The organism is Gilliamella sp. B3892 (assembly GCF_026536305.1).
Classification (GTDB): domain Bacteria; phylum Pseudomonadota; class Gammaproteobacteria; order Enterobacterales; family Orbaceae; genus Gilliamella.
This window is the reverse complement of record NZ_JAFNOK010000003.1, coordinates 191,750-232,839: the sequence shown is the minus strand read 5'-3', so window position 1 is coordinate 232,839 and position 41,090 is coordinate 191,750. Positions and strand designations below refer to the sequence as shown.

The 41,090-nt window shown below is 37.7% G+C and carries 32 protein-coding genes; 18 read left to right on the top strand and 14 right to left on the bottom strand.

Going from position 1 to position 41,090, the window contains the following annotated elements:
• The first annotated feature begins 1,159 nt into the window (after positions 1–1,159).
• On the top strand, positions 1,160–2,056 hold the full coding sequence (locus J3U74_RS05295) for a DMT family transporter (RefSeq protein WP_267328677.1): 897 nt from the start codon (positions 1,160–1,162) through the stop codon (positions 2,054–2,056).
• A 54-nt stretch (positions 2,057–2,110) separates the two neighbouring features.
• Here the strand turns inward: J3U74_RS05295 and J3U74_RS05290 are convergent, their stop codons facing one another.
• Both J3U74_RS05290 and mprF read right to left on the bottom strand, forming a co-directional pair.
• Entirely contained in the window at positions 2,111–3,394 is a 1,284-nt protein-coding gene (locus tag J3U74_RS05290; protein ID WP_267328676.1) for a virulence factor family protein, read from the bottom strand.
• Position 3,395: 1 nt separating this feature from the next.
• Positions 3,396–5,999, bottom strand: coding sequence for a bifunctional lysylphosphatidylglycerol flippase/synthetase MprF (mprF, locus tag J3U74_RS05285; RefSeq protein WP_267328675.1), 2,604 nt, complete (start codon positions 5,997–5,999; stop codon positions 3,396–3,398).
• Positions 6,000–6,409: 410 nt separating this feature from the next.
• Here mprF and J3U74_RS05280 point away from each other — a divergent pair, with 410 nt between their 5' ends.
• Positions 6,410–7,090, top strand: a complete 681-nt coding sequence (locus J3U74_RS05280; protein WP_267328674.1) for an HD domain-containing protein — start codon at positions 6,410–6,412, stop codon at positions 7,088–7,090.
• Positions 7,091–7,174: 84 nt separating this feature from the next.
• Positions 7,175–8,017, top strand: a complete 843-nt coding sequence (locus tag J3U74_RS05275) for an aldo/keto reductase (RefSeq protein ID WP_220218913.1) — start codon at positions 7,175–7,177, stop codon at positions 8,015–8,017.
• A gap of 45 nt (positions 8,018–8,062) precedes the next feature.
• Here J3U74_RS05275 and J3U74_RS05270 read toward each other — a convergent pair whose 3' ends face one another.
• The 5 genes from J3U74_RS05270 to J3U74_RS05250 form a co-directional block, all read right to left on the bottom strand.
• Positions 8,063–8,986, bottom strand: a complete 924-nt coding sequence (locus J3U74_RS05270) for an AEC family transporter (protein WP_220218914.1) — start codon at positions 8,984–8,986, stop codon at positions 8,063–8,065.
• 22 nt (positions 8,987–9,008) lie between these two features.
• The gene (glnD, locus tag J3U74_RS05265) at positions 9,009–11,663 is read right to left on the bottom strand and encodes a bifunctional uridylyltransferase/uridylyl-removing protein GlnD (RefSeq protein WP_267328689.1); all 2,655 of its coding nucleotides are present in this window, start codon (positions 11,661–11,663) and stop codon (positions 9,009–9,011) included.
• A gap of 178 nt (positions 11,664–11,841) precedes the next feature.
• The gene (gene nrdB, locus J3U74_RS05260) at positions 11,842–12,972 is read right to left on the bottom strand and encodes a class Ia ribonucleoside-diphosphate reductase subunit beta (protein WP_366518653.1); all 1,131 of its coding nucleotides are present in this window, start codon (positions 12,970–12,972) and stop codon (positions 11,842–11,844) included.
• Positions 12,973–13,107: 135 nt separating this feature from the next.
• On the bottom strand, positions 13,108–15,393 hold the full coding sequence (gene nrdA / locus J3U74_RS05255; RefSeq protein ID WP_220218917.1) for a class 1a ribonucleoside-diphosphate reductase subunit alpha: 2,286 nt from the start codon (positions 15,391–15,393) through the stop codon (positions 13,108–13,110).
• A 483-nt stretch (positions 15,394–15,876) separates the two neighbouring features.
• Complete coding sequence (locus J3U74_RS05250; protein ID WP_267328673.1) at positions 15,877–17,217, bottom strand: replication-associated recombination protein A; 1,341 nt, start codon at positions 17,215–17,217, stop codon at positions 15,877–15,879.
• 178 nt (positions 17,218–17,395) lie between these two features.
• On the opposite strand from J3U74_RS05250, the gene lolA reads away from it, so the two are divergent.
• Positions 17,396–17,989 (top strand): outer membrane lipoprotein chaperone LolA, encoded by a 594-nt coding sequence (lolA, locus tag J3U74_RS05245; RefSeq protein WP_267328672.1) that lies wholly within the window; start codon positions 17,396–17,398, stop codon positions 17,987–17,989.
• Positions 17,990–18,124: 135 nt separating this feature from the next.
• Here the strand turns inward: lolA and exuR are convergent, their stop codons facing one another.
• A complete protein-coding gene (gene exuR, locus J3U74_RS05240) occupies positions 18,125–18,901 on the bottom strand; it encodes a transcriptional regulator ExuR (protein WP_267328671.1) in 777 nt (258 codons plus the stop codon).
• Between the two features lie 239 nt (positions 18,902–19,140).
• Between exuR and J3U74_RS05235 the strand changes: the two genes are divergently transcribed.
• From J3U74_RS05235 to J3U74_RS05210, 6 genes are all read left to right on the top strand, one after another.
• Positions 19,141–20,403: an MFS transporter gene (locus J3U74_RS05235; protein ID WP_220218921.1), complete on the top strand. Its 1,263-nt coding sequence runs from the start codon at positions 19,141–19,143 to the stop codon at positions 20,401–20,403.
• A gap of 73 nt (positions 20,404–20,476) precedes the next feature.
• A complete protein-coding gene (gene uxaC / locus J3U74_RS05230; RefSeq protein ID WP_267328670.1) occupies positions 20,477–21,889 on the top strand; it encodes a glucuronate isomerase in 1,413 nt (470 codons plus the stop codon).
• Positions 21,890–21,937: 48 nt separating this feature from the next.
• Positions 21,938–23,401: a tagaturonate reductase gene (locus J3U74_RS05225; protein ID WP_267328669.1), complete on the top strand. Its 1,464-nt coding sequence runs from the start codon at positions 21,938–21,940 to the stop codon at positions 23,399–23,401.
• A gap of 13 nt (positions 23,402–23,414) precedes the next feature.
• Positions 23,415–24,914 carry an altronate dehydratase family protein gene (locus J3U74_RS05220; protein ID WP_324099745.1) on the top strand — a complete coding sequence of 500 codons (1,500 nt, stop codon included), beginning with the start codon at positions 23,415–23,417 and terminating at the stop codon, positions 24,912–24,914.
• Positions 24,915–25,008: 94 nt separating this feature from the next.
• The gene (locus J3U74_RS05215) at positions 25,009–26,511 is read left to right on the top strand and encodes an MFS transporter (protein WP_267328668.1); all 1,503 of its coding nucleotides are present in this window, start codon (positions 25,009–25,011) and stop codon (positions 26,509–26,511) included.
• A 122-nt stretch (positions 26,512–26,633) separates the two neighbouring features.
• Positions 26,634–27,959: a glycoside hydrolase family 28 protein gene (locus J3U74_RS05210; RefSeq protein ID WP_267328667.1), complete on the top strand. Its 1,326-nt coding sequence runs from the start codon at positions 26,634–26,636 to the stop codon at positions 27,957–27,959.
• A gap of 171 nt (positions 27,960–28,130) precedes the next feature.
• Here the strand turns inward: J3U74_RS05210 and J3U74_RS05205 are convergent, their stop codons facing one another.
• The 5 genes from J3U74_RS05205 to J3U74_RS05185 form a co-directional block, all read right to left on the bottom strand.
• Entirely contained in the window at positions 28,131–29,648 is a 1,518-nt protein-coding gene (locus J3U74_RS05205; protein ID WP_267328666.1) for a UxaA family hydrolase, read from the bottom strand.
• 69 nt (positions 29,649–29,717) lie between these two features.
• Positions 29,718–30,734, bottom strand: coding sequence for a zinc-binding alcohol dehydrogenase family protein (locus tag J3U74_RS05200; RefSeq protein ID WP_416379754.1), 1,017 nt, complete (start codon positions 30,732–30,734; stop codon positions 29,718–29,720).
• A 27-nt stretch (positions 30,735–30,761) separates the two neighbouring features.
• On the bottom strand, positions 30,762–32,201 hold the full coding sequence (locus J3U74_RS05195) for a tagaturonate reductase (protein ID WP_267328664.1): 1,440 nt from the start codon (positions 32,199–32,201) through the stop codon (positions 30,762–30,764).
• A 112-nt stretch (positions 32,202–32,313) separates the two neighbouring features.
• A complete protein-coding gene (locus J3U74_RS05190) occupies positions 32,314–33,231 on the bottom strand; it encodes a GntR family transcriptional regulator (RefSeq protein WP_220218929.1) in 918 nt (305 codons plus the stop codon).
• Between the two features lie 93 nt (positions 33,232–33,324).
• Positions 33,325–34,602, bottom strand: coding sequence for an MFS transporter (locus J3U74_RS05185; RefSeq protein WP_267328663.1), 1,278 nt, complete (start codon positions 34,600–34,602; stop codon positions 33,325–33,327).
• Positions 34,603–34,959: 357 nt separating this feature from the next.
• Here J3U74_RS05185 and J3U74_RS05180 point away from each other — a divergent pair, with 357 nt between their 5' ends.
• From J3U74_RS05180 to J3U74_RS05170, 3 genes are read left to right on the top strand one after another with little or no spacing between them, the layout of a single operon-like run.
• A complete protein-coding gene (locus J3U74_RS05180) occupies positions 34,960–36,204 on the top strand; it encodes an oligosaccharide MFS transporter (protein ID WP_267328662.1) in 1,245 nt (414 codons plus the stop codon).
• 56 nt (positions 36,205–36,260) lie between these two features.
• Positions 36,261–37,379, top strand: coding sequence for a glycoside hydrolase family 172 protein (locus J3U74_RS05175; RefSeq protein WP_220218932.1), 1,119 nt, complete (start codon positions 36,261–36,263; stop codon positions 37,377–37,379).
• Between the two features lie 14 nt (positions 37,380–37,393).
• Positions 37,394–38,398: a LacI family DNA-binding transcriptional regulator gene (locus J3U74_RS05170; RefSeq protein WP_267328661.1), complete on the top strand. Its 1,005-nt coding sequence runs from the start codon at positions 37,394–37,396 to the stop codon at positions 38,396–38,398.
• 27 nt (positions 38,399–38,425) lie between these two features.
• On the opposite strand, the gene smpB is transcribed toward J3U74_RS05170, so the two are convergent.
• Entirely contained in the window at positions 38,426–38,908 is a 483-nt protein-coding gene (smpB, locus tag J3U74_RS05165; RefSeq protein WP_220218934.1) for an SsrA-binding protein SmpB, read from the bottom strand.
• Positions 38,909–38,941: 33 nt separating this feature from the next.
• Here smpB and J3U74_RS05160 point away from each other — a divergent pair, with 33 nt between their 5' ends.
• Genes J3U74_RS05160 through J3U74_RS05140 form a run of 5 tightly spaced genes read left to right on the top strand, consistent with a single transcriptional unit; the run spans position 38,942 to position 40,868 of the window.
• Positions 38,942–39,409 (top strand): type II toxin-antitoxin system RatA family toxin, encoded by a 468-nt coding sequence (locus J3U74_RS05160; protein ID WP_267328660.1) that lies wholly within the window; start codon positions 38,942–38,944, stop codon positions 39,407–39,409.
• A complete protein-coding gene (locus J3U74_RS05155) occupies positions 39,405–39,683 on the top strand; it encodes an RnfH family protein (protein WP_366518654.1) in 279 nt (92 codons plus the stop codon). Before J3U74_RS05160 ends, J3U74_RS05155 begins: the two co-directional genes overlap by 5 nt.
• Before the next feature lie 23 nt (positions 39,684–39,706).
• Positions 39,707–40,141 carry a zinc uptake transcriptional repressor Zur gene (zur, locus tag J3U74_RS05150; RefSeq protein WP_220218937.1) on the top strand — a complete coding sequence of 145 codons (435 nt, stop codon included), beginning with the start codon at positions 39,707–39,709 and terminating at the stop codon, positions 40,139–40,141.
• Positions 40,129–40,485, top strand: coding sequence for an EamA family transporter (locus J3U74_RS05145; protein WP_267328659.1), 357 nt, complete (start codon positions 40,129–40,131; stop codon positions 40,483–40,485). The genes zur and J3U74_RS05145 overlap by 13 nt, the downstream gene beginning before the upstream one ends.
• A complete protein-coding gene (locus J3U74_RS05140) occupies positions 40,485–40,868 on the top strand; it encodes an EamA family transporter (RefSeq protein WP_267328658.1) in 384 nt (127 codons plus the stop codon). Before J3U74_RS05145 ends, J3U74_RS05140 begins: the two co-directional genes overlap by 1 nt.
• Positions 40,869–41,090 lie beyond the last annotated feature (222 nt).

Below are 41,090 nucleotides of genomic sequence, written 5' to 3'. Positions count from 1 at the left end.
CATCATTTAAAATAGAGAAGAACATAAAATCTTTTCAATAGGAGATAATAAATAAAAGTTTGGAGGTTTTCTTTTAAAAGAATGATTATCGTTGCTTAAAGTTTTCGGTGATTAAATGTGCAATACCGAATCCGAATATACCGCATTAAGAATTAAGCTAGCCCCCAATCTTGTCAAGAAGTTTCAGAAATACCCTACGTTTGAGTATAAAAGTCATCATTTAAAATAGAGAAGAACATAAAATCTTTTCAATAGGAGATAATAAATAAAAGTTTGGAGGTTTTCTTTTAAAAGAATGATTACCATTGTTTATAGTTTTCGGTGATTAAGTGTGCAATACTGAATCCGAATATACCGCATTAAGAATTAAGCTAGCCCCCAATCTTGTCAAGAAGTTTCAGAAATACCCTACGTTTTAGTATAAAAGTCATCATTTAAAATAGAGAAGAACATAAAATCTTTTCAGTTGGAGATAATAAATAAAAGTTTGGAGGTTTTTCTTTTAAAAGAATGATTACCGTTGCTTAAAGTTTTCGGTGATTAAATGTGCAGTGCCGAATCTAATATAGCGCATTAAGAATTCAGCTACCCCCCAATCTTGTCAAGAAGTTTCAGAAATACCCTACGTTTTAGTAAAAAACTTAATACTTGTTGATGTCGGGATTTAATTACTTATTTTTTTGTATGACAGTTTAAGCCGGGTTTTTTGTTAAATAGCTAGAGAAATTTTATTTTTTTAAAAAAATTAAAAAATAATAACCATTATAAATCAAATATTTATAATATTTTTTAATAAATATTATAAATTTTTTAAAATAAGTTGGAACTTTTTGTTATTACCGTTGTCTATATTATCAGATTACGTTAATTCATTTTTTTGCCCTCCACTCATTTTTGAGTGGATTTTTTTTGCCTGTCGTTTGCCTTTAGGCGTCCATGCTCTTTTTAATCAACGTTGCTATTTTCGCTTTAAGTTTTAATCTTTTAAGGCTTTGCATCTTGTGCCATAGCTTGAGAACTAACACTATCTGTCCAATTTTGACAGCTATGAATAAAGTAGTATCATTGTTATCTTTATCAAGGGCTTGAAAAAATTTTAATGCTAATGATTAGAATAAGCGCTTGCCCGCCATATCGACTGTAAGTTAAGAGAATTTCTATGTTATTTTCCAGCCAAACCAAAGGACATCTAATTGCGTTGATGACCGTGTTTCTTTGGGGAACTACCTTTATTGCCACAAAAGTACTGTTGATCGATTTTAAACCCATTGAAATTTTATTTTACCGGTTTGGGTTGGGTTACTTAATGCTTTGGGTTTTGGCGCCACGGATATTTGCTTGGCAAGGATTTAAGCAAGAACTGATGTTTTTGTGCGCCGGGTTTTGTGGTGTAACTTGTTATTTTTTATGTGAGAATATTGCCTTAACTTATACCACCGCCTCAAACGTCGGAGTGATCACAACATTAGCGCCCGTGTTTACTGCACTTTTATCGATCTTCTTTTTAAGAACTGAACGGCCAGCGAAGCGATTTTATATCGGGTGTTTATTTGCTATTTTTGGTGTTGGCTTAATCAGCTTGAATGGTAAATATGTGTTGTCGCTTAATCCTTTGGGTGATCTGCTTGCGGTCGGTGCCTGTTTGTTTTGGGCATGTTATTCAATCTTAACCAAAAAATGCAGTCATTATGGATACAATACAATTTTATTAACACGACGATTCTTTTTCTATGGTTTAGTGATGATGCTCCCGGCGTTATATCTGTTTGATTTTAAATGGGGACTTGATCGCTTCACGCACTCAGCTAATCTTTTTAATATCCTATTTTTAGGCGTAGGGGCTTCGGCGATCTGTTTTGCTTCCTGGAATTATGCAGTGAAATTAGTTGGTGCCGTAAAAATTAGTATCTACCTGTATTTAGTGCCAATTTTGACTATTATTGCCGCAGTTATGATGTTAAATGAGCCTTTTACATGGATTGCCGCTATCGGTACGTTATCAACCCTTATTGGGGTATTGTTATCGGAAGGAAAATTCAGATTCACTAAGCATTGATCTAATCAATCAAATAAGTGACTACAAGGGGCTTGTGCCCCTTTTTACTGTATGTTAAGGCGTTATGCGTTTATCGATTGCGTCCATAATGATTTGCCCGAGGTGGGGGTAGTTATTATCAAAATGGTGACCGCCGGGGAGTTTGACTGCTTCGCCTTTCATTTGTGGTTGCAGACATCCGGTTTCGTCTTGTTCTTCCTCGCCATAGATGCAAAAGAGTTTATTAGCCGGAATTTTATCGACTTCCGGTGCTGTTTTCATCTCTTGACCGGATTGTCCTAGCCAGCCGCTGATCTCAATTTCAAAGTTAGCATCTTTGGAAAAGGCGATCAAAACCAAAGCTTGTACGGCTTGTTGATCTTGTGGTGATAAGCGATTATAAAGTGCCGGTAAGATATCACCGCCGAACGAATAGCCAGCCAGTACAAAGCGCTTTGTGCCCCATTTATCACGGTATTGTTGCATTAAATGGGCTAAATCTTTGCTACTGCGCTCGACTGAACGATGTTGCCAAAATAGTTTTAATGCATCTACGCCAACCACCGAATAACCATTTGACGCCATATATTCGGCGGATACTTTGTCTAAATCCCGCCAACCACCGTCACCGGAATAGTAGAAAGTGACGGTTTCCGGGTGAGCTTGTTTATCTTTAGCGGGCAATTCAATGACCGGCAATTGTTCATGCTCGCCATATAAAATTGATGATAAATGTAAACTTAATAACTCAACCGGCGAGGCCTGATACTCACCAATAGACGTTGTGACATTAATCTTTTTTTGTTCACGAGGAAACACAGCCACAGCTTCATCGGGTGGGTTGTTCCAAATCACTTGCCAAATGCCATGGCTGGCTTGAGAGGGTAATGGGGCATCACAATCTTTATGGTCTAGTGTGAACTCAATTGATAGCGCTTTGGCATTATCATTTGGTTGCTTAGTTAACCAGCGATAGGCAAACGCTGCGCCTTCTTGCATACCGGCGACCACATAGTGGCTCTCGTTTAGGATTTTTTTAGCTTGATCAAAGCGGTTTTGCTGCTCAAGGCAACTGGCATTTGGTTTTAATTCAAATTGTACCAGTTTTGCCCCCGTGCTTTTAGATAAATCAAGCAGTTGTTGAGCGCTGAAATGGTTTTCTTCGGTAGCAACAATGATAGCAGCGGCTTCCGCTGATGTTTTCGGTGTTGCTGATAATACTGAAAAATTCGAGTCAATGGTTATTGTATTGACTGAAGCGCTTTGCCGTTTTTTATAATAATACAGACCAGCAAAGACAAGTAACGTAATGAGCACCAGCATCAAAAACAGTAAAATATAGCGTAATGTCTTTTTCATATTATGACTTCTTACCTTTTTTTAATCCGGTAATACCACCTGAAATCAGTATGGTGGTATCAATAAGGGCAACTAAAGGATCGAGCCCGGTCGGAACAGCCATATAACGTGGCTCCCAATGTGTGGCAAACTTATCTTTGAATCGCCTTAATCCTTGAAAGTTATAAAAGCGTCCACCACGGCGAAAGACTAATGCGCCTAATCGTTGGATTATCGGTGCGCCTCGGCGCCGTTGCATTCCGGCCAGCGGTACCATGCCTAAACTAAAATATTTAAATCCTTTTTGTTGATAATGCAAAATCAAGCCAACCATTAAAAATTCCATAGTCAGTTTTGGAATATCTTGCACAACTGGCATTAAATCGATGCTTGCTGAGTAATGTTGGTCAGTTTCAAGTAAGTTCACAAAGGCAATAATGCGCCCTTGATACTCAATGGTGGCAATGGTGAAACGATCTAAATATTGTTTAGAAAAAGAGCCTAACGAGAATTTTTTTTCTTTGGTATGCTTATTGCTCAGCCAGGCATCCGACACGGTTTTTAACTCATCTAACGGAGCAGTACCCGGCGCATAAAATTTAAGACTCAGCCCGTCACGCTGACCACGATTCCATGTGTAACGCAGATCTTTATAGCCTTTTGAGGTTAAGTCAAATTCAGCTAAATTAACTAAAGCCTCTTCCCCCAGTTTAATCGCTTGCAAGCCGATATCCATATAAAAAGGTAAGTTGGCCGCTTTAACGTGGTAAAATACCGGCCGTAAATGATGTTGATCGCATAAATCCCGAAAAGCCCAAATTAACTCAGCTCGCTCACCACTATCACCAATAGGATCGTAAAGGGTAACCATGCTTCGTCTACGTTTGGCATACATGATAAAAGCGGTTTGTGTTTGGTTAAATAACAGCGATTTATCGGCATTCATGGCAAGCAAACCTTCCGGCTGTTTGGAATTGAGGATGATTTGATAAGCTTTATTTAACTCCTCTTGCTTCGGCAGATTGATAACCGGTAACGAAGGTCGAAATAGCCAATAGAGCATGATACAGGTGAGTAGAATAAAGCTTGCTAACGCCATTTTTAATCCTCGAGGTGCTTGACTATCTAACTCAAATTGCCACCACAAAGATTGGTTATAAGGCGCGTTTTGGTAGATAAATAGTGTCAACCAAACCAACAGAGCAATCAAACAAAAACAGATTGCAAAGGATTTCAATGAATAAGGTAAAACTCGCAATCGGCTTTTACGATAAAAGGTCGTTCTAAACTTAATCAATAATAAGGTTATAGCGGATAAAAAACTGGTTTCAATCCAATGCAGTCCACTTAACAGCGAGCAACAGCTACCTAAAACCAATAAAATAATCGACACGTTCCAAGCGCTATATAGTCTGCGACGTAGCCCCATTGCCAGCAGTAAACACAGTACACCAATTAAACTGGCGCTTAAGTGGGCAAGGTTGACCACTTTATTTGGTATGAGAGTGGTGACAAATGGATGATTGTACCCGGGGATGATGCTGGAAAACATCATCACCACGCCGGCAACAAAGATTAAAACCGCCATAATGGCTGCGGCAATGCCGGTTTCGTTTTCGTCAACTTGCGGAGCGGTTAAAAATTGTTTGCCTTCGTTGATTAACAACAAAATACCGGCCGGAATCAGTGGTAAAAGGATATAAATAATTCGATAAATGATGAGTGCAACGGTTAATTGCGCTGCGCCAATGTGCGATGAAAATGCCGCTAACATAATGGCTTCAAATATCCCAACACCACCGGGAACATGACTTAATACCCCAGCGACTAATGCAATAATATAGATCATAATAAAGGTGATAAAGTTGGGCTGATTGGGGATAAGAAAGTAGAGAATGGCTCCGGCTAATAGGACATCAAATAATGTGATGAGAAACTGACAACTTGCCAGCTTTAAGTTAGGCAGGCGGATTGACCAGTGTAAAAATTGAAATAATTGACTATCTGGATTTGGTCTTTGGGTTAGTCGATGACAATATAAATAGAGTAACAGCCCGGCATAAAGCCCAACAACGCCACCAGCAATAAGCCAAACCTGTCCCGCCGACAAATGCAAAGCTAACATGGTGTCGTGGGGGTGAATTAATGCTGCAACGGCGGCGAGCAGTGGTAAGGTAAAACCTAACGACAAAGTGACGAAAATTGACATTCTGGCAACATCAATGGTGGTTAAACCATACTTAAAATAGAGCCGGCAACGGATTGCACCGCCGGATAACGCCGATAACCCAACGGCATTGCCTATGGCTGATGCACAAATGCCACCGACTGCAATAGTTGATCGTTTCAAATCCACGCCGGCATAGCGAGCGGCTGACCATTCATAGCATATCAGCATAATATAACTCCCCATCGCTGACAGACAGGCAAACAGCACCGCACGAAATGAAAGCTTATCAAAAGCATTTTTGATATCTTGCAGATTAATTGTTTTTAACAGTTCCCAACAAACGATTAACGCAACAAAAAAAATAGATAAGGCTAGAAGTAAAGCTAAAAATTGACGATAGCGAGTGAAGTCTTCTATCAATTGCCATGGCAAAACTTTACGCGCTGAAATTTTCACTTAATCAACTCCAAAAATCTGCTTCGATGAAATTTAGGTTTGGCATTCTAACGCTCGCTATTGATGAAAACAATCAAGGGAAAATTAAAGAAAATATAAAAAAAACATTAATTACTGTCGGTTTTTAATGGTTATTGTTTATTTATTGTGCGGTTTTATTGTTGAATCTGAATTTTACGTATTATTTTCATTTGTCCAATTAGCCTATTATTAGCTTAATATTATTCAATGATAAGGCTTTTAGCGATAGGTTACAGTTTGCTATAATTTGCTTAAATTTATTTAATAAACTGTAAATGGTGTCTGTTGAGTCAACATTGCGATAATTTCCTTCATTTATCGCTCACGATTTGTTGCTTTTATAACGTTAATCCAACCGAATATTTAACCGTTATCATTTTTATAAACTTATGAATACAAAATTAGCTGCCCGAATAAACGACCAACAACAATCTGTGATAGTAGCGGTGCAATCCTATGTTGCGCAAAAGTTAGCCCATGATTTTTCCGGGCATGATATTGCGCATATTGAGCGAGTGGTCAGCTTGGCACAGGCAATATTGATTAACGAATCTAACGCCGATGCTTTTATCGTGATATTGAGCGCCTATTTACATGATGTGATTGACGAAAAAGTGGTTGCTGATGTTAATCAAGCGGTGAGTGAATTGCGGGATTATTTATTTTCGCTAAACTTAACACAAACACAAATCAATCAGATTTTCGATATTATCGAAAATATGTCTTATCGAAAAAACTTAAGTTCAGTAAAAAAATTATCGCTCGAAGGGCAGATTGTTCAAGATGCTGATCGTTTAGACGCCATTGGCGCAATTGGTATTGGTCGAACTTTTTATTATGGTGGTAACAGGCATAATATTATGCACAATCCTACCATATCACCCCGAACGCAACTTAACGAAGATAACTACAAACAACCTAACACGGTCATCAATCATTTTTATGAAAAGCTTTTTTTACTGAAAGATATGCTCAATACAACCACAGCGAAACAGCTAGCAAAACAGCGGCACGAGTTTATGCTTCAGTTCGTTAACCAGTTTGAAAAAGAGTGGCGAGGGGAGGCATAGCGCTATTAAGTTTAATTCATTGAATATATCTATCATGTCGTTATAATTAATTAAGTTATAAAATAATGGGTAAAGGAGCGGGCAATGAATTTATCTATCAATACTAAAATAGATTTGGGCAACAATGTTGCCATGCAGCAGCTTGGTTTTGGTACCTATAAATTAACCGATTTAGATCAGGTAATAAAGGCGGTAAACACTGCCACTAAGGTTGGGTACCGTTCATTCGATACTGCTGAGCTTTATCAAAATGAAAAACAGCTTGGGCAGGCGATTAAGCAATGTGGTGTTGACCGAAAAGATTTATTTATCACCTCCAAAATCAGCAATCAAAATCAAGGATATGAAAAAACCTTAGCTGGTTATGAACAAACGTTGAAAGATCTCCAACTTGATTATCTTGATCTGTTTTTAGTGCACTGGCCACTTAATAGTACCTTTTTTGAAACGTGGCGAGCGTTTGAAAAACTTTATGAAGAAAAGCGTGTCAGGGCAATTGGTGTCTGTAATTTTCATATTTCGCATTTAGAACTTTTAGCCAGTCAAGCCAATATCAAACCTATGATTAATCAAATTGAGATCCACCCTTATTTAACGCAAATTGATTTAGTCCGCTATTTGCACCAGCATGATATCGCCATTGAAGCTTGGTCCCCTTTAGCTCGCAATAAAGTATTGAGTGATCCGCTATTGGTGAATATTGGCGATCGGTATAATAAATCGGTGTCACAAGTCACTTTACGCTGGCATTTACAAAATGGCTATATCGTCATTCCAAAATCATCGCACCCCGATCGGATTGCTGAAAATGCTAATATTTATGATTTTGAGTTAACGGCTGATGAGATGCGTAAAATCAACTGTTTAAATCAAAATTATCGCACTGGCCCAAATCCCGATGATGTTTATACTAAAAATGGCTTTTAAAATGACGCTGATGCGCTTAACGGACTTTAGTTAAGCGCACTTTTACTATACCGGAACTGGCGCCCCCACTAACGATAGCACAATCGGCAGTGTAATTAAGCTCAATAACGTGCTGACCAGCGTCGCACTGGAGACCAACTCAGGGTGCGTATCAAATTGTACTGACATTAATGTCGTATTGGCGGCACTTGGCATAGCGGCTAATACCACTAATACTTGCTTATAAACCGGTAAAATCGGTAAATAATAGACCATTATGCTTGCCACAATCGGTGAAATGACCATACGGGTGATTAACGAAAACGACAGTTTAGGATAATCGAGTTGTTTAATGTGTATCTTAGCAAGCTGCATACCTAAAATAATCATAATCACCACAATGGATGAATCACCAATCATATTAATTGAGGTCATAATCGATTTGGATAATGGGATATGACACAGCTGAAAAATAATCCCCAAAAGTGCTCCATAAGCCACTGGCATGCGGATAACTTTATTAATCACATCTTTTTGACTGACGATATCGCTACGAGAACTACCTTTAGCGGCATAATAGATACCCACGGTGCTCATCACAAATTGTTGCAACACCATCATAATCACGCCTAAATCAAAGCCAACCGCGCCAAAAAAGACCAACAATACCGGCGTACCATAATTGCCATTATTCATAAAACATGAACTTAAAATCATCGCACACCGCTCTTTGGTCGAATATTTCATTATCACCGACCAAATCGAGACAATCGCCACTAATGACAGGCAAAGCCCAAAGATATACATCACATAAAATAGATAATCAGTGGTGAGGGTATGGGTGTAGAAAGTTTTAAATGCCAAAAAAGGCGAAAGCACATACAGTGACATTTTAGACAGATTAGCCACATCAAATTTTAAGATTTTTTGGGCGATAAAGCCGACAATAAAAATACAAAAAATAGGGAATAAAATGATAAAAAATTGCATAAATAATATCTTTATTTGTTAACTAGCTTATTGAATCAATCGCATTGATGATAGATTCACGTAAATCATGGCAAGTTTTATCATCAAGCGCTTTATTGTGTTTATCGGTTAAGATAAACAGATCTTCGATATGTTCACCAATGGTGGCAATTTTAGCACTACTTAATGACAAATCTAAATTGGCAAACACTTCACCGACGCAAGCAAGCAAGCCGGGTTTATCAAGGGCAATCAGCTCCATATAAGTTTGGCTATCATTAAACGCTGATAAAAAGTTAACTTGCGTTGGGATTGAAAACGATCGCAATCTTTGTTTTGGTGGTTTGATCCTTACCCCTTTATAAACCGGTTGTTGTAATGCCTTTTCAAGTGCGGTGATGATATCTTGATGCCGATTTTTTTGTACCGTTTGCCCGTTCGGCTCTAAGACGATGAAGGTGTCGAGGGCAAAGCCTTTTTTGTTGGTGATAATTAAGGCATCATGAATATTTAAGTTAAGTTTACTGAGCGTATTGCAAGCGGTTGCAAACAGATAAGGTCTATCAGGCGAGTAGATAATAATTTCCGTTCCGCCATGATAAGGCGCCGGATTGATTGATACCAAGGTTTGGTTTAAATCATGGTTTAACAAAATTTGCGCGTGCCACACGATCTGTTCGGTACTGTAACGCAAAAAGTAGTCGACCCGATAATCTTGCCAAAGATCATTGATTGCCGGCTCAGAAAAGTGTTGCTCAAGCAGCATGGTTAATGCATCTTGCTTATGTTGCCTTGCAATACTACGTTGCTGAGGTATTTGGTGAATGCCGGTATCAAACGAGCGTTTAGCGGTTAAATACAGTTCACGTAGTAGACTCTGTTTCCAGCTATTCCATAACGTTTCATTGGTGGCACACACATCGGCAACCGTTAAGCAAAGTAGGTATTGCAAACGGCGTTTGCTTTTCACCAATTGTACAAAAGCACGGATAACATCGGGGTCTTGCAAGTCTCGATTTTGCGCGGTGACAGACATTAATAAGTGGTAACGCACCAGCCAGATGATTAGATCGGTATCTTTTGCCTCTAATTGATGTAAATGGCAGAATTTTTCTACCAACTTAGCGCCGATCTCTGAATGATCGCCATGGTGCCCTTTACCAATATCGTGAAATAAACCGGTTATGATTAACAGTTCCGGTTTGGATAATTTGGCTAGCACGGCTGAACTATTGGGGTGCTTGAGTTGACCGGCTTGTGTTTTGAAGCTATCAAGCTCCAGTAACAGGCGAATCGTATGTTCATCCACCGTATAGGCATGAAACAGATCAAACTGCATCATACCGGCAATATGTTTCCAACCCGGTATATAAACCGTTAATATGCCATATTGGTGCATGGGCAATATCGCCTTTTTAATGGCATCCGGGTGTTTAATTATTTGCATAAACAGTGCTCTTGCTTTTGCCTCTTCACAAAGTAGCGAAGTTAAGTGCCTTCTGGCTGAGCGTAATTGTCTAATGGTGTTTGAATAAAGTCCGGTAATTTGTGGATTAAGCAACATGGTATAAAACAGTTGCATAATCATGACCGGATCGTCGTTGAAAATATTATCATTTTTGACGTCGATTAAATTCTCCCGAACTTGAAAATAGTCATCGATATCATAAGGTTTATTATTGGCGTGTTGGGCTAAAATCGATTCATCAAAAAGCTGTAACAGCATTTGATTTAATTCGGTAATATTATGCGCTACACGATAGTAGTCGTGCATCATCTTTTCAACTGGTGTATTGCCTTCGCCTTTATAACCTAGCAAATTAGCAATGCTCAGTTGGCGGTCAAACAGCAGGCGGTTATCATAACGATTTATCACGCTATGCAACGCAAAACGCATTCGCCATAAAAATTTACGGCACGTTTTAAACTCTTCGATATCTTCGGGCGTTAAGTAGTCAAAGTTAGCCACTTTCTGCAAAAACTGATCACCATAATGGCGAATTGCTATCCATTGAATAATTTGCATATCACGCAAACCGCCCGGGCTATTTTTTAAATCCGGTTCAAGATTATAGGTGGTGCTGTGATACTGTTTATGGCGCTCTTTTTGCTCGGCAACTTTTGCCCGATAAAATGCCGCCGAAGGCCAGATTTTATCGCTAAAAATCTGTGCGCTTAGCTCATCTGATAGCGATTGACTACCGACAATTAATCTTGATTCGATTAAGTTGGTCATAATTGTGATATCGTTTTTCGCTTCTTGCAGGCAGGTTTTTAACGTTCTGACGCTATGCCCGATATCTAAATGCAGATCCCAAAGTAAACGCACTAAATGACCTATTTGGTTTTCCAGCTCTTTACTTAGTGCTTGGTCACTTAAGATTAAAATATCAATGTCAGATAGCGGATGTAGTTCTGAGCGGCCATAACCACCAACCGCAATTAATGCAATGCGATTTTTTTTAAACAGTGAAGGAGTTTGTTCGGGAATTTGATAATATCGCCATAAACGCTCAAGCAGCTTATCAATAAATGCACTGCGTAAATGCACTAAGTCATCGATATCAACTTGTTGTTTAAACTGATCAATAGACCATTGCTGAAAGTCATCGAGTTGCTGTTTAAGATAGCTAATATTTATCTGCTCATCGGTAAAATCGAGCGGAGAAATCGGGTAATTCAAATGGGCATCAGTCATAGTTGTCAAATTGATCAAGACAATTGGATGATGATAACGTTACCTGATTTTTAATAACTGTCAAGCTACCGTTAGGGTAAAAATGACCTCAATAAATCTGTATTGATGATAAAAAAGGAACAATTTTTTGTTCCTTTTGACAAGAAGTTTCAGAAAATACCCACGTTTGAGTATAAAGCTATAATTTGAAATCGCTTAAATCATCTTCATTGATTTCAGAATCAATTTGACCCACTAAGTACGAGCTCATTTCAGCTTCTTGTGGGGCAACTTGGACATTGTCTGATACTAGCCAGTTGTTGATCCATGGAATTGGGTTGGATTTTACTTCGTACGGTAATTTTAATCCGACTGCTTGCATGCGGATATTGGTGATATACTCGACATATTGGCATAAGATATCTTTGTTTAAACCAATCATTGAGCCACCTTCAAATAGATACGATGCCCACTCTTTTTCTTGATTGGCGGCTTGTAAGAAGAGATCATAACAATCTTGTTCACACTCTTTGGCAATTTCTGCCATTTCCGGATCGTCTTCGCCACTGCGTAAGGTGTTAATCATAAATTGGGTGCCGGTTAAGTGTAGTGCTTCGTCACGGGCGATAAGTTTGATAATTTTGGCATTACCTTCCATTAATTCCCGTTCAGCAAATGCAAATGAACAAGCAAAGCTGACATAAAAGCGAATCGCTTCAAGGGCATTGACGCTCATTAAGCACAGGTATAGCCGGCGTTTAAGTTCACGTAGGTCGATTGTTACCGTGCGATTGTTAATTGTGTGCTTGCCTTCACCAAATAAGTTGTAATAGCTGGCATAGCTAATTAAATCATCATAATATCCTGCAATGTCGCCGGCACGTTTTTGAATCTCTTTATTCGTCACAATATCGTCAAATACCACTGACGGATCGTTGACAATATTACGAATAATATGCGTGTAAGAGCGAGAGTGGATAGTTTCAGAAAATGACCATGTCTCAACCCATGTTTCAAGTTCGGGGATCGAGATAAGGGGCAATAAAGCCACATTCGGACTACGGCCTTGAATGGAATCAAGTAAGGTTTGATATTTTAAATTACTGATAAAAATATGTTTTTCATGTTCCGGTAGCGCCGCATAGTCGATACGATCTTGCGAAATGTCGACTTCCTCCGGTCGCCAAAAGAATGAAAGTTGTTTTTCGATAAGTTTTTCGAACATCTCATATTTTTGTTGATCGTAACGTGCAACATTAACCGGTTGTCCAAGAAACATCGGCTCTTTAAGTTGATCATTATGCACATGCGAAAAGGTACTGTAATTCATACTCATAACAAAACTCCTAACTGATTTTTAGTTATTTTTACCGCCACCTTTCGACAGTGAAAAGAGGGCAACATCAGGGGAAAGTATCCGTTTCCCCAATACAATGATTAAATGGCTATTTTTTATAGCGTTAGACTAAATCTTACAGGCGCCACCAGCACAACCGTCATCACTTTCAGTAAGTGCAATATCACCTTGAACATCTTCAGCACCGTCACGGGTGTTGTGATAGTAAAGTGTTTTTACGCCGTATTTATAAGCCGTCAATAAATCAGCTAACAGCTGTTTCATCGGTACTTTATCATTCGGGAATTTAGTCGGATCGTAGTTAGTATTAGCTGAAATCGATTGATCGATAAATTTCTGCATAATGCCCACTAACTGTAAATAACCGGTATTATTTGGAATTTGCCAGAGTAATTCATAAAAGTTTTGCAGATCTTTATAGTCAGGCACAACCTGTTTTAAAATCCCGTCTTTTGAGGCTTTTATGCTGACAAAACCTCGTGGCGGCTCAATGCCGTTGGTCGCATTGGAAATTTGTGACGAGGTTTCCGAAGGCATTAAAGCCGATAGGGTTGAGTTGCGTAAACCGTGGGTTTTTATTGATTCACGCAGTGACTCCCAATCATAATGTAATGGCTCTTTGGTTAAGGTATCTAAATCTTGTTTATAAGTATCAATAGGTAAAATACCTTGTGAATAAGTAGTCTGATTAAATAACGGGCAGGCTCCCTTCTCTTTAGCTAAGTTATTCGACGCTTTAAGTAGATAGTACTGCATCGCTTCAAAGGTGCGGTGCGTTAAATTATTGGCGCTGCCGTCAGAATACTTAACACCATGTTTAGCCAGATAGTAAGCATAGTTAATGACACCGATACCTAAAGTGCGACGATTAAGTGAGGAGTTTTTCGCCGCAGGAACAGGGTAATCTTGATAATCAAGTAATGAATCAAGGGCACGCACTGCTAAATCAGCGAGCTCTTCAAAGTCATCAAGCGAATCAATTTTACCCAGATTAAAGGCGGATAAAGTACATAGGGCAATTTCACCATTTTCATCGTTGACATTATTCAGTGGTTTGGTTGGCAACGCAATTTCCATACATAAATTCGATTGATGAACTGGTGCCAGTTGTGCATTGAACGGGCTGTGCGTATTACAATGGTCGACATTTTGGATATAAATCCGCCCGGTTGAAGCACGTTCTTGCATTAATAAAGCAAACAGCTCGACCGCTTTTACTACTCGCTTGCGAATATTGACATCTTGTTCATATTGATGATAAAGCGTTTCAAATTTTGCTTGATCGGCAAAAAATGCATCATACAGACCCGGCACATCAGACGGGCTAAACAGCGTGATATTTTCGTTTTTGATTAAACGCTGATACATCAGTTTATTAATTTGTACGCCATAATCTAAATGACGAACACGGTTTTCTTCAACGCCACGGTTGTTACGTAAAACCAGTAAACTTTCAACTTCTAAATGCCAGATAGGGTAAAACACCGTCGCTGCGCCACCACGTACGCCGCCTTGTGAACAAGATTTCACTGCGGTTTGGAAATATTTATAAAAAGGAATACAACCGGTGTGGAAAGCTTCACCACCACGAATTGAACTGCCTAACGCACGAATACGCCCGGCATTAATGCCAATTCCGGCACGCTGAGACACATATTTTACAATGGCGCTGGCGGTCGCATTAATGGAATCTAAGCTATCATCACACTCAATTAAAACACACGAGCTAAATTGACGGGTTGGGGTACGTACTCCTGCCATAATCGGAGTAGGGAGCGAGATTTTGAATGTCGAAACCGCATCATAAAAACGCTGAATGTAACTAAGGCGGGTTTCTTTAGGGTAATTAGCAAATAAACAGGCCGCCACTAAAATATATAAAAACTGGGCACTTTCATAAATTTCACCGGTTACCCGATTTTGAACTAAGTATTTACCTTCTAACTGTTTTACAGCGGCATAAGAGAAGGTCATATCACGCCAATGGTCGATGATCTTATCCATTTGTTCAAACTCTTCCTGGCTATAATCTTCCAGTAAGTGTTTGTCGTAACGTTCGCTGGCAACCAGTTTTTTGACGTGCTCATAAAGCGGTGGTGGTGTGAATTGGTTATACGCTTTTTTACGTAGATGAAAAATGGCTAAGCGAGCAGCTAAATATTGATAATCCGGCGCATCTTGTGAAATCAAATCAGCAGCGGCTCGGATAATAGTTTCATGAATATCAGAAGTCCTAATGCCGTCATAAAATTGAATATGGGAACGCAATTCGACTTGAGAAACCGACACATTATCTAATCCTTCAGCCGCCCAGGTAATCACTTTATGAATTTTATCCAGATTGATAGGTTCTTTTTGGCCATCCCGCTTAGTGACAAGTATTGATTTGTTCATTTTCCATCCAGTTTGATTGTGAAATTTTTGTATGGGTTATAATAGTTGATAATTATCAAAATATACAATATATAGTGCCTATTAATCATTTAATTACTATATATAGTGTATATATTCATCAATAACGTACCGTTTTTTAATTAAAAAAAAGGCTTTAGCGCTAACCGTGCTCCAATGTTGTTTATTATTCAATTAAATAACAAAGGTAGGTTGGCACAGTAAAAATTCAAAAACTATATTGATAAGAAATACCTATGAATAGCAAACGGTCATTTTATCATTTAAACTTGTTGCCATTTGTTGATTCTTTTTTGATAAACAACTGGCTTATCGTGTTTGGCAATAAGTTCAATATCGTGCTGTTGTTAATGTTTATTGTTCAGACTGACTTTTAGTTGTATTCGGCTGTTTATTATCGTGGTTTTGAACAATATAACACCGGTTATTATTACCGGCGTTAACTTTATATTAAAAACACCGTGATTACTTTTTAGATGATTTATACCGTTGATTTAAGCTAGCTTGATTTTGGGCATCTAACCATGCCAGTTTTTCCGTATAACTCTTTTCTGCCCCGCGAGTTGTGGGGTGATAATATTTACGATCGGCAAGTTCGGGTGGAAAGTAATTCTCACCGGCAGCGAAAGCATTTGGTTCGTCATGAGCATAGCGATACTGATCGCCATAACCTAACTCTTTCATTAATTTTGTTGGCGCATTACGTAAATGTTCCGGCACATCATAATCGGGTTTCGATTGCGCATCTTGCATTGCCTGTTTAAACGCCAGGTATACCGCATTACTTTTTGGGGCACAGGCTAAATAGACAATCGCTTGCGCTATAGCACGTTCGCCCTCCGCTGGTCCAACACGGGTAAAGCAGTCCCAAGCGGCAAGGGCAACTTGCATCGCCCTAGGATCGGCATTTCCGACATCTTCTGAGGCTATCGCTAATAGGCGACGTGCAACATACAGCGGGTCACCGCCTGCTGAAATGATTCTGGCATACCAATAAAGCGCAGCATCGGGCGATGAGCCTCGAATGGATTTGTGCACTGCTGATATCAAATCATAATAACGATCGCCTTGATTATCAAATCTGGCGCTGCGTTCGCCAATAACTTGTTTGAGTAAATCGGTGGTGAGCGCTTGACCGTTAGACATATCAACCAATAGTTCTAACGTATTAAGTGCTCGCCGTGCATCACCGCCGACAAATTCAGCAATTTGCTGTTTAGTCTCTTGCGGTAAAACAATTTGACGATTGCCATAGCCACGCTCAGGATCATCCATCGCTTGTTGTAAAATCTGTTCGATATCTTCATTGGTCAACGATTTGAGTAAGTACACTCTTGCTCGTGATAAGAGTGCTGAATTTAATTCAAATGACGGATTTTCTGTTGTTGCCCCAATAAAAGTAACAGTGCCATTTTCAACATAAGGTAAAAAGGCATCTTGCTGACTTTTATTAAAACGGTGAACTTCATCCACAAATAAAATCGTGCGTATGCCTGCTTGCTGGTTAATTTGGGCACGTGAGATCGCTTCACGGATATCTTTAATTCCCGATGTCACCGCTGAAATGCGTTCTACTTTAGCATTGGCATGGTGAGCAATAATCTCTGCCAGTGTCGTTTTACCGGTGCCCGGTGGTCCCCAAAGAATCATTGAGTGCAAATGCCCGGCTTCAATCGCTTGACGCAATGGCTTATCCTTGCCTAACAGCTGAGTTTGACCAATATATTCAGATAAATTACGTGGACGCATTCGAGCCGCTAATGGCTGAAATTCATCGTGAGTAAATTCAAAAGACATACTAGGCATGGCAAAGAGTGATCCCAATTGGTTAAATGAAAACTATTATATACCTGTTATTAGATAAGTGAAAAAAGAAAAGAAAATATCTTTCCCCACTGACAGAAAAACGGTAATATTTTGAGCTTATTCAGCAGTTGTTTATGAGTTAACCATTGATACCGGATCGAAAATAGAAGGATTGTTTATGAAAAAGTTTTTATTCTTAATAGGGTTATTCGTTAGTGTGTCGGCATTTGCAGGCGATAAGGAATTATTACAACAACGGTTAAATAAGATTGACGGATTTTCTGCCCGATTTACGCAAAAGGTGACAACCGCCGATAATAAACCGGTACAAGACGGTAAAGGTGAATTATGGGTAAACAGACCTTATTATTTCAATTGGACAATGACAGAACCGGATGAAACAATCGTTATTTCCGACGGTAAAAATATGTGGATATATACTCCTGCAGTCCAACAAGTTACCTTGTTAAATTTAAAAAATTCGGTCGATAATCGTTTAATGTTACTTCTTACCGATAGCCATAATGCGATTTGGGATTCCTATCAAGTGAAACGCAAGCAAAATTCATTTACCTTAAAAGCAATCGATGGTTCAAAAAAAGATTTTATTATTTCGGTATTGCCGACCGGTATGGTTTCTGACTTCACCGTTATTGAAGAAGACGGACAACGCAGTTTTTATGATTTATCTAACCAAACTTTAGGGATAGTTAATGCGGATAAATTTAAACTTGTTGTGCCTGGCGGTGTCACAGTTGATGATCAGCGTTAATGGTAATAACTAGCTAATGCTGACTAAATTAAACATTTGGGGCGAGTGCTAACAAACAGCCCCAACTTAAAGCTAAATGATGTTTTATTCATTTAATCAATTAAAATGGCTATTTGATACACTCACTGTCACCGTTTAATGATCTTTTTCATTAATACTCACAACAGGGTTATCGGAAAACAGATAGTGATCTCGTTTGGTTTCAAAATCCTCACTTGCTGCATCAAATAACATTTTTTTGGTGTTCTCCAGATGTTGCCACATGGCTAATTTGGCCGCTTTAGGATCACGGTTAATCAGTGCTTCTAAAATCTTATCATGTTCATCCCACCAGCTATCAATATCTTGTTGTTGTACATGTTCATGTAGCTTTTTCCATAACGGATTTAACATCCGTTGCCGCCATGCCTCTTCAACAATGGTTATCAAAGCAGTATTGCGCGTTATCATGGCGATTTGGGTGTGAAATTTTAAATCCCAGTTGGAGTCACGATAGTGATCTTCTTTTTTCGCATTGTGCTGGATTTCTAACAGCTTAACAATATCATCTTTGGTGATCTGCGTTGCGGCAAATTCAGCAATATTACTCTCTATCAGTTGACGAGCTTGCAACAGTTCAAAGGGACCTGTGGTTGAGAAGTTTAACCCTTGTGACGGGGGTAACATATCGGTTTGTACTGTGTTGGCTATTACATGTATGCCAGACCCTTTACGTGCATCGACATAACCTTCCACTTCCAACATGATAATTGCTTCTCGCACAACTGAACGACTTACTTTAAGCTCTTCACATATCAATCTTTCCGACGGCAGTTTGCTGCCGACAGGGTAATCACCATTGATTATTCGCTTTTTAAGCTCGCTGGCAATAACTTGATAGAGCCGCTGATGTTCGTTTTGTTCTTGGGTCATAATTATCTTGCTAAAAGGTTTAAGTTATCAAGGATCTTAAAATAACATCTAATCGGTTAGAGTTAAATAATATTGCCTGAATTTTTTCGAATAAACAGTATGTTGTTGAACGATTTTAATAAAAAAATAACCGTTTAAATATTAAGGTTATCATTAAAATCTGTGATGTATGTCAACTTTTTTAGTTGTCATACATGTTAATATGCGCCAGAATGTTTGTCGATTTAGGAGTAGTAAAGATGTTAAAAACCATAAAAAATCTGCGTTGGTATATGATAGCTTTAGTTACGATTGGAACCATACTTGGCTATTTAACTCGAAACTCGATTGCGGTTGCCGCTCCAGTTCTTAAAGATGTTATGGGGTTAACCACCCAACAATATTCGTATGTTGTTGCTGCATATTCAGCTTGCTATACGGTAATGCAACCGGTTGCCGGATATGTTTTGGATTTGTTAGGGACACGCGTTGGTTATGCGGTTTTTGCCTTATTATGGTCGGTATTTTGCATCAGCACCGCCTTTTCAACCGGATGGCTTGGGCTGGCTATAACACGTGGCGCTGTCGGTGCTGCTGAAGCGGCAATGATTCCAGCCGGCTTAAAAGCGACAAGTGAATGGTTTCCGGCTAAAGAAAGATCGATTGCCGTTGGCTGGTTTAATTTAGGTTCATCCGTCGGGGCGATGATAGCCCCACCATTGGTTGCCGGCGCAATTTTCTTACACAGTTGGCAGTTAGCCTTTATTATTTGTGGTTTATTAAGTTTTATTTGGGGGCTATTTTGGTTTGCTCTTTATCGACACCCAACCGAACAAAAATATCTATCTGCTGAAGAGCAAAAATATATATTATCCGGTCAAGAAGCTGGTCACCAAACATCCAATAAAGAAAAGTTACCCGCTAAAAAAATTCTCACCACCAGCCGCTTTTGGGGGATTGCCTTACCTCGTTTTTTAGCCGAACCGGCATGGGGAACATTTAATGCATGGATCCCTTTATTTATGTACACCGTTTATCATTTTGATTTAAAACAGATTGCGATTTTTACTTGGTTGCCAATGTTATTTGCCGATTTAGGCTGTATTTTAGGCGGGTATATGTCGCCGTTTTTTCAAAAACATTTTAATGTCAGCTTAGTGAATTCACGTAAATGTGTGGTCACTGTCGGCGCTGTATTGATGATTGCGCCAGGCCTTATGGGGCTGTTTTCCGATCCTTATATCGCTATCATTTTATTTTGTATTGGCGGCTTTGCTCACCAAACCTTATCCGGTGCCCTAATTACCCTGTCATCAGATGTTTTTGGTCGGAACGAAGTTGCCACCGCTAATGGATTTACCGGTATGGCAGCATGGCTTGCCAGTACGATTTTTGCTTTGATTGTTGGGGCACTTGCCGACACGGTCGGTTTTAGTCCGTTGTTTGTGATTTTAACTTGTCTTGATCTTTTAGCTGCGGTAGCGGTGTGGACAATTTTAAAAGCCCCAACAACCAATCAATAACTAATTAAATCAAATCGCCAATCATTTAATCGATTGGCAATCGAATTGCTAAACACTGTTTTTGGAGATGAATATGCGCTTTTTAACCGAAGATTTTTTACTGGATACTGAGTTTTCTCGTCAGCTTTATCATGATTATGCCGCTGATCAACCTATTTTTGACTATCATTGCCATTTACCACCGGAGCAGATCGCTCAAAATTATCAATTCAAAAACTTGTATGACATCTGGTTGAAAGGCGATCATTATAAATGGCGAGCAATGCGCACTAATGGTGTTGCTGAAAAATATTGTACCGGCAGTGATGTTAGCGATTTTGAAAAATTTAAAGCGTGGGCGCAAACTGTGCCACATACCATTGGTAATCCGTTATACCACTGGACACATTTAGAGCTTCGACGTCCGTTTGGCATTGATAATCTCTTACTTTCCCCTGCAACGGCTGAAACAATTTGGAATCAATGTAATGCTATGCTTGAAACAAAAGCATTTTCCGCACGTGGCATTATGGAAAAAATGAACGTTAAAATGGTTGGCACAACTGATGATCCTATCGATGATTTAGCCCACCATAAAACAATTGCGCAAGATAGTTCGTTTACCATTAAAGTGTTACCTAGCTGGCGTCCGGACAAAGCGTTTAATATCGATTCGCCATTTTTTGCTGCTTATATGGAAAAACTATCCGCCGTGGCCGATGTGGCTATTTCAAGCTTCCAATCACTTTGCCAAGCGCTCTCAAAACGTATGGACCATTTTGCCGCTCACGGCTGTAAAGTATCCGATCATGCCCTTGATACGGTGGTTTATGAGCAAGCGAGCGAAACAGAGCTCGATGCGATTTTAACTAAGCGCCTTGCCGGTAGTGAGCTAAGTGCAAAAGAGGTCGCACAATTTAAAACCGCTGTGCTTATCTTTTTAGGTTTTGAATATAACAAGCGTGAGTGGGTACAACAGTACCATATCGGCGCATTGCGCAATAACAATACTCGCATGTTTAACTTAATGGGCGCCGATATCGGCTTTGATTCAATCAATGATTCCCCTGTCGCCCAGCCACTTTCTCGATTGTTGGATGCACAAGCGAAAGAAAATGCATTACCAAAAACGATTTTATATTGTTTAAACCCTTCTGATAACGAAGTTCTTGGCACCATGATTGGTAATTTTCAAGGTGAAGGCGTTGCCGGCAAGATGCAATTTGGTTCCGGTTGGTGGTTCAATGATCAGAAAGACGGCATGATTCGTCAAATGACTCAATTAGCCCAGCTAGGCTTATTAAGTCGTTTTGTCGGTATGTTAACCGATAGTCGTAGTTTCCTTTCTTATACTCGTCATGAATATTTTAGACGTATTTTGTGTCGTATGGTTGGTCGTTGGGTCGAAGACGGCGAAGCACCTCGTGATATCGAGTTATTAGGCCAAATGGTGAAAAACATTAGCTTTGATAATGCCAAAAACTATTTTGGTATCGAGCTCAATTAACAAACGATCATCCAAACGAGTGAAATTAAAATAAGAGCAATAATAGTAATGAAAAAATTAAATAGAAATGATTTTCCCGGCGCAAAATATACCACCCGAGTCGTTCAGTTTGGCGAGGGTAATTTTCTACGCGCCTTTTTAGATTGGCAATTAGATATACTGAACGAAAATACCGATCTTGACGCTGGCGTGGTTGTTGTGCGCCCATTAAATACCGACTTTCCACCTTCGTTAAATACGCAAGATGGTTTATATACCACGTTAATCCGTGGCTTAAATGAACAAAATCAGGCGGTAAAAGCGTTTAGAATGATTCGTTCAGTCAATAACGAAATCAATGTCTATACTCAATATGATGAGTATCTTCAATTAGCTAAAGATCCCAATATTAAGTTTGTCTTTTCAAATACTACCGAAGCCGGTATTAGTTATGTGGAAAGTGATCAATTGACCGACAGACCGGCTAGCAGTTTTCCGGCTAAATTAACCGCATTTTTATATGAAAGATTTGATCACTTTGCCGGCAGTAAAGACAGTGGCTTGATTATTATTCCTTGTGAGCTAATCGATTATAACGGTGAGGCGCTGAAAAAATTAGTCTTAAAATATGCTAAAAAGTGGAATTTGTCAGACAACTTTATTGCATGGCTGGAAAATGACAATCTATTTTGCTCAACATTAGTTGATCGCATTGTGCCCGGCTACCCAAAAGCTCAAATCAATGAACTTGAGCAAGAATTAGGTTATCAAGACGACTTTATCGATTCGGCAGAGTATTTTTATCTGTTTGTGATTCAAGGTCCGCAGTGGTTGGCTCAAGCGCTACGGTTAGATAAATGTAACATGAACATTAAAATCGTGGATGATATTAAGCCTTATAAAGAGCGAAAAGTGGCTATTTTAAATGGCGCACATACTGCTTTAGTGCCGGTCGCTTACTTAGCAGGTCTTGATACGGTGGGTGAATCAATGAATGATCCGCAAATCTTATCTTATATCAAAGCAACGATTTTTGATGAGATTATTCCGGTGTTAGATTTACCACATCAAGAGTTGGTCGATTTTGCTAATTCAGTGATTAGTCGATTTAAAAATCCTTTTATTGAGCATCAACTAATGTCAATTGCTTTAAACAGCATGACAAAATTTAAAACCCGTATCTTGCCGCAATTAATCGCCTATCAAAAACACAAAGGGCAATTGCCTGTGCATTTGGTGTTCTCGTTTGCCGCATTAATCGCCTTTTATCGAGGTGTGAGAGATAACCAGCACTATCCATTACAAGATGATGCGCTTTGGCTAACACGCTTTAGTACAGCTTGGCAAGATGTAGCAGAAGGTAAAGCAACATTAGCCCAGTTAGTTGAACAAGTCTTAAGTGATCGTGCACATTGGGAACAGGATTTATTGGCTATTGCTCAACTAGCATCAACCCTAACACAATATTTAACGGTAATAACCGAACAAGGTATGCGCAAGGCAATGGAAAAATGTGTGGCTGATAGCAAATAAAATGAGCAATATCATGATTAAATTTATAAAAATAAATAATATGGATAATGTCGCTGTGGCATTATCCGATTTGCAAGCGCATGAGCAAGATATTGTTATCGACGAGCATCATATCGATTTAAAACAGCCGATAAAGCAAGGGCATAAATTTGCACTTAACGATATTGGCTTAGGTGAAAACATTATTAAATATGGTTTACCAATCGGGCATGCAACCAGCCCGATTAAAGCGGGTGAGCATATTCATTCACACAATTTAAAAACCAACTTGAGTGATATTGATGATTACAAATATCAACCCAGTTTAGCAAAAAGCGATAACTTACATGCTATTGCCGATCGAGAAGTGCAAATTTATCGGCGCAAAAATGGTGAAGTGGGTATCCGCAATGAACTTTGGATCATCCCAACAGTTACTTGCATTAATGGTATTGCTCAGCAAATTGTCAGTCAGTTTTGTGAGCAGTTGAATCATCAGTTAGACATTGACGGCATTACTGTGCTTGAACACCCTTATGGCTGTTCTCAATTAGGGCAAGATCATCAAAATACCAAAATCATTTTACAAGATTTAGTCAAACACCCTAACGCTGGTGCGGTGCTGGTGATTGGGCTGGGATGCGAAAATAATCAGGTTGCCGAATTTAAGGCAGATTTAGGCGAGTATGACTCTTCACGTGTCCGATTTCTTATTGCGCAGCAAGAAAGCGATGAGATCGAAGCGGCGCTTGTCCATTTAACCGAACTTTACGCCATAATGAAGCAAGATAAGCGAGAAGCAGGGCGTTTAAGCGAGCTGAAATTCGGTTTAGAGTGTGGTGGTTCAGACGGTTTTTCCGGCATTACGGCCAATCCTATGCTTGGGCTGTTTTCTGATTATGTGATTGCGCATGGTGGGACAAGTGTGCTGACCGAAGTTCCGGAAATGTTTGGCGCTGAGAATATTTTGATGTCGCACTGTGTTGACGAATCGACTTTTGATAAAACCGTGCACATGATCAATGATTTTAAACAATATTTTATTACCAACAATCAACCTATCTATGAAAACCCTTCTCCGGGTAATAAAGCAGGTGGTATTACCACGCTTGAAGAAAAATCACTTGGCTGTACCCAAAAAGCGGGCGGAAGTGAAGTTATCGATGTGCTCAAATATGGGCAACGTTTAACCAAAACCGGTCTAAATTTACTTAGCGCACCGGGTAATGATGCGGTGGCGACCGGGGCTTTATCGGCGGCGGGTTGTCATATGGTACTGTTTACCACGGGGCGAGGCACACCTTATGGCGGCATTGTGCCGACTGTCAAAATTGCTACCAATACCCAATTAGCCGAAAAGAAAGCCAATTGGATCGATTTTAACGCCGGAAAACTGATTCAAGGCGTTTCAATGCAAAATTTATTAACAGAATTTATCGAGCATATTGTTCAAATTGCTAACGGAAATAAAACACGCAATGAAATAAATAACTTTAAAAATTTAGCCATTTTAAAAAGTGGCGTAACCCTCTAAACATAAATTAATTGTTTGTTAGTTAATAGTGACATTAAGTCCTTCGGGACTTGATGGGGGGCACTGTTTTTTTTAAATACTATAGGGATCATTTATGAATGACAAAAAAGAGAAAAAAATTACATGGTTAGTAAGATTCTCTTACGGCAGTGGTAATTTAATCGGTAGCGGCGCGCTGGCAATAAGTGGCGCATGGCTACTCTACTTTTACACCACTTTTTGTGGGTTAAGTGTTGTGCAAGCAGCCTTAATATTTTCAATTGCCACTTATTTAGATGTGATACTTAATCCATTAATGGGTTTTATCACAGACAATTTTTATCAAACTAAAATCGGGCAGCGCTTTGGGCGACGTCGTTTCTTTATTTTAATTGGTATACCGTTAATGACCATTTACCCCATGTTATGGATTGAGGGTATGGGTTTTTGGTACTACTTAGTCAGCTATATTTTATTTGAGATCATCTATACCAGCATCATGATTCCATTTAATACTTTGCCTGTAGAGATGACGTCAAACTTTTCACAACGGACTTACCTAACCGGTTCTAAAGCCATGTTTGGTAAAGTAGCTAACTTTTTAGGTGCTGCGATACCGGGCATCTATTTCTATTTTTACAGTAAAGAATCGGCAACCCCTTTTTTATTAACCGGTATCACTTATGCGCTTATCATGATGTCGGCGTTAATTTTGCTTTATTGTAATAGTTGGGAAAAGCCTAAAGATCAAGTCAAAGATGAATCGGTACATAGCTTTTTGCAAGCCATTAAAAAACTTTTCATCGACATTTTATCAACCTTTCGAATTAAGACCTTTAGAACGCATTTAGGTATGTATCTATTTGGTTTTGGGGCTGAGTGGTTATTTACTGCCGTCTTTACCTATTTTATTGTATTTAGTCTCGGTGAGCCACGCTCATTTGTGGCGGAGATGAATTCATTAAGTAGTATTTGTCAGTTAGTCTCAACAGCATTTTTTATGATGTATTGCGCTAAAAAAGGCTTTAAAAAACCATTTATCATTGCGCTGCTTATCGTTATTTCGTCGATGATTGGTTATGTGGGTATCTATTATCTCAACTTACCGCATATCACATGGATAGTAGTTGGTATTACTATCTGGTTTGGATTAGGAACAGGGGGCGTATATTATATTCCATGGAGCGTTTATGTCTTTTTGGCTGATGTTGATGAAGTGGTAACCGATCGCCGCCGTGAAGGCGTTTATGCCGGTGCCATGACCATGGCCGGTAAATTAGTTCGAGCGTCTATTGTATTTGTCCTCGGCGTTATTTTGAGTGCATATGGCTTTGAATCTAAATCACATGTTCAACCACAAAGCGCCATTGCGGCAATAAATGGCATTATTCTTTATGGTGTAATTGGTATGGCTTTAATTGGTGCGTGCTTCGCTTGGAAAATGAAACTCGATCATGCGACCCATTCGATTATTATTAACGAAGTTGCTCGAGTTCGTAATGGCGGCAAAATGGCAGATGTCACGCCAGAAACCAAAAAAGTGGTAGAAGATCTAACCGGGATTGCTTATGAAAAATGTTTTGGTCATAACAATATTGGTTATAAACAATCACATTAATAACGATTATAGCAGTTATCGGGATTGGTTAACGCCGATCCTGTTATGAATAAAATAAGTGCTAAGCGGCAATTAAGTTTTTAATTTGCCGTTTATAAACCGACAGTAGGAAGGACAGAATAATGACGAGAGTATCAGTGACAGATTTTGGCGCGATTGGCGACGGAAAATCATTAAATACCCACGCTTTTGAAAAAGCAATCGCACATATTGAAAAGCAGGGTGGGGGAACCATTGTTGTGCCAGTGGGCACCTATTACACTGGCGCAATTAAACTTTGTAGTCATCTCACCTTACATATTGAGCAAGGCGCAACATTACGCTTTTCTGATGATGTGAACGATTATCCAATTGTCAATTCACGTTGGGAAGGGGTGAAGCAAGATGTCTATATGCCTTGTATTTATGGACACAGTATTGAAAATGTCACCTTAACCGGTGGCGGTAAGATAGATGGTAACGGGCAAAAATGGTGGCAGGTTTTTCGTCAACAGCGGGAAAATCTTCGTTATCCAAGACCATATTTGATTGGGTTTGATTTTTGCCAGCGCATAACGATTGAAAAACTATTTTTAACGCAATCACCTAGCTGGACAGTGCATCCAATGGAATCAAATAATGTGGTGGTGGATAATATTTCGATTTTTAATCCGGCTGATTCACCTAATACCGACGGCATTAATCCCGAATCATGCCGTAATGTGAGAATTTCCAATTGTTATATCGATGTTGGTGATGATTGTATTGCCATTAAAGCCGGTACAGAGCAGACAGCGGATAAAAGCCCATGTGAAAACATTTTAATTACCAATTGTAATATGATTCATGGTCATGGTGCGGTGGTGTTAGGCAGTGAAATGAGTGGCTCTATTCGTCATATCACTATCAGTAACTGTGTCTTTCAAAAAACCGATCGTGGCGTTAGGTTTAAAACTCGCCGTGGTCGTGGTGGTACTATTTCCGATATCACATTTAGTAATATTGTAATGGACGAAGTGTTATCGCCGTTTGTGATGAACTACTACTATTATTGTGGTCCAAAAGGCAACGATCCGATTGTCTGGAATAAACAGCCACTACCGGTAAGTGAAGATACGCCAGCTTGTCATAACATCAGTTTTTCTAATATTATCGCTAAAAATGTTCGGGCGTATGCCGGCTTTTTATATGGGATTCCCGAATCGCCAATTGCCAATATTTCGTTTGATAATATCCGCATTTCAATGCAAATAGATGCACAAGCCGGCGAAGTTGATATGTTTAAAGATGTCAAACCGGAGGCAGGCAAGGGCTTTTTTATTGAAAATGCCAACTCTGTTTTATTGAATAATGTCATTATTGATAATGTGGTTTGCGATCCACTCTATGTAAAAAATTGTACCGATGTGCATGTTAATCAATCATTTGTCAAACAAAATGGGCAGTTATTTGGACTTAAAACTGAATAATGTGTTTGAAAATAACCGCTAAATAGCGGTTATTTTTTTATGGATTAATATTAATTCAATATAACCTTATTTTATTCATTACTTTGATAAGAAAAAATTATTTTTATCAAAATATTGTTATATTTTATTGGGTTGATTTTTTATTTTTTTCAGATTTGGACTTTAAAAAAATTATTCAGTTACTCCATTTTTAAAGATTGATAGGTCACGAAATTCATTTATTTCATTACAGGTTTGTTTTCCGTTTGCAAGCTGCACAATTAAATGAATAAATTGCTCTAGAAGTTTCTCCATCGGTGTTCCATTAACTAATTGCCCTGCATCAAAATCGATCCAGTGTTTCTTTTTTTGGGCAAGTGTTGAGTTAGTTGAAATTTTTACAGTTGGTACAACACCACCATATGGGGTGCCTCTTCCGGTTGAAAATAATACCATTTGACAACCAGCTGCAGCTAATGCACCCGTAGCAACAGCGTCATTTCCCGGAGCTGATAATAAATTTAAACCTGATTTTTTGAGTCTTTCACCATATTCTAATACATCAATAACATTACTATTACCTGCTTTTTGGGTGCAGCCCAATGATTTGTCTTCAAGTGTTGTAATTCCTCCTGCTTTATTACCTGGAGAAGGGTTTTCGTAAATAGGTTGATTATATGTCATAAAATATTTTTTAAAATTGTTTACCATATTTACTGTTTTTTCAAAAATTTGTGAATTAATACAATGAGACATTAGGATTGTTTCTGCTCCAAACATTTCGGGAACTTCGGTTAAAACGCTAGTTCCGCCATTGGCAATTACATAATCAGAAAACTTGCCTAATAATGGGTTTGCTGTGATGCCAGATAATCCATCGGATCCCCCACACTCAAGTCCAAATTTAAGTTCACTAAGCTTACCAGTTTGGCGACGATCTAATTTCATTACTTGATATATTTCGAGTAAATACTTCACACCTTGTTGAATTTCATCTTCCACTTCTTGTGAAATCATAAAACGGACTCGCTCATGATCATATTCACCAAGGCTTTCTTTAAATGCTGAGAGTTGATTATTTTCACATCCTAAACCAATGACTAATACTCCACCAGCATTAGGATGTTTGACCATATCTTGTAATATAGTTTTAGTTGTTTGATGATCTGCTCCTAATTGCGAACAACCATAGGGATGTGAAAGTAGATGGATACCATCAAAAAAAGCGTGATCTAGCTCAATATCTTTTGCTATTTCTGATAAAAATCGTTTACGAATTTGTTCCGCGATACCATTAACGCAACTAACGGTTGGGATAATCCAAAGTTCATTACGAATACCAACATCACCATTTTTTCGGCGATAAAGATTCACATCTCTATCCGGTAGTGATGATGAAATATGACTAGCAACAGGTTCATATTGATACTCATCAAGTTCACCAAGATTGGTTTTAACATTATGAGTATGAACGTGTTCACCAACTTGAATAGCTTGCGATGCATGACCAATGGGAAAACCATATTTTATGATGTTTTCACCTTGTAAAATCGGTTTAATCGCTATTTTATGACCTGAAGGAATTTCTTGTAAAACAGTAATTTGTTGATTATCTTTTAATAGCTCACTATTTATTTTATCGCCTGGGTATAATGTTTCTAATGCAATAATAACATTATCGTTACCATTGATTTTAATTATTTTTTTCATGAACTCTTTCCTAAAAATACACTTTCCGCTACTTGTTAGTAGCGGAATAATTGAGAGATAATTATTTAGTTAACCTATCTTTATTACTGATTTAAGTCGATTACTTGGATCATCTCGCATTTCTTTAAAAGCATTTTCGGCATTATTCAATTCGTATATGTCGGTAATGATTTTTTTAACATCACATTTTCCGGAACTAACTAAATTAATCAATTCGATAAAGTCTTTTTTCAGTGCATTACGTGAACCAAAAATATCTAACTCTTTAGTTTGAATTTGTGTAAAAGCAAAATCTAATTTTTGTTTACTTACTCCAACTAGACCTACACGACCACGGTAAGCTGCTGCATCAATACAATTTTGGAAAGTTTGTGGTAATCCAACGCATTCGATACAAACATCAAAACCATCACCTTGGGTAATCTCTTTTACTCTTTCTTCAAAATTCTCTTTATCTGTTCTGATAACACCTTTTGCACCTAATGATAATGCTTTATCTAATCTTGATTGCATGACGTCACTTACATATACGTCAGCCTCTTTTAAAACTGCAGCCATGACAGCAAATAAACCAATAGGTCCAGCACCAACAACTAATACTTTGTCGCCTTTTTTTACTGACGTTCGTTGAATTGAATGATAACTAATACAAAATGGTTCAATCATTGATAGGGTTAATGCATCTAATCCTTTACCATCATAAATACGTTCAATTGGCATACTATAATATTCTCTGAAAATACCATCACGTTGTGCGCCAAGAGTTTGATTGCCAGTACAGCAGTTAACAAAACCGCGTCGACAAGAATAACATTTACCACAGTTAAAATAAGGATTGGCGGTAACAATCATTCCTTTTTTGATACCGTAATCATTTTCATCTATTTCAACCACTTCGGCTGAAAATTCATGACCAGGGATTCGTGGATAGCTTGCATAAAGAAAAGTTCCTTTATACGTTCCCATGTCAGAACCGCAAATACCACCATATAATCCTTTTAGGATTGCTTCACCTTTTTGTAAGGTTGGTTTTTCCATTTCTTTGACTTCAACTTTTCCTGGTTCTGGAATAACAATATATTTCATTTTAGTCATATGTTTGACTCCTGCTGTTTAGTTGTTTGGAATATAATTTTTAATATCTTGAGCTAAAATGTTTTCCAGATTTTTAGTCACTAAATCAGTTAATCCGGTAACATTATTGAGATCTTGTCCCCAATGATCAGTCATTTTTAATACGTTAGAGACGAGTGTTTTTACGTCGTTTTGATAAAGTGGTTGCCACTCTTTAAACTTCTCTAGTAAATGAGCATCATCAGTTAATGAAATAGCTTGACCTTGGTATTGGCCACGATAAAAAGCAATAAGAGCAGCTAAGGAAAACGAAATATACTTTGGTGGTTTGTTAAATCGTTGACTATATGTTAGTAATTGTGGCAGTAGTCGAGTTTTAAATTTTGTTAATGAATTTAATGAAATTGACATTAACTCGTGTTTAATGAATGGATTTCTAAAGCGTTTTAAAACCTCATCGGCAAATTGTACTAATTGTTCTTTATCTAAAGATAAAATTGGAATCACCTCTTGATTAATTAAATTTTTAACGAATGTTTCAATCTGCGGATCATCCATGCTTTCGCCAACGGTTTTCAACCCAGCAAGGTAAGCAACAGGCACCATCGCAGTATGAGCACCATTTAAAATACCTACTTTTCTTTCTTTATAAGGTTTAATATCATCAACAACTAAAATATTTAGGTCGACTTGATCTAATTTTAATTTCTGTTTTAACCATTGTGGACCTTGAATAACAAACAGATAAAAATACTCAGCTGTATCTAAAAAACGATCTTGATAACCAAGTTGTTGTTCAAGTTGTATTGCTTCATCTTTTGGATAGCCTGTCACAATACGGTCAACTAAAGTTGAGCAAAAGGTATTACACTCATTGATCCATATTGTAAAATCATGATCTAATTGCCATAATTTAGCATATTTCAGAACCAATTCTTTCAGTTTTTCTCCATTATAATCAATAAGTTCACATGGAATGATAATCAAGCCTTTATCTTTTTGGCCTTTAAAAAATTTAAAACGATGGTGTAAAAAACAGGTTAATTTTGCAGGAAAAGTTGCTGGAGGTAGATCTGTAGCTTTATCTTTATCACTAAATGCAATACCTGCTTCAGTAGTATTTGAAAAAATAAATTCCAACTCAGGATTTTCAGCACAAGCTAAATAGGATTGATAGTCTTGATATATTAGTATTTCTCGATTAACCGAATAAATAATTCGCGGTGTAGCAATTGTGCAACCTTGTTCATTCAGTCCCCGAATAATAGTCGTGTAAAGTCCATCTTGTTCATTGATAGATGGTTGATGTGTATCAATAGGTCTAACAATAGTAACACCACTATTGAAATTTGTTTTTTCATTTAGATTATCAATAATCCAATCTATAAATGCTCTTAAAAAATTTCCTTCACCAAATTGAAGTATTTTTTCAGGGTAAATTGGACCGGGGAAGTTGGATCTATTTAATTGTTTTGACATATGATGGTTCTCTTTAATTATTGTTAGTAAGTAAAGAGAACTATAGAAGAAGATAAAATGTAGTATGTATTTTTTTAGTTATTTCGTGTTGAATATATAAGTTTTTTGTTTTTTATCTGTTTTTTATAGCTAATGCGCGTCCAATTGACTCTTGCATTGATCTTTTAGCTGTATTTAAATGACGACACAACGCTGCAATGGCGAGTGGTTCGTTTTTTTGTAGAATTGCAGTTAAAATTGCAATATGTTCTGATACAGCAATACTATTTCTTTCTTTAAGATCACTACTGTCCCACTGGTAATGAAAATGAAATATAACGGAAATTAAATCAAATGATTGCAAAAAGAAACGATTTTCTTTACACGATAAAATGAGTTCATGGAAATCACGGTCTAGTGTTGAAAAAAGTTTATATTCATCTTGTATATTTTGTTGAAGATTTTTGTGCCGTTGTAGTAACTCTCGTGCTTTTATCCAATTAATATGATTGTCAGATTGGGCCAAAAATGCTTTTAGTGCAAAAATTTCTAAAACACTTCTAAATTCATATAGTTTTTCGGCATAGTTTTTATCGAATGTGGCTAACTCCCATTCCCCTTTTTTAACATTATCAATAAGTCCATAATGTAAAAAACGTAGCAGAAACTCACGAACCACAATGGGACTAACGTTAATTTCTTTTGCGAGTTGAATTTCATTAAAATGATCACCCGGTAATAATTTTTTACTATTAATTAAATGGTAAAAATAAGTTTCAACTTTTTTATCTTGTATAGATCTTTTTTCGAAAATACAGGAAATTTTATCCTTTTGTGTTGGTTCACGAGCTAAATGGTATTGGTTATTATCAAACAGTAAAATGCCTATTTGACATAAATAGTTTAATACTGCGCGAATGGTTGTTCGACTAACATTGAAAGCTTCAGCTAGAATTGAAATAGAAGGTAAAGGAAAAGATAATATATTATTGTTGATGCAATCAATAAATTGATTAATAGTATTTTGTCTTAATGTTTGACTTCTACTCATATTACATTTCTCAGTAATTTAATTATAACAAACTAACTTGTTGAAAATTCTATCAAAGTTTTTGATAGAATTTTCTAACGAAATTTATAGTTATTAAATAGATGGATTGGCTGTAATAGGTTTGATATCTTTTAATACAAGTAAATATACAAGTGCACCAATAGCACAAGCACAACCAGAAACGACTAGGGCATACATAAATGAACCTGTTGCTCCAATAATATATCCCGTTACGATTGGACCTAAAATACCACCACAATTTGAGACAGTATTTTGGATACCACCTAAGACAGATGTCATATTTCGCGGAGCAATATCGCCAGGAAGACACCAAATGGCTGAACCAGAAAAGGCAAGCCCAATATATGAAATACAAAGTAGCATCATCATTACAGTAATTGAATCAACTAACCCGGCAAGCGAAATGGAAGTCGCAATTAACATTCCTCCAACTAAATTTATTTTTCTAGCTAGATTAATATTATTGGTTTTAATGTAGATAAAATCAGTTAACCATCCACCAATCCATTGACCAACTATGCCGCATAAAGGTGGTAGCATAGCTAAAAATCCCATTTCGGTTAAACTTAAACCGCGTTCTTTCATTAAATAAGTTGGAAACCAAGTAATGAAAAAATAAACAGCATAGTTAAGCATGAAAAAGCCTATACACATCGCTATCACATTACGGTATTTTAGTAATTGATACCATTTCATTGGTTGTACTTTATCGATTCCTTCTTTTTTTATTTGGCCGTCACGAATATATTTCAATTCTGTAGGACTAATACTAGGATGTTGTTCAGGATCTTGATAAACACATAACCACCAAATAACCCAAACAAGACCTAATGCGCCACAAATAAAAAATGCTGCATGCCATCCTAATGAAGCTATAATCCAAACAACCAGTGGCATGGCAAATGCTGTGCCAAATCGAGAGCCACTATCAAATAAAGCTGTTACACGACCTCGTTCTCTATCGGGAAACCATTTCGCGGTAATGCCTCCGTTACAAGGATATGCAGCAGCTTCACCAATTCCCATAAATACACGAGCAAAGATGAAACCGATAGGGGAGGTTGCTAGTGCTGTTGCACCCGTTGCTAACGACCACCAAGTCACTGAACCTGCGAGTGTTTTCCTTTGACCAAAACGATCAGCAATAAAGCCAGCAGGAATTTGACAAAGAGCATAACTTAAGAAAAACGCTGACATTATCCAGCCCATTGCTTCAGGAGAAATATTTAAATCAGTAGCAATAATTGGAGCAGCAGCGGACATTACTGTTCTATCCAAATAATTAATTACAATAGCAAATAACATCAGTATGGCTATATGGAATCGAATACGACTATTTTTTTTAGGCATAAAAAAACCTCTTTTTATAAATTATTTAATAATATATTCATTTAGTTATCTTAATTTAATATTGAAAATGTTAATTAAGGTACCAAGTGAATTAGTAACTTCTATTTCATTCAAATGGCATATTGATAGTAGTAAAAAAATTCACTCAGATAAGGAATTGTTTGTTTGATTGTGGTAGGGATAATATTTTTCTGTTTTTTATTTGTTTTTAATCTTTGATGTCATTTCTTATTGCACATCATCATTACCTTTCAAAATAACTTTGATGTTGATCACATTTATCCAATAAATCTTTTAAAGCTAAATTTTTAGCTCTTCATACTCGTTTGTAATGGTTCACTCTTTTAAGGATAAATTATGACAAGTGCATTTTATAAAAAACCGACTTATTGGTTTGCTTCGTTTTATAGCATTATGTATTACGCAGCAGGTAGTTTTGTTTTTTCCTTTTATGCAATATGGCTTAGTAAAGAGATTGGTTTAACGGCAAAACAGACGGGTATTATCTATTCTTTTAACTATTTTATCTCGTTGATTATCATGATTATTTATGGTGTCTATCAAGATAAATTAGTCTTGAAAAAACACCTAATTTGGTTTCAAAGTATCATCATAACTTGTGCCGCACCTGCATTGATCTATGTTTATGAACCGCTATTAAGACACAATTTTTATGTTGGTGTAATCTTTGGTAGTTTCTTCTTAGGTTTTGGTTGGGTTGCCGGTATGGGCTTAATCGATTCTTACTGTGAAAAAATCAGCCGTGCTTTTAATTTTGAATTTGGACAATGCCGCACTTGGGGGTGTATTGCCTATGCGGTGGGTACCTTTATCGCCGGTATATTAATTAGTATTAATCCTCATCTTAACTTTTGGGCAGCTTCAGCAGTGGGTATCTGTTTTATGATACTTAATCTGAATTTCAAACCAGATTTAAGCAAATCATCGGCAGCCGTATTCCAGAAGAAAGATAAATTAAGTTTTAATGAAATTATTTCAGTATTTGGACTCAAAAAGTTTTGGATATTTGTTATTTATGTACTGGGCACCTACAGCTTGTACAACATTTATGACCAACAATTATTCCCAGTCTTTTTTACTCAGCAATTTACCGATGTCAATGACGGTTATCGTTTATACGGTATGTTGAATTCATTTCAAGTCTTTTTAGAAGCAGCGGTAATGTTTTGTGTGCCATTTGTTGTGAACAAAGTGGGAGCTAAAAATGCCTTAATCTTTGCGGCATTTATTTCGGCAACGCGAATATTTTTAACGGGTCATGTGGAAAGTATTGCCATTATTTCAATCATAAAACTTATGCACTGTTTAGAGATCTCAACCATTTTAGTCTCAGTGTTTAAATATATTGATAATAATTTTAATGCTCGCTTGTCAGCTACCGTGTTCTTAATTGGTTATCAAGTAGCCGGATCAGTAGGCGTAATACTATTTTCTACCTTTGTGGGTAATTTTTATGACACAGAGGGCGCAGCGACAACATTTAACTATTTAGGTTTAGTAGTTTTAGGCTTCATGCTGTTTGCTGTGGCATTTTTAAGTCGTGATAGAAAATCAGACAAAATTGAAAACGAAAGTAATTAAGCAAAAAATTTGTAATTTAATCAATAGTATTTGATAAAACATATTAAGGACGCAAAATGAACATATTTAATTCAGTAACCCAATTTAATTTTGAACAAACCCGAACAATTTCACCGGAAAACATGACAGGTGAAAAAGGTAAATCCTGCATGAAAGCCAGTGCTTTAGGTCCTAGCCGTAAAGGACAAGGGTTCATTTCAATTCCGGCCGGTCAAACCGTGACAATTGCCGAGATTAACGGCCCCGGTGAAATCCGCCACATGTGGTTTACCCTAACGGATAGAACACATCGGGGTAGTTTTGTGTTACGTGATGTGGTGATTCGAATTTATTGGGATGATGAAAAAGTGCCGTCGGTTGAAAGCCCGATAGGCGATTTTTTCTGTAATGGTTTTGGCGCTAGATGTGATATTAACTCCTTGCCAATCGTGGTAAATCCAACCGGTGGATTTAACAGCTACTTTAGAATGCCATTTAATAAGAAAGCCAGAATTGAAATTCAAAATGAGCATGAAGCTGATCTGCAACATTTCTTTTTTACTGTTAATTACGCTTTAATGCCTAAACCGTTTGAACAACCGTTGTATTTTCATGCCCAGTGGCGCCGTCAACGCATCACCAATTATGCGCAAGATTACGTAATACTTGATAACGTTCAAGGACATGGTTATTATGTCGGCACTTACCTTGCTTTAACTGCACTTGAGCGTTATTGGTGGGGGGAAGGTGAGTTTAAATTCTATCTGGATGATGATAGCGATTATCCAACTCAACACTCTACTGGCTCAGAGGACTATTTTGGTGGTGCTTGGGCTTTTCATAATCGTGATAGTCAAGGTAGACCTAAAGCGAAGTGTTTCCAAACACTGTTTATGGGCTATCCATATCAAACTAATCGGGATGCAACTCGTGACTTTTTCCAAACCGGTGATTCAAATCCGGTGCATGGTTTTGGTGATGATGGCTTACCTTCACATGGTTTATATCGCTGGCATCTGCCCGATCCGATTGCATTTCATAAAAACATTAAGTTAGCTTTTCAACAAATAGGTAATGATGATATAAGATTGTATGAACGATGTGATGATATTGCTAGTGTTGCTTATTGGTATCAAAATCCGTCAGAAAATCACAATCCCCCATTTTTGAATAAGCAACAACGTACTCCACGCTAATTTGAAGGTGATGTATGGCGAGTAATAAATTAAAGATCAATGATATTGCTCGTTTGGCTGGCGTGTCGGCAACGACCGTCAGTCATATTTTTAATAAACGGGATAAAAAATATCGAATCTCTCCGCAAACCCGGCAACGGGTGTTATCGATTGCTGAGCAGTACAGTAATCAATCTCATATCCGTCAATATTTAATTAAAGCTAATAGTACCAATACCGTTGGGGTAATTGTGCCGGATATGTCCAATTCCTTCTTCTCCATGTTTTTGCATCATCTGGAAGCGGCATTTCGGCAAAAAAATATCCAGTTACTTATTACCTGTAGTCACTATAATAAAGAAGTTGAAATCAAAGTAGCTCAAAATTTAGTTGAGCGCAGAGTTGATGCAATGATTGTGGTGACCTCTTTAGATAGTGATGAGTTTTATGTTGATATCAACCAAAATACGCCCGTTCTGTTTTTTGACAGATATCTTTATAACACTAAAATACCGTTTATCACCAGTGAAGCTTTACAGTCAGTTGCACATTTGATTGAGCCTTATGCCAAACGGTTAGATGAATTTTATTTTATCGGTTGTGACATTCAACTTACCTCAATTCAAGCTAGGCTTGCCGGGTTTAAGCTAGGGCTTGAACGTGCCGGATTATCGGTTAAGCCTGATTGGATTGTAAGTGATGATTATTGCCCTAATAAAGGTTATGAACTGCTCAAATGTGTTCATCAAAAATTAGGGCGTTTGCCTAAAGCGATATTTACGCCGTCGGGTAATTTACTGCAAGAGGTGCTCAATTATTTGGTTGCGGTAAAAGCTGATCCTAAGCAGATCTGTTTATGTTCTTACGACTATAATCTTTATCTTGATTATTCGTATTATCCGATTGATGCGATTGCGCAAGATTTTGAATCGATGGTTAACACTTGTGTTAATGTCGTTAATCGGTTATTAAATTTTAACGAGTTAAAAGATAACGCTATGTTTATTAAACCGAAAATAATACGTTATCGTAAGAATTAAACAATAACCAATACGGCAATCATGCGATTAGCGATTGGCATTTTTCATAATACGTGCTTTATCAACTTGCCATTGACGCTCTTTGATATCGGTGCGTTTGTCGTACTCTTTCTTACCTTTAGCCACGCCAATTTTTACTTTAGCCCAAGCATTTTTCCAATATAAAGACAGGGCGACAACAGTGTAGCCTTGACGATTGATTTTCCCAAATAAAGCGTTTAACTCCCGTTGATTTAACAGCAGTTTTCGAGTGCGCATTGGCTCACAAACTACATGGGTAGATGCCACATTAAGAGGTGTAATGGTTGCACCAAATAACCACGCTTCGCCGTCTTTAAGTAGGACGTAACTGTCACTAATGTTAGCTTTGCCAGCACGTAGTGATTTCACTTCCCAGCCTTGCAGGGATAGCCCCGCCTCAATTTCCTCTTCAATAAAGTACTCATGGCGTGCGCGTTTGTTTAATGCAATTGTTGCCGAACCCGGCTTATGTGATTTTTTCTTTGTCATAGTGTGCGTTATTATAAAGTTACGTGATACTATATGTCACTAATTTTAATTTTAAATTTGAATTTTATTATTATGGCGCAAGTTTTTTACGAGGTGGTCGAGCCTTACTCTGTCGAGCAGATGTTCGCTTTGGTTAATGATATTGCTAAATACCCCGAATTTGTTCCTGATTGTATCGCATCGGGTATTATTAAAAAACAAGATAATATTATTGCTGCATTTATTGAAGTTGAAAAGTTTGGTTTTAAAAAATCGTTTACTACTTTAAATCAGCTCAATGAACCTAATTCGATAGATCTTACACTGTTAGAAGGGCCATTTAAGCACTTGACCGGACAATGGCTATTTACCCCTATTGAGCAAAACAGGAGTAAAATCAGTTTTCGCTTGGATTTTGAATTTAAAAATAAGTTGTTAGATTTGACCTTTACCCCGGTTTTTAAAGAGGTGATGACCAATATGGTCAATGCGTTTTCACAAAGAGCAAGGCAGATATATTAAAATGATAACGATTGAAGTTGTTTATGCTTTACCAAATAATCCGACAATCATTAAATGTACGGTTGATAAACAAACTAATGTCTTGCAAGCGATAACAAAATCCAATATCTTATCTATCTGTGGGATAAAATTGGATGAGAATTTAGTCGGTATTTATGGAAAACGTTGTCAGCTGACTGATCAGCTTAACGACGGTGACCGTATTGAAATCTATCGCACACTCATTAATGATCCTAAAGAGATAAGACGAGCAAGAGCAGCACTAAAAAAATAATGATTTGAAGTGAAGGGAACCCAATGCATAATCTGCTAATTGAAAAGATTGAAACTTTGTGCAAAAAACGTGGTATTAAGCTGACAACGCAACGTCGAACAGTTTTAGATATCATGTTAAGCGCAAATAAAGCAATGAGTGCATATGATTTATTGGATCTTTTAAAAGTCAGTGAACCGCAAGCAAAACCCCCCACTATCTATCGTGCGCTTGAGTTTTTATTAGAACACGGATTTATTCATAAAGTTGAATCATCAAATAGCTATATTATTTGCCCCCATTTTCATGATCCTGAGCATATTTCAATTTTATTTATTTGTGATAAATGCCAACAAATTATTGAAAAACACTCCGAGGATATCGAGAAGCAACTTAAACAATTAGCCCAACAAAGCCACTTTTTAATTAAACACAGTGTGCTTGAAATTCATGGAATCTGTCAATCGTGTCAACATTAATTATTGCCCTTTGGTTGATTAATCTCGCCTGTGATACTGTAGGTCAAATTGCTTTTAAATATGCAGCAATGACCTCTAAACATAAGCAAGGGATTGGTTATTGGCATCGACTGTTTTGTAACTATTGGCTATGGCTTGGCTTTGGTTGCTATTTTATCGGTTTTATTTTTTGGCTGGCTTTCTTGAGTGAAGTTCCTTTATCTCAAGGTATATTATTAGGTTCCTTTAATATGATTACGGTAATGCTGGCCGGGCGTATACTATTCAAAGAGCACTTAACCGCCTTTCGACTTATTGGTATATTTTTTATCACAACCGGAGTGGTATTAGTTGGACTTAATTAATGAAGAAATTTTATATCATCGGTTTTATTTTATTGCTTTTCTTTGATACTTTTGGTCAAACCAGTTTTAAATTAACGGCAATTGCTGCACTGCCATTTGAAATAAGTTTTGATTGGTTAGTGCGAATATTTACCAACGGCTGGGCATATGTGGTAATGCTTGGTTACACAGGCGCATTTATGACGTGGATGGTGTTGTTAAAAAAAGCCCCGGTTGGTCCTGCTTTTGCCGCTTCGCATCTGCAAGTGGTGACCGTGATGCTGGTATCAGTTGTGGTATTTGATGAACAAATCACCTGTATACGCTTAGTCGGTGCATTATTTATTATTATCGGTATTGTTTTTCTGGCGTTAGCGGAACAAAGATTACAGCGATCATCTTAATTATTTACGTTAGATGAAAATAAGATTATCTTAAATAATAAAACAGCTCACCTCTAGCTTGAAAAGCAAGCTATAAAAGCCAATTGCCGTGAAAAAGGTTAAAAATAATAGCATTCAGAGTTTAGAATGAATTATATTGTAGATGAAAATAAGATTGTCTTAAAAAATAAAAAAGCTCACCTCTAGCTTGAAAAGCAAGCTATAAAAGCCAATTGCCGTGAA

Coding starts and splice junctions, on each gene's coding strand:
- J3U74_RS05295 (WP_267328677.1), top strand. CDS start 1,160: ATGTTATTTTCCAGCCAAACCAAAGGACATCTAATTGCGTTGATGACC.
- J3U74_RS05290 (WP_267328676.1), bottom strand. CDS start 3,394: ATGAAAAAGACATTACGCTATATTTTACTGTTTTTGATGCTGGTGCTC.
- J3U74_RS05280 (WP_267328674.1), top strand. CDS start 6,410: ATGAATACAAAATTAGCTGCCCGAATAAACGACCAACAACAATCTGTG.
- J3U74_RS05275 (WP_220218913.1), top strand. CDS start 7,175: ATGAATTTATCTATCAATACTAAAATAGATTTGGGCAACAATGTTGCC.
- J3U74_RS05270 (WP_220218914.1), bottom strand. CDS start 8,986: ATGCAATTTTTTATCATTTTATTCCCTATTTTTTGTATTTTTATTGTC.
- glnD (WP_267328689.1), bottom strand. CDS start 11,663: ATGACTGATGCCCATTTGAATTACCCGATTTCTCCGCTCGATTTTACC.
- nrdB (WP_366518653.1), bottom strand. CDS start 12,972: ATGAATTACAGTACCTTTTCGCATGTGCATAATGATCAACTTAAAGAG.
- nrdA (WP_220218917.1), bottom strand. CDS start 15,393: ATGAACAAATCAATACTTGTCACTAAGCGGGATGGCCAAAAAGAACCT.
- J3U74_RS05250 (WP_267328673.1), bottom strand. CDS start 17,217: ATGCCTAGTATGTCTTTTGAATTTACTCACGATGAATTTCAGCCATTA.
- lolA (WP_267328672.1), top strand. CDS start 17,396: ATGAAAAAGTTTTTATTCTTAATAGGGTTATTCGTTAGTGTGTCGGCA.
- exuR (WP_267328671.1), bottom strand. CDS start 18,901: ATGACCCAAGAACAAAACGAACATCAGCGGCTCTATCAAGTTATTGCC.
- J3U74_RS05235 (WP_220218921.1), top strand. CDS start 19,141: ATGTTAAAAACCATAAAAAATCTGCGTTGGTATATGATAGCTTTAGTT.
- uxaC (WP_267328670.1), top strand. CDS start 20,477: ATGCGCTTTTTAACCGAAGATTTTTTACTGGATACTGAGTTTTCTCGT.
- J3U74_RS05225 (WP_267328669.1), top strand. CDS start 21,938: ATGAAAAAATTAAATAGAAATGATTTTCCCGGCGCAAAATATACCACC.
- J3U74_RS05220 (WP_324099745.1), top strand. CDS start 23,415: ATGATTAAATTTATAAAAATAAATAATATGGATAATGTCGCTGTGGCA.
- J3U74_RS05215 (WP_267328668.1), top strand. CDS start 25,009: ATGAATGACAAAAAAGAGAAAAAAATTACATGGTTAGTAAGATTCTCT.
- J3U74_RS05210 (WP_267328667.1), top strand. CDS start 26,634: ATGACGAGAGTATCAGTGACAGATTTTGGCGCGATTGGCGACGGAAAA.
- J3U74_RS05205 (WP_267328666.1), bottom strand. CDS start 29,648: ATGAAAAAAATAATTAAAATCAATGGTAACGATAATGTTATTATTGCA.
- J3U74_RS05200 (WP_416379754.1), bottom strand. CDS start 30,734: ATGAAATATATTGTTATTCCAGAACCAGGAAAAGTTGAAGTCAAAGAA.
- J3U74_RS05195 (WP_267328664.1), bottom strand. CDS start 32,201: ATGTCAAAACAATTAAATAGATCCAACTTCCCCGGTCCAATTTACCCT.
- J3U74_RS05190 (WP_220218929.1), bottom strand. CDS start 33,231: ATGAGTAGAAGTCAAACATTAAGACAAAATACTATTAATCAATTTATT.
- J3U74_RS05185 (WP_267328663.1), bottom strand. CDS start 34,602: ATGCCTAAAAAAAATAGTCGTATTCGATTCCATATAGCCATACTGATG.
- J3U74_RS05180 (WP_267328662.1), top strand. CDS start 34,960: ATGACAAGTGCATTTTATAAAAAACCGACTTATTGGTTTGCTTCGTTT.
- J3U74_RS05175 (WP_220218932.1), top strand. CDS start 36,261: ATGAACATATTTAATTCAGTAACCCAATTTAATTTTGAACAAACCCGA.
- J3U74_RS05170 (WP_267328661.1), top strand. CDS start 37,394: ATGGCGAGTAATAAATTAAAGATCAATGATATTGCTCGTTTGGCTGGC.
- smpB (WP_220218934.1), bottom strand. CDS start 38,908: ATGACAAAGAAAAAATCACATAAGCCGGGTTCGGCAACAATTGCATTA.
- J3U74_RS05160 (WP_267328660.1), top strand. CDS start 38,942: ATGTCACTAATTTTAATTTTAAATTTGAATTTTATTATTATGGCGCAA.
- zur (WP_220218937.1), top strand. CDS start 39,707: ATGCATAATCTGCTAATTGAAAAGATTGAAACTTTGTGCAAAAAACGT.
- J3U74_RS05140 (WP_267328658.1), top strand. CDS start 40,485: ATGAAGAAATTTTATATCATCGGTTTTATTTTATTGCTTTTCTTTGAT.